This is a genomic window from Prosthecobacter sp., assembly GCF_044227185.1.
Lineage (GTDB): Bacteria > Verrucomicrobiota > Verrucomicrobiia > Verrucomicrobiales > Verrucomicrobiaceae > Prosthecobacter.
In genome coordinates this window covers 573,390-631,060 of record NZ_JBGAFO010000004.1, presented here as the reverse complement: position 1 = coordinate 631,060, position 57,671 = coordinate 573,390, and the positions used below count along the sequence as shown (strand labels likewise).

Below are 57,671 nucleotides of genomic sequence, written 5' to 3'. Positions count from 1 at the left end.
ATCTTGTGGTGACTGGAGACACGACGATGGCGGATGCGACGGTGAGCGGTACGCTGACGGTGGCTGGAAATGCGGTGCTTACGCAGGGGACAGGCACGGCGGCGTATCTGACATCTGGAGAACTGGCCGGCACGTATTTGAAGACGGCCGATGCTGCGGGGCTCTACCTCACCCCTGCGGCGGCGGCGGGCCAGTATCTTCCCATTGGTGCTGATACAGTATCCATCGGGACGGACAGCAGCGTCGGGGCGAAAAGCATTGGCATCGGTGAAGGCGCCAAGGCGGGTGACTATGCGGTGTCGCTGGGTTCTCTGGCGGGAAATAATGGCTATCTCGCTTCCGGCACCTTCTCCATCTCCGTGGGAAGACAGGCAAGATCGCCTGGAGGCAAGTCCATCGGCATCGGGATGGGGACATGGGCGGAGGGTGAAAACTCCGTCGCAATGGGATACGGAAGCACCACACGGACGCTCGAGAGCATTGCCATCGGTGAAGGCACGGAGGCCAACCAGATCGGGCAGATCGTGCTGGGCGCATTTAATGAGCTGACAGTCCAAAAGAGTGAACGCTCTGCGGACGACAGTATCTTTGTGATTGGCAATGGCACCGACTTCGAGGCCCGGAGCAATGCGTTTGTCATCAAGCGCAACGGGGACGTGGATGTGAGCGGCACGCTTAAAGTAGGTGGGCAGACGGTGCTCACGCAAGGCAGCGGCACGGGGGCTTATCTGACCTCGGGGCAAATGGACGGAGTGTATCTGAAGACGGCGGATGCCGCCAGCCAGTACCTCACATCCACTGCGGCAGCCGGCCAGTACCTGCCGGTGACGGCCACCACGGTGGCGATCGGTGGAGCAGACACCGTGGTGGGCACGTATGGCATCGGCATGGGGCTGGGGGTGCATGCTGCAGAGAATGCGGTGTCGATCGGCTCCTTCGCTGGAAACAATGGTGGTTTGGAGAATCCTTCGCCGTTTTCGGGGGCGGGGTCGGTGGCGATTGGAATGAAAGCTCTTGCTAGTGGTGAGAAGTCCATCACTCTCGGTAACTGGACATTTGCTGACGGTCAGAGCTCCATTGCCCTGGGTTATAACAGCGTGACGCGCCAGCACGGAGGCGTTGCGATTGGCGAGGGCACAGAGTCAACTCAGGTGGGCCAGGTGGTGATCGGCGCGTTCAATGTGAGGACCGATGGCTCAAGCACGCCGGCGGACGGAGACAGCCTCTTCATCTTGGGCAACGGCACTGCGGACAACGCACGGAGCAATGCGTTTGTCATCAAGCGCAACGGGGATACGGCCGTCAGTGGAACGCTTACTGTCGGGGGCAGTCCGGTGCTGACGCAATCTGCCGCTGCTTCTACGTATGCCACCTCTTCAGCGGTGAGCAGTCAGTTCGCCGCCTTGAACACGCAGCTCACCACGGCTTATGTGAACAAGTCGGCCGATTCTTTGGCCATGGGAACCAATGCCACCGCCGCCGACATGGGCTTTGCCATCGGATATCAATCTGTCGCCGGAGATCACGCCGTGAGCATTGGCACGTGGGCTGGCAGCAATGGTGACGCCGCTTCGGGACCGAGCTCCATCTCTCTGGGATCATCCGCGCACGGTTTCGGGTCGAACTCCATTTCATTGGGCAGCTACAACTGGGCGGCGGGAGAAAACACGGTGTCCATCGGTGCGGGAAGTTATGCCAGTTCGGTGAACAGCATCGCCATCGGGCGCAGCGTGACCACGGACCGCTGGGGGCAGGTGGTTATCGGAGCTTTCAACGTCTTCACAACAAACTACACCAACACGCCGCAGCCCACAGACCAGATTTTCGTCGTTGGCAACGGCACGGCGGATGACGCACGGAGCAATGCTTTTGTCATCAAGCGCAACGGGGATGTGGATGTCAGCGGAGAGCTTACCATAAACAGCCAGCCTGCTGCGACTCAAGCAGACGTGGACCAAAAAATGCAGACGGAGCGCACGACTTCAGACGCCGCCTATTACCGTGTCAGCCAGCCGCTGGTGGTTCCCAATGAAACCACGCTGAACGGCGTGCTGACAGCGGCCCAGGCTTCCAGGTTTAAGGCGAGCTTTGTGGTGGAAGGGAACACGGACCCAGCAGACAACACCCAACGAACGGTGATCGCGAAGCCTGGGCAGGAGGTTCTTGTGCCTGAGCAGGGAGACATCAGCATGGGCGAATTTCGCAACGGCAGCCTTCCCATTTCTCAGTAACCGGCGGAGGGCAGACTGGCGAAGCTTATCCAAGATGTGCTGATCCTGACATCTTGGATGACTTGGACGGGCACGGGCACAATCAGACATAACCATCAATCCAAAGTTGCACGATGAACAAGCTTGTTGTTATCAGGGTAACCGCGTCAGAGGCCGCCGTGGCAGCCTGGACTGACCTGCGGGTGATGATGGTTCTGGGCTGCTTTGCAGCGGCTGTAGTGCTGACTCATGCGGCAGCGCCGGACTGGTGGAGTTCACGGGGGCTGGTCAAATCCAACGGGAGCGCCAATGACTATGCCGTGGCAAACCAGGGACAGTTGAAGAACATGGTGAGGGCGGCCTGTGATGAACTGGTGGCGAAGGGATACATTGACACATCGCATCCAATTTATCTGCAGGTGCAGAGCTGGCGGACAAACAGCACTAATGCGAAAGACTATTCCCCGGTGAATCTGGGACAGTTGAAGGCGGTGGCGAAGCCGATTTATGATGTCTTGAAGGCGAAAGACTCGTCGATCAGCTACCCTTGGTCGCCCGCGACCACGGACGACAAGGACTATGGGGTGGCGAACGTGGGGCAGCTCAAAAATGTTTTTGGGTTCAACATTCCTGAACTTCTTCAAGCTCCTGCGAATCTGAGTGCCGGAAGCATCATGCCCAACTCGGTGGTTCTCACCTGGCAAGACACCAATACTGTGGAGGATGGATATCGCATAGACCGTTCCACGAACAATGTAACGTTTGCTCCTGTGACAACTACGACGGCGAATCAAAATACGTTCTCCGACACCGGGCTGGCGCAAAACTCCGACTACTACTATAAGGTCGTGGCCGTTCGGGCCACCGCAGCCTCGCCACCCTCCAACGTGGTTCATGTGAAGACGTTATTGGACAGTGATCATGATGGTATTCCTGACGACTGGGAGATCGCGCATGGACTGAATCCCAATAATGCCAGCGATGCCGGTCTGTCCTTGAGCCGCGATGGACTGACAGCACTCGACAACTACCTGCGATGGATGGCGGGCAACCAGTACGGGATCGACCCGCAGCACTGGGACCTGGACCCCAATGGCGACGAGGACCACGACGGTGTACTCAACTTCAAAGATGCCAATCCCATGAGCCCGGCCGTTGGACAGCTGAACATCACCATCACAAGCCCTGCCGGCGGCACAAGCTTCTAAAGTGTCCCATCATTCTCTTTCCCTCAGCATGATCATGTCCTGGAAACTCTACGTGTGGAGGCGCAGCCACCAGTTTGTGAAAACCTGCACCACTTTGCCTATGCACATCTCTGGCCTGAGGGCGGTGCTTTTAAGCTGTGCCATGGCGGTGACAGCCTGCTCCAAGAAGGAGGAGAAAAAAGGTGCGGCTGCTGTGGCACCTCCGATAAAGACTATCCCCGTTGTCAATTCTGCCGCTCCAGCAGCGGTGGAGAAGAAAACGCTGGTTGTGGTCAGCCCCGGGCGCCTTCCAGTAAATCCAAGGGTGCCCCGCAGTGCTCCGTCCGCGGATGCAGCAAGCGGCAGAAAGGGGCCTTTGGTGCAGCCTGCCCCACCCGCCAAATCTCCGGCGTCAGCGGCGCAGCCGGATGCTGAACTGCCTCCTCAACCACAGCCAGCCAATCTTGTGCACACCCCAGAACAAGGCAATCAGGCCCGTTTAACAGCCCTGCAGGAAATGTTCCGTCAGCGCGGTCAAAAAAAGCAGTCATCCGGGTCCGGTGGCAGTTCTGCGCGCAGTTCTGAAGGAAAATCTGCCACCACTAAAACACAGCCATGAATTTTACTGTGCTCCCCCATTTCAAAAAAGCCGGTTTCATCGGCGCAGGGTTCACGATTCTGCTGTCAATTGCATGGTCGGCGTCAGCGCAGACAGCTTTACCTGAACCTACTTCTGGGAAGTTTGTCTTCCCATTCCAAAGCAGCGATGATCCGACTTATCAGGCCTTCGTTGTGCCATTGGACTTTCAAACCGGAGTGCAGACAGGCCAGTGGTCAAATATTCCATGGGGTGGAGCGACTTCCAAGGATTTCGACATGCAGTACCTGATACGGGTTGATTCCGGAAATACACTTTCCCTCAATCCGACAAACAGCCCGCTGGCTTACTTTGGAAGTGCGGTGGGAGCCTCGACGATGTATGAAGAAATGAGTTATCGTTTTGTGCTGCACACAGGGGACGCGATCACCACGGGTTCTGCCTACAATGACAATTACGGGTGGACAAGCGGTCTTGAAATCAAAACTTTTGCAAAGTCAGACATCAGTGCGGGAAATATTTCATCTAGCCAGTCCATATACCTTGCTCTTCCATTCCCCTTTGCAAGATACATTGATCCGGTAGTTTCTGCCTCGGCGACGACGACGACTAACAGCACGACTGTCACGGTACCTTCGACAGCGAGTCTGTCAGCAGGGGAAAACGTAAGCGGGCCCGGGATTCCAGCCGGCACGACAGTTGCAGCCAAGGTTAACGCCACTACACTGACACTTTCCGCCCCGGCGACCGCCACCGGGACCAACGTAACTCTCACTTTTGGCGGGTGGCGTGCATGGCAGGATGCTTTTCCACAAGTTTCCGTGACCGGAACGTCTGTGACTGCCGGCAGCACGAGTGTCACGGTGCCCTCTACAGCAGGAATGGGCGCTGGTGAGAGTGTCAGCGGCCAAGGGATTGCCGTTGGTGTGGTCATTGTGAGCGTCGACAGCTCAACAAGCCTGACCATTTCCGCTCCCGCTGTGTCAAACGGGAATGGCACGCTTGTCTTTGGCGGCCCGGGCGCATGGACGGCCTTTGGAGACAGGGGATATCAAGCAACGGTTTCTGTTAATGTCCCGAATGGGACGGGAACCCTCAATGTACTGGACACGGTTGTTCAGATCGTACTGCCGGGAAATGGCGAGGGAAAATGGGGGGACAACAGTATTTTTTCAGGACCGTTGCTGGTCACTCATAAGGCGCATGCAGGTGCCGAACAGTATTACTTCATGGTGAACTCCATTGGTGGGGTGCAAGCGGGTGGCAACGCCTATTACATGTCGTATGATCAAGATTTCAACCCGACAAAAACAATGGGCTATGGGTTGAACTTCGACGCTCAATCCCCATGGAGCAGCAAGCTGCTCACCACCCCGAGTTTTCAAGGCACGCCGATGCCGCCAGCCTATTATGGGAAGAGCGCCACGGAAATTGAGAGCCAGGCCGCTCCCGTGCAGCTTCTGAATATTCCGGCGCCGACATCAGGCCAGTTTGCCAATGTGGGAACCACCCCGGAGCTGCAGCAGCACTCCGCGCTGGATCAATTTGTGGCGCAGATGGGAAACAACCCCATGGCGCTCGCCGCTTATGTGCAGAATCAAATCGGACTGACAGACGCACTGTCCTATAACAATCAAGGAGATCTGAACGAGACATCCGTAAATGCGGGGGGCATGGAACGCGCGGCGGTCGGAACCTTTTTGGAGGGACAAGGGTCTCCAGAAGAACAGTGTGCGCTCCTTGTTTACCTCCTCCGCAAGGCCGGCTACAAGGCCGCTTACGTTGTGCCGCAGCGCAATTCTTTGCAACTGGCGGACCAACGGCTGAGCAATCTACTGCGCATGCGCATCGCCGGGGCGATGTCACCCGATGGCACACATCCAGTGCCGCAGTTCATCTACTGCAATTATCCGTTCGTGGCTGCTTATCTTCCGGCCAACGGCACCTCTGGCTCCTCCAAATGGGTGCCGCTTTTCCCGTGGTTGAAAGACACCGACGTGGAGCAGGGGTTGAATGTGAACAACTATCTGCCGAATGGCGCCACGGACATCCGTCAGTGGGTGCGCAATTTCCTGCTGGCACGGTCTGACAGCACGATGTGGGATTCAGACTCTTCTCCACTCACGACTTCGAACTTGAGCTGCGGAACGACAACGGGAAGTCCTGTGGTGACCGTGCCAAGCACCGCTGGACTTATCGTGGGTCAGACAGTGAAAGGGGCCGGTATTCCGGCGGGCGCCTTGATAGCCTCCGTGGGAGATGCTTCGGGAACCCGAACGCTTTCATGCAGCACTACAAACGGCAGCACCAGTGTCATGGTCCAGCTTGGGATTGGCACAGTCGGGCTGGCTGTGGGGCAGACAGTTTCGGGAAATGGCATTTCTTCTGGCACAACCATCGCTGCAGTCAATAGCTCTACAACTCTGACCCTTAGCACAGCGGCCACTGCCACCAGCGGAAGTTCCGGACTGACGTTTGGCCCTCCCGCCCCTGTAAGCAGCACTCCATTGTGTTTTATCACCGCAGGCAGTCCCACGGTGACCATGTATCCCTATAATGGCACTACGACAGCGGGACTGTCCGTTGGCATGTCCGTCTCCGGCAACGGTATTCCTGCTGGAACAACTGTGACGGTGATCAACAGTACATCGACGCTGACGTTGTCTGCCAATGCTACCGCTACATATAACACCGTTTTTTCTCCTGTTTACCTGACATTTACAAGCGTCAGCACGGCCAAGCCAACCGTGGTTCTGACGAAAAATGCCACAGCTACAGCCAGTGCGGCTTCGCTTACATTCCAGTCGTGGGACCGCACGCCAGGCGGCTTCTTCATCAAATCACTCGCGGACAATCTCCAAAAGAGCTACCCGGGCATCAGTGTGGCTGACCTGGGGGTAAGCTTTTTGGACCGCAAATACAATTACACCGGCTGGGATCAGTTTCCGCAGCCCATTCCGGTCAAACCGGCGGTCACCCGCACGAGCACCACAGCTTCGGGCAGCACCAGCATTACTGTGAACGACGCCACCGGCCTGGTGGCGGGCCTCGCTGTCTCAGGTTCCGGTATTGCCGCCGGCACCACCGTCACCGCAGTGAGCGGGACCACGCTAACCCTGAGTGCTGCAGCAAGCAGCAGCAGCAGTTCCGCTTCGCTTACCTTCGGCACCAGCTATTCGCCATCAGAAACCCTCACGGGAGACTCCAGTGTTCCGGTGACGGCGGACCGTGCTCTTTACGACACGGTGGACATCAGCATCACCAGTGACCAGAACCCCAGCAAGTCCGTCACCCTTTCCGGCGTGCGCATCATGGACCTGCACAACCGCCGCGCAGTCGTCAATTTTATTCCCGGTGCTGTCGCTTCGGCAGGTTCGGTAAACAACTACACACTGATCTTCAGTTTAGCGCCGTACGATGTGGCCAACCCCGACAGCGGGACCGGAAGCTTTGCCTACGGTGCATCCGGTGATTTGTTCATGAGGCGTGCGCAGCAGGCTTCCCTGGCGGTAAACAGCTCCGATCAAAGTTTTTCGTTGTCGGTCGTTTACCACCGTAACCGCAGTTACAAAGGGGCTGTGAACATCGCCAATGCGGCGCTTGGAGGCTGGCGCGACTTCCTGAACATCATCATGACGGATTTCGACCCCAACAGTGCCACACTCAGCTCCACCACGACGTCAGGCAGCAGCACGGTGACCATCCCCAGCGGGACAGGCGGGCTGATTGTTGGGTCCACGGTGTCTGGCACTGGTATTCCGGCTGGGGCGTACGTGGCCGGCATCGCCAGCGGCACAACCATAACGCTCTCGGCCCCGGCCACGGCCAGCGGCACAGTCTCGCTCAAATACGCCGGAGGCACGGGGTCCACTCCACCCTCAGTTTCGAGCTTTTTCCTGGGGGATCTCAACTCTTTCTGCCTGAACACCGGACGTGTGACGCCGGCCATGCTCAATGTCCACATGCAGTACTACAACCAGCTGCAGCAGCAGATTCAGACCGCTGCAAGCGCGGATGTGCCAGCGATGCTGGACAGCATGCAGGGGTCGCTGGCCTATCTCATGGGCATGACGTACTACCAGCGGATGTCCACCTCGATGGACGGCCTCAAGAATCTTTTCCAGGTTAATACGGTCTCCACTAGGGCTCACGGATTTGGGCAGTTCGGAGCCCAGAAGGCGCGCAACACCTCAACCGGAGCCTTGCTGGGAGATAACCTCAACAATCCACTGCCTTTAGTGGTGACTCCGGCGAACACCCCTTCCGGCACCTATCGAATTCAGCAGACGTTCCCGAAAGTGGACATGAACTTCCTGCTGGAGACCCATGCAGGATATGATGATCTGCGCACAGACGCCGGGGGGCAGGGGACGGTGGTCACCCCGGATTTTTATTTTAATCTGATGATCGCCCAGGGCTCTTCGCTGGAGAGCCAGACCATCGCACAATACTTTGACGGGCAGAACACGGATGCCATCTCCACCTTCAGTCTGCTGCAGAAGGTTCAGCTGGGGCTCAATGGTGCGGCTAATCCAGACATCATCGAACTGAGCCTGGGTAACTACAGTGCACTTGGAGCTACAAATTACACCGTCAACGGCGTAACCAAGTCGCTCTCCGCCTGGGCTGGCGGAGCCACTGCCGGAAGCATGTGGTCAAGCATTGTGACCGCCTTCAACCGCTGGGATGCCAATGAAGTGCGAGTTTACCTCACACCCGGGGACTCCATCGGCGCCAACGGGCAGTGGAAGGGCATGGTGGCGCTCATCATAGGAAGAGATCAGGCCGGAGCCCTGATCGGATCGCTCAACTCACTCAACGGTGGTGTGGCAAGCTCCATATTCGACCTTGAATCTTCCAATGTTTCCGCCATTACCCTCAAATTCGACGCATCTTCAAACCTGGATGCTCAGTCTATCATAGCATCGGTTGGCAGCAGCAGTGGAGTCAGCAGGTACTCATACTATGGTGGAGACCTATCGAACTCCAATTATATCACTTATTCGGGAACAAGTAGTTCGACGTCTCTGGTCACCACCCCCATTGTTATTTACAATAACACCGTGACCGGGCTGTCGCCGACGATTGGGTCTATTCTAAACACAGGAAGCTCTGGTTTTGGATCCCTGTTTGCAAGCCCTGCGGGTGGTTTTAGTTCAATTTTGACACCAGCGGCCGCGCAGAATCAGGCCGCATTGCTGACCATCGTCAACAGTGCGCCCGGGGTCAGCCTGTATACCGGAGATCCCGTCAATACCATGACAGGCGAGCTTTATGCCGATGAGGCAGATCTCACCCTGCCGGGTCCGCTCCCGCTGCAGATCCGGCGCAACTACAGCAGCCGCAGCCTCTCTGCGGGAGAGTTTGGTTACGGCTGGAAGGCCGGCATGTTCCCGTTTCTGGTGACCTACACGAGCGGCGGTGTCAGCAAGGTTCAGGCTGCGGAGATGGATGGCACGGTCATTACCTACACCCAGGCTGCAGGCTCCACCACATCGTGGGTTGTTTCTGCGGCGGATAATCCCTTGCTGAGCAATGGCAGCGGCATGAGCCTCGGCTCGGTACGCAATCCTTTTTACAACACCATCACGCTCTCAGGCACGGTAGGGAGCAATGGCGCCACATACACCCTCAAGGGAGCCGATGGCAGCGTACGGGTCTATACAGTTAAATCATTTCCTCTGGGCACCGTGACGCGGCAGCGCCCTTACCTCACCAGTTGGACGGATTCAGCGGGCAACAGTCTGAATTTTTACTATTACGGCGATGGCAGCAGCTCGACCCCCAAACCCTGGTATGGGGTTGGCAGCACAGATCCTGCCTATGGACAGCTGGCATTTGTTCAGGCGAGCAATGGCAATTCTGTTTCGTTCACCTATGACGCCTACGGCCACATCACCAACATCGCCACTGCTGACGGGCGCCAGCTCACCTACACCTATGATGCCAACGGGGACTTGCGGCAAGTGGACTTTCCGGACGGCTCCTGGACCCAATATGAATACCTCATACAGATTGGGAAAGTCGGCACCTCCAATGCCACGGCCCAGTATTCGACCCATCTCATCAGTCAGGAAACCCGGCCTGGGGGCCGGCGGGTGCAGACTTATTATGTAAAGTTCCAAACCGGAGATCTGGATGAAAGCGGGGCCACGGTGGCCGCCAGCCGTGTGGGCAATGATGTCTCCACGGCCCGGAGGGTGGACTACCAGCTGGCCAGTGTGGGCAAAGGTGACAGCAGCGACGTGACCAAGCCTGTGAGCGGCTCCGAGGAGCTGGTCAAAAACGCGCAATATTACTATTATCTCACCACGGACACCTCGGGCTACATCACCGGGCGCACTGAGATCGTGGATGCCTATGACCGCAAGACGATCTACTATTATGTGAACAGCCGCCTGGTACAGATCATGGATCCGCTGAGCACGGTGACCAACGTCACCACCGGAGCGGGGAGCAATCCAAAAATGGTGCAGACATGGTACACCGCAGCGGACGTGACGAACAATGTCACCGGAGCCTGGGCCGGTGGCCTCCGTTCGATCTACCAGCGCGGCGGTACGCTGACCACCTTTCAGTATAACAGTACGGGCGACGTCATCCAGACCAGCGTGGCGGGCTATCTAGACGGCGCCAGCGGTCCCGCCAGCGGCACGCCGATCACGGTCACCTCGACCTCCACCACCGGGCCGGGGCCGGTTCTCGGCGGCTTTGTTTCCAACAACACCGCGGTGACCACGGCCACGTATTCCACCGACGGCCGTCATCTGCCGCTCACGGTGACTCATCCTCATCCCGTCACGGGGGCGGCCTCTGGCACGCAGACGGTCTTCACGTATGACAGCGCCCGGCCTTACTTCGTCAGCCAGGTGGCTGAGTATGACAGCCCTGCCCAAACGAATCTTCTCAGCGCCTCCACCTCAACCTACCAGGACGTCACCAGCGGTTCCATCTTTGCCAACGGCCTGCCGAATGTGGTGACGGCCGCCGCGGGCACTTCCGACGCGGCGACCACCACGTGGACCTACAATGCCAATGGTTTCCCGACGCAGAAGGTGTCTGCCAGCGGCCAGAACCAGGCCACCAACCCTGACTCCGTGGTGCAGTTCAGCTACGATCTGCGCGGCCAGCTTTACCAGGAGCAGGTCATGAGCGGCGGCTCCGCAGCCAAGACCAACCTCTACGCCTATGATGAAATGGGACGCCCCATCTGGGTGGAGCGCCGCGATTCCAGCGGCAAACAGGTCGGCTGGAACTACACCTACTACAATCTCAACGGCGATGTGGAGTGGACGCAGGGGTCTCGTCTGGAGCCTGCAGATTATAGCTACACCAGCTATGACGGCGCAGGGCGGCCAGTTGAGAAGACCACCTGGCGGTCCCGGGCCAAGGCCGATGGTTCCGGAGTGGAGGCCGTTCCCGGTGCAGCCGTTTACGCCACTTCGATCTACAGTTACAACATGTTCGGGGATCTTCTGGGCGTCACGGACCCGCTGGGCAACTCGGTGAAGGCCAGCTACGACGCGATTGGGCGCAAGACCGGCAGCGCCGCCTATCAGGGCAACTGGCAGACCGGCAGCACCACGGTGCTGGCCACCACCTACACCAGCTATGATGACGTGGAGCTTTCCGTCACCAGCACCGATGCCCGCGGTGGCGTGACCAAGGTTTACGCCACCTCCGATGGCAAACCGCGCCTGAAGGTCAATCCAGACGGCACGCAGCTCACCTGGAGCTATTATCTGGATGGGCGTGTCAAGCGGCAGCCCATCTCCGCCACCACCTATGTCGAGATCACTTACAATGATGTGACGCGCACGGTGACGAAGACCACCAAGAACACCACCAACAGCGAGACATTCACTGAAACGGCCACCGCCGACCGCCGCGGCAACATCGTCAGCGCCACGGATGTCGCCAGCTTCACCACCACCGCCACCTACGATGGGCTGAACCGCCCGATGACGGCCACCGTTCCGGCCTCGGGCAGTACCAGCGCGGCGCGCAGCCTCACGCATGCCTATGATGCCGCCGGGTTCATGCACAAGATTACGGATGCGGCAGGGGTGGTCACGGAGACAGACGCAGACGCCCTGGGCCGCGCCATCCTGACAAAGGTCAGCAGTGGTGCCGCCGTTGTCAGCCAGAGCAGCGTCAGCTACAGCAGCGATTTCCAAAGCGTCACCACCACCAGCGGCGCGGGGGCAGGGGCTGTCTCTGAAACGGTCTGGACGGACCTTAACGGCCACACTGTGCTGGTAAAGCACGCGGATGGCAGCACCGCCGCGGTGACTTACGATGCCGCTGGCAATGCTGTGGCAGCCACGAATGAAACCGGCCAGACCACCACCAGCACCTACGATGGCCTGCAGCGTCTGCTCACCAGCACCCTGCCAGACGGAGCCACGACCCAGTTTGTCTATACCTACCCCGCTGGTGGCGGACAGACGACGGAGCGGCGCATGCCCGGCAGTCTCACAGAGTTTACCCAAGTGGATGCCGTGGGCCGACCTGTGGAAAGCTACCTGAAGGGCACGGGCAATGCACTGACCCGGCACTACACCAACTACGCCTACTACACCTCCGGCAAGGAGCAGGGCCTGCTGCAGAGCTTCACCGATCCCAATGGCTACAGCCACAGTGTCACCTACGACGCCTGGCTGCGCCCGACCACCACCAGTGCGGGCACTGCGGGCACTGAGGCTTACGTCTATCGCGAATTCCTTAGCTATGACCCCCGTGGCATGGCCCTGCAGGTGCGCGAGACCACCTCCACCGGCGTGTCGCAGATCGACAGCAGCTATGATGGACAAGGCCATCTTTACGATGAAAAAGTGTCCCTTGGCAGCAGTGCCGGCTCCCTGGCGGCGGTTACAGATCTCAGCGCCACTTATGACAATGTGGGGCGGCGCGCCACCCTCGCCCGCGGCTCGGCCATCACTTCTGTCGGGGCTTCCGGCGGCGCCTGGGGCTTCCAGTATCGTGCGGATGGCCTGCTGCGGGAGGTGGATATCGCTGGCGGTGCCTTCAACTACACCTATGGGAACAACGGCCTGCTTCAGACCCGCAGCAATCCCTTCCGCAACTTCAGTGTGAGCGATCGCGATTCACGGGGGCGCATCGTCAATAGCTCCACCGCGCTCGTCAACGGTGGCGCCACCGTTGTCAGCGAGAACATCTCGTCCTGGAGCTTTGACAACAAGCAGATCGGATATTCCTGCTGGCACCAGAGCTCCGATCTGCCCGGTGCGGCCGCGGCGTGGACGGACAGCCGCAGCTACAGCTACAGCACGCAGCGCCGGCAGTTGACAGGTGAAACGTGGACGAACAGCCCGGACAAAACGGTGCTCAATGCCTCCATCACCGGGGCGCAGACGCTCAGCTACACCTTTGACGGCGGCGCTGCCGGAGGCCTGGGCGTGCGCACCCGCGCCCTCACCACCACTGCAGGCACGACGCAGCAGCACCTCATCAGCGCGCAGGATGCGTGGGCCCGCGGCACGGGTGAGACGGGCGGTTTTGAGAAGCGCTTCCCCTTCACCGTGCAGGGGACGGCGGTCGGTGCGGCCAGTGTGGATCTGCGAGTGGGGCCCAAGGCCTCGCTCAATCAGGTGAATTTCCCGGATGCCACTGCCATGACCACCGGTGCCTGGAGCCGGGACCTTTCGCTGCCAGCCGGGAGCTATGCGCTCAATGCCGTTGCCAAACATCCCAGCGGACAGTTCAGCAATCAGACCAGCAGCAGCTTCACACTCGCAGTCAAAGCCTTCGGTGTTTCTGAGACCTATGATGACGTCGGCAATGTGAAGACCCGCACCGTCACCGATGGAACCTACACACGCACGCAGACCCTCACCTGGGATGCCGTGGGGCGGCTCATGTCCGTCGTGCAGACGGACAATTCCTCCCTCGGCCAGGCCTTCACCTGGACTGCGACTTACGATGCCCGGAGCCGCCGCATCCAGGCCCGCACCCAGTTTACCAGCGGCGGCCCACAAGCTGGCCGCACTCTTACTGAGACGAGTTGGTATGATCCGCTTGTCGAGTTCCTCGAAGTCGGATTGGAAGTTTCGTGGGGAGCCACCGGGGGTTCCATCACCAGCCACGAACGCTGGTGGAAGGTGCATGGCCCGGATCTCAGTGGCGGCTATGGTGGCCTGCAGGGCATGGGCGGCCTGGAGGCCATGGTGAACGAGGTGACTGGAGAAGCCGTCGGGTTTGTCGACGACACCTATGGCCACATCCTCGGCTTTGCCGCCGCTCCCGGTGTCACCAGCGGCAGCGCCCCGGCGAATGCCTTCGTTGGCATCACCGCCACCTTCGAGTGGAACGTGGGCCGGTTTGGTGGTTATGGCCCGCTGCCCGGTTACTGGTCAGCGGCCATCGCCGACGGCGTGGCGACTTGGCGGACGTTTGGGTGGCGTGGGAAGCGAATGGAGGTCACCGGGTATTATCATCTCGGTGCGCGGTACTACGAATCTGGCAGCGGGAGATTCCTGAGCGCGGACCCGCTGGGTCATGGCGCGAGCATGAGCTTGTATGACTATGCGGGCGCGGATCCGATTAACTTTGTGGATCCGAGGGGGAGGAGCCCCGGGAGTACTGCGGCAGTAATTAATACTCCATATGGAGATAGGGATTTCAGCCTCCTCGATTGGTCTCAGACAAATCTAGGGAATATAGTTTCAGATGCTGAAAATCCAGATGTTAGCATGGGGTTTTACGCAGAAGTAAGGTTTAGGCAACAAACAGCTATGAAGCATCTCTATCCCTCTGGAGAAGAAGCGGGAGGTTATGACGCTGTTAGCAGACAGATGTGGGAGGAAAGGGAAGAGCTAAAGGAAGCCACAAAAGAATTTGCAGCTGAAATAGCCCTGCTGGCTATTACGGAAGGTGCTAGCAGATGGTTTTCTGCGGGTAAAGTGTTGTTACCTAGTGCCGGAAGGGTAGCGTCTGGTACAGCGGTTAGATCAATCACCCCGTACGTTTTTCGAGGCACAACTACTTGGGAGGTTGAGGCGGCAGAAGCCGCTTATGCAAAGAGACTGGCTGCCAACAGGTTAGCAACGAGGACCGACGAAGCGGTGTTCTGGTCAGGAATAGGAAAAAAAGGCGTAAAGGGCGAGGAAGTTGCAGCACAGTGGGTGGCTAAAAATGGGGGGCAGACATTGGAGACTCTTATAGCGGAGCGTGGAATAGTGTTACCTACGTGGGATGCAAACAATCCGGCTGTCGTGGCCGCTTGGAAGCAAGTTTCAGTGGATTTGGCCAGCGGTGCTGCCGGAAATGTGAGAGTGCTCCAAGGCCCCACACTTCGCAGCGACGCAATTTTCGGGGAAGAATATAAGGCGCTTATCGAGAATCCGGATGTAATGTCTATTCGTGCAATTAACCCCGAAACGGGAGTTGAAACTTTACTTTGGTCTCGATGAATAATCTTCAGTCACAGCAACTTGTTGAGGCAATTCAAATATGGTCAGGGCGATATATGAGCCCGATGCCTTCCCGTAGCGAACAGCGCGTTCTGCAAAAATATGGTGTAGAAAAAGGAATTCAATTGATGAAGGAGATTAAACAGTTGGAGGACGATTTCTATGCCTCTGACGCCCATATCACTGCTGCGAGCTTACAGGAAATGCACGTACAGGCTCTAGAGGCTTTTAGAAACAAGCATACCCACTTAGATGTCGAAATTGGGAATATTTTGGCATGGTGTTACACGTATGATTACAAGTAAAAAAAGATGCCAGGCATGAATGGCACTCAGTTAAGGCCTGTCATCGTGGATTTTTGAGCCATCTGGACCGGCCCGGATGATACGCAACAAGGGGTACAACGAAGCGGTGTTTTTTGGGTTGCTGGAGCATGGCTCTTCAAACCTGCTTCCTGCCGCACTTTCCCCGAAAAAAGATGCCAGGCATATAGCAATTGACTTCGATCGATTTTCACCCATTTTCCCGCCATGAAAGCTGTTCAATCCCCTCATCACCAGTGTGTCCCGCTTGAGGAGCAGCTTGTGGGGGTGAATGCCAAAACCGGGCTCTATCCTGCCGCGCGTTCGTGGTCGGGTGGGCGCAAGCGCATTCTGGGGAAGGGGCCGCTGGAGTCTTACTGCTACCATGTCATGTCACGCGCCTGTGGCGGGGAGATCTGGTTTGATGAGGTGGAGAGGGAGGCGCTGCGAAGAGTGATCTGGCGCATGGCGGAGTTCTCCGGGATCAAGATCGTGACCTACTGCCTCATGGGGAATCATTTCCATCTGCTGGCCGAGGTGCCGCATCGCGCCACTTGGTTGGAGCGGTTTGAGGGGCCGCAGGGTGAGGCGAAGCTGTTTGAGCACCTGGGCACCCTCTACAGCAGGGCCTACCTGGGCCTGCTGCGCGATGAGCTGGCGGACCTCCGCTCACGCGGCATGGCGGCGCTGGCGGAGCAGAGGCTGGAGGCTCTCAAGAGGCGTTTCTGCGACCTGTCCCTCTTCGTGAAAGAAATCAAAGAGCGCTTTAGCCGCTGGTTCAACAAGCGGCGCGGCCGGCGTGGCACGCTGTGGATGGACCGCTTCAAAAGCGTGCTGGTTGAAGGCAAAGGCGAGCCCCTGCGCACCATGGCCGCCTACATCGATCTCAACCCTGTCCGCGCTGGCCTCGTCAATGACCCCAAGGACTACCGCTGGTGCGGATACGCCGAGGCATTGAGCGGCAGCCGCCGTGCACAGCGCGGCCTGTGCAAGGCGCTGGGCAAGCCGGTGGATGGCTGGCGTAGTGCCGAAGCTGCCGAGGCTTACCGCTGTCTGCTGCATGATGAGGGACGGGAGATCAAAGATGCGCAGAATGAGAAGGTAGTGCAGCGCGGCGTGAGCGCGCAAAGCGTTCGTGCGGTGCTGGCGGCGAAGGGCAGGCTCAGCCCGGCGGAGCTGATTCGCCTTCGAGTTCGTTACTTCACAGATGGTGTGGTGCTGGGCAGCCGCGAATTTGTGGAAGGCATCTTCGAGGCGCAGCGGGATCAATTCAGTCCCAAGCGCAAACACGGTGCCAGACGCATCTCGGAGTCGTCTTCCCCCTTCTACACCCTGCGGCGGTTGCGCACGCGGCCTCTGGGTTAAATCCTCCCGACGAACTCGCCTGGCGCTGCCAGTGCAGCATGGCAATGTGATTGGCGGCGTGCGGAAGATTTGGTGTCTGTCGCTCTGAAATGGTGGGGCGTGTCGAGGGGATAATAAAATATTGATGTTGGATGTAAAAAAGATGCTGCAAGTGGGGCGGAAGGTTGTTAATACCAGAATATGAATGTTTCTCCATCTGAGGCGTCGACGTTTTTACACTCAACTTTGCAACGGCTGGCGGGGCAGAGTGCGACTTGCAAGTTGTGGAGTGTGGTTTTGAGTTCGGTGGTGCTGGCTCTGGCGGCGGGAAGGATGGGGGCGGAGGCGATGGTTTGGGCTGCGGCACCGGCTTTGCTGCTGGCTCTGGCGGATGCGACCTACAAGGTGCAGGCGGACCGTGCTGCGGCGCTGGCGGCGAAGGGAACGGTGCGAATGGAGGACTTGTTCCGGCTGCAGTCGGGCGGGGGTGGACTGGCGGGGTCCGTCCAAACGCTGGGTGGGCTGGCGTCTTTTTCCGTGTGGCCTTTTTACGTCACCCTTGCGACGATGGTGATGGTGCTGGGACAGACGGTTTTGACGCCGCAAAACAAGGCGCCGTTTGGACCGCCGGGGGCGCTGATCAATGGCGGCCCATCGATGCCCGGTGTTCCGCGGCCGGCGTATGCGATCCAGCAAGGTCCCACGGCGCTGCCGCCCGGTGCTGTCGTGTATCCTGGTGTCTCGAATGTGGCTCCGCCTTCCAGCTTCACGCCTTCCAGCGGCTCGCAGTCCTTCACGCCGCCGCCGGGGGCACCCAAGCAAGTCACGGTTACCCGCCCAAACATGCCACCGATGGGAGTTCCCGCTTCTAAAGCTAGCGCTTCTGGAGCGACTGCAAAAGCGCCCCCGGTTGGGTTGCCCTCACCACCTAGCCAGCCTGCTCAGAACAAATTGACACCGCAGCCGCCTAAAATCCAACCTGCTCAGAATTCCTCCGCCTCAAAGCCTGCTCCAACCCCGACCCAGCCAACGCAATGATGCCAGCCCCAGTGACGACCTAAACAACACTGGCCAATGCGGGAGGTCGTCGATCCTATCCGACTCGCTTGCCAAAAGTCTGTTTCTCCTAGTGAGAGCATATGAGATCAGGTGCGACTCAAATGACACTTCACGGTGTAAACGAGCCGCTCTACCACTGAGCTATCCACGCGCTGAGGAGGGCCGTGATGTTTGCAGTCAAAAGCAGCATTTCGCAAGCGGGCTGTTGCGGTCGGAGGTGGTTTGGTGAGAATGCAGGGATGAAGACTTTCTTCCTGCGCGTGGTTTGTTTGCTTCTGATGAGCGTGATTGCAGCGGTGGCCGGGGAGGGTGAGACGCTGCCGCCACCGGAGCCGAACCTGCCGTGGGAGCATGCGGACACTGGGTTGAGGCTGCCGGCCGAACTGGCGAAGATGACGGCGGAGCAGGTCTTCCACTACGAAAAGGCGGCGCTGGGCTGGTCGGTACGGTATTCAGACCGCAAAGCACGCCTGCGCGGAGACGTGTATGTTTACCCTTGTGAAAAAAAGGCGCAGACGTCTGAGGAGATCAAGGAGGCCCTTCGTGAGACCGCCGGGAGCGCGGTGTGGGAGGTGGAGGAGATGCAGCGGCGGGGCCACTACATGAAGGTGAAAATGGGAGATGCGGAATACCAGCCGTTTGACCTCATTCCCGAAAGCGCCGGTGCCAGCGCGCTGCTGTCCCTGCCGATGGCCTACACCATCGTCGAGAGTGACGATGCCGGCAGGAATGAAACGGCGGTCGCCAGCTTTCTCGGCATCATGATGTTGAAAAACCACTTTGTGAAAGTACGCCTGACCTATCCGGCGAATGGACCGGACAAAGAGCAGGACAAGGTGGTGGAGCGTGTCTCGGACTTTGTGGAAGAAGTGCGCCGCTGTGTGCTGGATCCCGGCTTGCGCGTGCAGACGGCCGATCAGATCAAGACCTATCGCAGTGATCCGCTTTCCAAGAAGGGGCACGATCTCGCGGGCGGCATTCTGGCGTATGCGGAGGTCACTCCGCTGATCGCATTGACCATTGATGACACGATCAGCACGCTGGGCGAAGACTTGGAAAAAGAATATCCCCAGGCCTCGGTGGAACTGGTGCGCGCCTTCATTGTGGGCGCAGTGGCGGAGTCTCTGAAAAAGCCCGGTGCGGAACCGGCTGATCTGCCGCAGGCGGGGGCTGCGGAGGTGGTGCGAGTTTTCGGGGCGATGCAGAAGACGAAGCCGGGGCTTGAGAGCCCCCGCTTGGTGGAGCTCGAAGCTGCGGTGAAGGCGAAGAAGGCGGCCGCATGGCTGCAGCAGCAGCAGGCGAAACGCGAGAAGTGATGTGACCGGGCTGCCTATGCGTTGGCGCGCAGCCAGGCAAAGCTGCGCTCGGCCTCTCCTTTTTGGTAGGCGATCTCGGCGTCTTTCTTGCCGGCGCCTTCAGGAGCTTTGAAGCTGTCGATCTTGTGACCGCGTTTCGCCATGTCGAGCCAGGCTTTGAACATGGGGGTGTCGCGGTGGTTGGGGAAGATCTTCCAGAATTCATCCTTCTTCCACGCGAAGGGACGGGCGAAGCCGGAGATCGTCTCGACCTGAAGCGGCACGCCGGGGGCGAGCTCTGCAAAGCGTTTGGCGTAGGCTTTGTAATCGACGAGGCCTTCGCCGACGGCGGTCCACTGCACCATGGCACCGTCTTCATTCTCCCAGAGCATGCTGTCGCGCACGCTGCTGCAGATGGTGAGCGGCCCGAGAACCTCGAGATGCATCAGCGGTTCTTCGAGCGCCCAGACGGCGTTGCCGGGATCGATGTTGGCGCCCACGTAGCCTTTGCCAGCGGCCTCGATGAGACTTTTCAGTTCATGGGACTGCATGTCTCCGGCGTGGTTTTCGATGGCGATCTTGATGCCCTCGCCTTCTGCCTTGGACTGGCAGGCCTTGATGGTTTTGACCACTGATTCGATGTGCCGCTGAATGCCGCCGTCGCCTGCGCGGTCCTTTTGGTCGCCCAGGTAGCAGCGTGCGACGGGAGAGCCGAGAGTTTTGGCAATGCGGATGGTGAGGCTCAGATGCTCCTCCGGCGTGCCGTAGGTGTCCTTCCAGCGGTTGGAGGTGCCGCAGACGCAGCCGGTGCCCACGTAGAGCTTCAGGCCGGCACGGTCCGCCTGTTCCTTGAGGCCTTTCAGGTAGCCTTCCTCGAAGTTTTCAAACACCGGCAGTTCGGAGATGAACATGGTGTCGAGCTTCAGCGATGCGGCGTAGTCGATGAACTGCGCTGCCTTCCAGCCGGTGGCGCGTACGGCGAAGTGATCCAGACCGATGGCGAGTTTGGATCCGGTGGCAGCCTGGGAAAGAGAGGCTGCGGCGGTGGCGGCGAGCGATTGCGCGAGGAAGGTGCGGCGGTTCATGCCGCGCATGCTAGCGGAGCCGTTCGACCTGTCGATCCCGAATCAGCGGATGATGAGTTTCACCGCGCCCTGGCCCTGACGGTCATCGGCGGAGGAGACGAGGATTTGGGCCAGATGATGGCCGCTGCGCCAAGGGGCGCCGTTGATGGGCTTGACCTGGAGCAGGTAGGCGCCGGTGCCCACATTGCGGAAGGAGGTGATGTTGTTGCTGAAGGGAGCCTGCTGGCCGGGCACCTCAAAGTATTCCATCAGCGTGAAGTGGTCCTTGGTCAGATCTGTGACGGGCCAGCCGCCGCTGCTGATCAGAACGAGGATGTTGGCGGGATGCGAGTTGCCATTGGCGGCGGCACCGGCGGAGGCCTGGGCGGCGATGGTCAGGGCCGTGGCCCCTGTGGCGGCGGTTTTCATGACGACCTTGGCGGCGGGAGTGGGAGCTGAGGCGACAGGTTTCGGAGCAGGCGCCTCAAAGACGGGCTTCAGGACGGGAGCCGGCTCGGCTTTCTTGACGGGAGGCGGGGGAGCTGCCTTGGCGGGCGCGGGCTTGGCCGCGGGTTTTGGCGCGGGTTTTGGCGCGGGTTTTGGCGCGGGTTTGGGTTTCACTGCTTCCGCTTTCTTTTTGGCCGGGGCCGCCTTCTTCGCGGGGGCCGGCTTCTTTTTTACCACGGCCGGCTTTTTGGCTGGTTTAGCGGGGGCCTTCTTGGGAGCAGGTTTTTTGGCCATAGGGAGGGATGGGTCGGAATTGTTTCAATTTCCGCGAGGCTAGCAATACTTCCGGCCTTCTGTCGAGATTCCTCTTGGGATGAAGACGCAAATGTTAGGAGAAGTTCCGTCTGGGATGTTTGTGGGGGAAGGAGGGGATGGGTTCTGGTAGTGGATAGGTTGGAGGAGGTTGGGGATGGGGTGGGATTGTGGGTATCTCTAGAAGCTGTAGTTACTCAAGTGAACAGTCTTTGAGTAATTACTTAGAAGGATGAAAATTCTGAAAATAGACGATTGCCAAGAATACGGTCTTTAGATTATAAGGACTGGTTAGAATTTTAGGTCTGCGGTCCTTTTCTGTCATGCTCAGTCCATTCGACAGCTTGCAAATCCGTCACTTTCAATGAACGCGCTCTCAACTATTGGCTCTCCTTTGTTGCGCTTCTCCCTTCGGTCCATCCGGCGGGAGCGTTCGTCTGTGGAGTCGTGGTTTGCTGGGATTTCCAGACTGATTGGATTTTCTCAGGTGGGAGCATGGTCCTGGTTTGGAGCGACGGATGCCATGGATGACCTCATGCCGTGGGGCCGGGGCACGCTGGTGACTCGCCAAGGGGCAGGGGGAGGCGGGGAGGCTCCAGAGCCTGCGCCACCCGAGGCGGCGGTGCGAAACCTGCCGTTTTATCATGCGCCGGTGCTGCTGGCGGAGGTGGTGTCGCTGCTGGAGCCGGCTCCTGGAAAGCTGTTTTTTGATGGAACGCTGGGGGGCGGCGGGCATTCTGAAGCCTTGCTGCAGCATGGAGCCCGCGTGGTGGCGATGGACCAGGATCTCAATGCCTTGAAGCATGCGACGGAGCGACTGAAGCCGTACGCGGCGCAGTTCTGCGCGCTGCGCGGCAATTTCCGGAATTTTCCGCAGATCGTTGAAGAAACGGGAGTCTCCGGTTTTGACGGCATGCTGGTGGATATTGGCGTGTCGAGCCATCAGCTCGATGATGCGGAACGTGGCTTTTCCTTTATGCGGGACGGTCCGCTGGACCTGCGCATGGACACCGAGTCGCCACGGACTGCCGCGGACATCGTGAACGCGGATGATGAGGCGGAGCTGGTGCGGATCTTCTTTGAATACGGCGAGGAGCCGAATGCGCGCCGCATTGCGCGGGCGATTGTCAAAGCGCGGGCCGCGGCGCCGATCCGCACGACTCTGCAGCTTGCCGAGGTGGTGGCCAGCGCCTCGCCGAAGCGCGGGAAGCGCCATCCGGCCACGCTGGTGTTTCAGGCGCTGCGCATTGCGGTGAATGACGAACTGGCGGCGCTGCATGATTTTCTGGCCGCCGCGCCGCGCTGGCTGAAGCCTGGCGGCAGGCTGGCGGTGATCTCGTTCCACTCCCTGGAAGACCGCATCGTGAAACAAACGCTGCAGCATCTTTCCGCCCCGTTCATCGACCGTCCGGAATGGCCGGAGGCTCGAAAAAATCCCGACTGCGTGCTGAAGCTGATCACGCGGAAGCCGGTGCAGGCCACGCCGCAGGAGGTGGAACTCAACCCACGTGCGCGCAGCGCGGTGCTGCGTGTCGCCGAACGACTGCCCACATGAAACCACGCCCACGCAACCGCTACCGCAACAGCCTCGGCCTGTCCACGATCACGGCGATCCTGATCGTCGTGGCGTCGCTGGCGCTCGTGGGCCTGGGGATTGTCGTGAGCAAGAACCGGGTGCGCGCGCTGGGCGAGGAGCAGCGCAAGGTGGAAGCCGACATGCGTCTGCTGAACGCCGAGATCCTGGCCCTGAACAACCGGATTGAAACCATGCTGACACGCGACCGTGTGCAGCCCCGCCTGACCAACGCCGGCACCCTGCTGCGGCCGATCACCAAGCAGGGGATTCTTCTTCTCAAACCCGTGTCCGAAGAGCCGGTGAAAGCCGCCACGCCGGCGGCGGATCCGTCAGTCGCCCAAATCATGTCCAAGTGAGCCAGCCCCTGCCCAATCAAATTCAGCTCCGCCGAGATCGTCCGGTTTGCCGCCGCATGCTCGTGCTGCTCTTTGTGCTGCTGGCGGGGTTTTCGCTGGTGACGTGGCGGCTGGCCGTGATCCAGATCAAGGAGTCCCAGCGTCTGGCGGCGCTGGCGGCGAAGAAATACCAGCGCCACATCGTGCTGCCCGCGCACCGGGGGGCGATCAAGGACCTGAGCGGTGAATACCTGGCCCATGACGAGGACGTGCACGAGCTCTACACCGACCGCACGCACCTGCGGGAGGTGGTCACGGTGAGGCATCATCTGGCCGCGATTCGGGGGGTGAAGGCGGTGGAACTGCGCGAGCAGCTTGACGAGCCGGAGACGCTGGCGGCCTACCATGACCATGTGGCGAAGGTGCTGGCAGGCATCCTGCCCAAACCGGAGGAGGAGATCCGCAGCCAGATCGCGTCGGACAAGCCTGAAATCGTGCTGGCGAAGCAGGTGGACGAGGAAACCTCCAAGCAGTGGAGCGCCCTGTTCAAGGAGCAGCATATCTTTGGCATCCACATGCGCCCGACGGTGGCGCGGCGTTTTCCGGCGCAGGACCGGCTTTCGCTGGTGCTGGGTGTCACGGACACGGCCAACAAAGGCCGCTGGGGAGTGGAAAAATACATGGATGCCCGCCTCACCGGCATTCCTGGGGAGCAGTTGATCGAGCGAGACAAATCCGGGCACGAGCTGCCCTCCTACCGCGGCCAGGTGACGGACCCCCAGCACGGCAGCGACGTGCACCTGACCATCGACATGCAGCTTCAGGACAATGTGGAGGCCATCTGCGAGCGCGCCTGGAAGGCGAACAACGCCCGGCGGGTGGTCATCGTCGTCACAGAGCCCGCCACCGGCACAGTGCTGGCGATGGCGGCGAGGCCGCACCGGGATGTGGACAACCCGGACGAAAGCACATGGACCAATCATGTGATCGCAGCGCCGTATGAACCGGGGTCCATCTTCAAGGTGGTGACGCTGGCGGCGGCGCTGGACAACCGGAAAGTGACGCCGGGGGAAATGATCGACTGCGGGAACATGTATTATGAGGACCCGGTGCGTAAGGTAAAGCTGAGCGACGACGAGCCGCTGGGCATGCAGACGGTGAAGGGCGTGCTGGTTCATTCCAGCAACATCGGGATGTACAAAATCAGCAAACGAGTTGGAAAGGAAATGATGCTGGATTATGCCACACGGTTTGGATTTGGTGCTCCCACCGGCATCGGCCTCGTCGGCGAAGAAGCCGGGCGCATGAACACCGGGAAATGGAGCGACCCCACCTACTCACGCATGCCAATCGGATACGAAGTCAACGTCACCCCCCTGCAAATGTGCATGGCCTACGGAGCCATTGCGAACGGAGGCGTGCTCATGAAGCCACGCCTCATCGACCGCATCGTCAAACCGGGGGGGGGAACCGAAGTGATCCCACCGCAGCCGGTGTGGCAGGCCTGCAGCTCCAAAACCGCCGCGACCCTGCGCGATTTCCTGGAAGGAGTGGTGGTGGAGGGCACGGGCAAGCGCGCGGCGCTGGCCGAGGTGCGGGTGGGAGGCAAAACCGGCACAACCCGGCGCTATGATCCCGAAAAGAAACGCTACATCGACGGCACCTACCTCACCTCGTTTGTGGGCATGGCGCCGATTGACGATCCGCGGCTCGTCTGTCTGGTGATGCTGGATGATCCAAAGGCAGAAAGCTCCGCCATGGTGCGTGGCGGGCGCATTGCCGCGCCGATCTTTGCCGAGGTGGTGCGGGAGACGCTGGACCACCTGGCGATCCGCCATGAACGTCCCATCAAGGTGGCTGCGAAAGGAGGCGAACCGTGAAGCTGCGCGACCTGATCCCCCATCTCGACAAGCCGGCGGTCTCCGGCAGCCTCGACACCGAAATTTCGGGTTTTGCTTATGATTCACGCAATGCGGGCCCCGGCATCGCCTTTGTGGCCATCCGCGGCACGCATGCGGACGGCCATGCCTTCATTCCGAAGGCGGTCGAGCAGGGCGCCGCGGCGATCATCTCGGAGCAGGCGCCGCCGGAGGACGCCACCGTGCCATGGGTGCATGTGCGGCACTCGCGCATTGCGCTGGCGCAGGCGGCCGCGGCGCTGAACGGGCACCCCGCGAAGGCGCTGACGATTGCAGGCGTCACCGGCACGAACGGGAAGACCACGACGGCGTTCCTGCTGCATCATCTTTTCAACTCCGCGCAGATGCGCAGCGGGCTGCTGGGCACGGTGTTTTATGACCTGGGCCACGGCGAGCACGTGCCCGCCACGCACACCACGCCGGAGTCGCTGGAAATCCAGGGCCTGCTGGCCAGCATGCGTGACAACGGCTGCCGCGCCTGTGTGATGGAGGTGTCCTCCCATGCGCTGGATCAGGACCGCGTGTTTGGGCTGCCGTTTGCGGCGGCGATCTTCACGAACCTGACGCAGGACCACCTGGACTACCACGGCACGATGGAGAAGTACTTCGAGGCCAAGGTGCGTCTGTTTCAGATGACGGCGGATGCGTCACCACGCTCGGCTTTGATCATCAACGGGGACGACTCCTGGGGGCGGAAGCTGGTGCAGCGCTTTGAGCACACGGGGCGCGTCGTCCGTTTCGGCTTCGGCGTGCATTGCGAGTACCGCGCGATCAACGTGCGCTATGACATGACGGGGACCACCTTTGAGCTTGAGGCCAGGGGGCGCAGCTTCCTGGTGCGGCTGCCGCTGATCGGCGACTTCAATGTGTACAACGCGCTGGGAGCGCTGGCCGCGGCGCAGGGCGTGGGGCTGAACCTGCGGGAAGCCATCAAGAGCCTGCAGAATTCGCCGCAGGTGCCGGGGCGCATGGAGCGGGTGTCTGAAAACTCACGCTTTCACGTCTATGTGGACTATGCCCATACGCCGGACGGTTTGGAGAATGCGCTGCGCACCGCGCGCGCGCTGCGTCCGCGGCGGCTGATCACGGTGTTTGGCTGCGGCGGAGACCGGGACCGCACGAAGCGGCCGAAGATGGCGGCGGCGGCTGAAGCAGGCAGCGACATCTGCGTGCTGACCTCTGACAATCCGCGCACGGAAGATCCACAGCAGATCCTCAACGATGCGAAGGCCGGCTTTGCACGGCCGCAGAAGCACGCCGTCATCGTGGACCGCCGCGAGGCGATTCAGACCGCGCTGCAAAACGCCTGGGACGGAGACCTGGTGCTCATTGCCGGAAAAGGGCACGAGGACTATCAGGACATCCAGGGCAAGAAGCATCCGTTTGATGACCGCAAAATCGCCCGGATTTTCCTGCATCAGCTCAAGGCCGACCGCGCCGCGGAACGCGAAGAAAGAGCCGCGGAGCGCGAAGCCATGCGCGGTGGTTTTGACCGCCCGCCCAACCGACCTCCTCCTGACCGGCCCGGCCCCGAGCGGCCGGACCGCCCCGACCGTTTCAACCGATGATCCCCGTTTCACTTCAGACTTTGGCCCAGTTCGCCGCAGGCACCCTGCGTGGCGACGGCGCGCGTCTGGTGACAAACGTGAACACGGACTCGCGCAAGATCAGCGCGGGCGATGTGTTTGTGGCGCTGGTGGGAGACAAGTTTGACGCGCATGATTTCGTGCCGCAGGTGGCGGAGTCCGGAGCGGCGGCCGTGGTGGTCAGCAAAGTCAACCCGGCCTGGGGCACGCTGCCCTGCGCCGTGATCGAAGTGGCGGACACGCTGCTGGCGCTGCAAAACATGGCGCGCGGCTACCGTGAACTGCATGCGCCGCTGATCATCGGGCTGACCGGCAGCAACGGCAAAACTTCCACGAAGGATCTGGTGGCGATCGTGATGGCGCGCAAATGCCAGACGCGCGCCACGGCGGGCAATCTGAACAACCACATCGGCCTGCCGCTGACGCTGCTGTCCCTGCGTGAAGGAGACCGCTGCTGCGTCGCCGAGATGGGGATGAACCATCCGGGGGAGATCAAGGTGCTGACGGACATCGCCAGGCCGGATGCCGGGATCCTCACGAACGTGGGCATGGCGCACATTGAATACATGGGCACGCAGGACGCCATCGCGTGGGAAAAGGGCACGCTGGCGGCGAACGTGCGCGCGGGCGGCGTGGTGGTGCTCAATGCGAATGACAAGTACAGCGAAGTGATCGCCCGGCACTGCCAGGCCAGCGTTTCGATGGCTGGTGTGGGGCGCGGTGATGTGGCGGCCTCCAACCTGCGCGCGGATGCAACGGGGACGACCTTCACGCTGGATTTCGGCGGGGAGAAGGTGGAAACGCGCCTGCCGATTCTGGGCGAGCACATGGTGGGCAACGCCGCGCTGGCGGCCTGCATGGGCTGGCGCCAGGGCATTGCGCCCGCGGACATCGCGGATGCGCTGAACCAGGCAAAGCTGACGGGCGGCCGGGTGGAGCCGAAGGTCGTGGGCGGCATTCACTTCATCGATGATTCCTACAATGCGAACCCGGACAGCATGATGGCCGGTCTGCGGACGCTCAGCACGCTGGGGTCGTTTGGCAGCCGCCGCGTGGCGGTGCTGGGCCGGATGGGCGAGCTGGGGCCGATTGCCGAAACCGAACACCGCCGGGTGGGAGAGTATGCCAGTTCGCTGGGGCTGGACGCCGTCTTCAGCGTGGGCGGCAGCGAGGCCGCGTGGATCACCGACGCCTCGAAGACCGTGCTCTCCGAACATTTTCCCGATCATGCCGCTTGTGCCGCGCGTCTGCGTGAGTGGTTGCGCGAGGGGGACGTGGTGCTGCTGAAGGGCAGCCGCTCCGCGCGCATGGAACAGGTCCTCACGCATTTTTCCGCCTCATGATGTACTGGCTTTACGAACTTAGGGAATGGCTCACCGCTCATCACTGGATCAGCGATGACGCCGCTCTGTACAAGATTCTCAACCTCTTCAAGTACCACACGTTCCGCGCGGGCGCGGCGGCGCTGACGGCCTTTGCTTTGTCGCTGATGTATGGCGAGCGGCTGATCCGCAAGCTAATCTCCCTGAAGATCGGCCAGCCGATCCGCACGGCGGAGGAAGTGCACAAGCTGCATGAACTGCATGGCAAGAAGGCGGGCACGCCAACGATGGGCGGCATTTTGATTCTCTCCGCCATCGTGATCTCCACGCTGCTGTGGGCGAAGTGGGACAACATCATGGTGTGGACGGTGCTTTTCACCACGATCGGCCTCGGTGCGCTGGGCTTCAGGGACGACTACCTCAAAATCAGCAAGAAGAACTCCAAAGGCGTGAGCGCGCGTACGAAGCTGGTGTGGCAGACCTCGGTGGCGGTGGTGGCGGGTGTGATGTTTGCGTATGCGGTGCCGGGAGACAACGGCATCACGCTGCGCGCGCTGTACATCCCGTTTGTGAAGGATGCGGTGATTTCTGACATGGGCATCTTTGCGATCGGCCTGTTTGCGCTGATCATCGTGGGCGCCTCCAACGCGGTGAACCTGACGGACGGCCTGGACGGGCTGGCCACGGGCTGCTCGATCACGACCTCGCTGGCGTATGCGGCGTTTGGCTACATCTGCGGCAACGCGAAGTATTCGGAGTATCTGGGCGTGGCGCACAACAGCCTGGCGAACGAGCTGCCCATCGTGGCAATGGCGATGGCGGGGGCCTGCCTGGGCTTCCTGTGGTTCAATGCGCACCCGGCGAAGATGTTCATGGGAGACACGGGCTCCCTGGCGCTGGGTGGCTGCATCGCGGCGCTGGCGATCGGCTGCAAGCAGGAGATCGTGCTGGCGCTGGTCGGCGGCGTGTTTGTGATGGAGGCCATGAGCGTGATCCTGCAGGTGTGGAGCTTCAAGAAGCGCGGGAAGCGCATCTTCAAGATGGCGCCGATCCATCATCATTTTGAACTCGGGGGCTGGCACGAGAACCAGGTGATCGTGCGCTTCTGGATCCTCTCGCTGCTCTTCGCCATGCTCGGCCTGGCCACGCTGAAGCTTCGTTAAAAACCAATCATGCGTTTCGCCTCACAACATTTTGCCATTCTCGGTGCCGGACGCAGCGGCCTCGGCGCCGCGCGTCTGGCGCGCCTGCATGGCGCGGAGGTGACGATCTTTGACGAAGGCGACAAGGCGAAGCCGGTGGAGGATTTCCACTGCGTGCTGGGGCAGGCCGCGCGTGATCTGGTGGTGAGGCCGGGAGAGTTTCAGCAGGTGATCATCAGCCCGGGGCTGGACGAGCACTGGCCGCTGCCGAAGAAGTTTACCGACGCGGGGGTGCCGCTGGTGGGCGAGACGGAGTTTGCCTTCCACCTGACGGACATGCCGATGGCGGCGATCACGGGAACAAACGGCAAGAGCACGTGCACGGAGCTGATCGCGACGCTGTTCAACGGCTGCGGGATGAAGTCGCTGCCCTGCGGGAATCATGGGGTGTCCCTGAGTGAAGTGGTGGCCGGCGGCGTACGCTACGACGTGCTCGCGCTCGAGATCAGCAGCTTCCAGCTCGAAACCATCCGCGACTTCCGCGCAAAGGCCAGCCTGTGGCTGAATTTTGCGCCGGACCACCTGGACCGTTATCCGGACATGGAGTCGTACTTCAAGGCGAAGGCGCGCATCTTTGAAAACGTGACGGCGGACGATGTGGCGATCGTGCGGGCAGGCGAGAGCGTCTCCACAGGTGCGGCGGAGCGCTGGACGTTTTCCGCGTATGGAGCGGAGGCGGGCTACACCTACAGCGACGGCAAGTTTTACCATCTGGGCAAGGAGATCGGCAGCGCGGGCGGCCTGAAGCTGCGCGGCAAACACAACATGGAAAACGTGCTGGCGGCGCTGATGACCGGGCGTGTGTTTGGCCTGCAGTACTCCAGCATGCTGAAGGCGATGGAAAGCTACGAGCCGCCCAGGCACCGCTGCGAACTGGTGCGCACGCTGCGCGACCGCGAATACATCAACGACTCCAAAGCCACGAACCTGCACGCGCTGGAAGCCTGCCTGCGCTCGCAGGAGCGGCCGATCGTGCTGATCGCCGGCGGCAAGGACAAGGAGCTGGACTACCGGCCGCTGCGGGCGGAGCTGAACGGGCAGGTGCGCGCGATGGTGCTCATTGGCGAAATTGCCTCCCAGCTTCAGAGCACCTTTGGCGACCTGCTGCCCTGCCAGTGCGCCAAGGACATGGCGGAGGCGGTTCGGCTGGCCACCGAAGTCTCCCAGGCGGGAGACGCCATCATCCTGAGCCCCGGCACCTCCTCTTTTGACATGTACACCGGCTATGCCCAGCGCGGCGAGGTGTTTCGCGAGGCTGTGAACGCCCTGAACTGAACTGAATTGAATTTAAAATTAACTGCATCCCGACAACTCAAGACCCAAGGTCCTATGAAGATGAAACCCAAGACCAAAGAAACCAAGCTGCTGCTCAACCTCATGGATGGCGAGCGGCACCGGCACCGTGTGGCACTGGTGACGGAAGAGGGTGAATGGAACCAGCATGAGCCAAACTCGGGCATGGCCCGCATGTTTGTGGTGATGCTGCTGATCCACGTGGTGCTGATCGGTGGGATCATCATTTATGACTTCATGGGTGATGACGAGAAACCGCAGCAGGCGGCGACGCAGGCGGCGCGCGCGCTGAGCAGCAGCAGCGGACTGCCGACGACCGCGCCCGAGGTGGTGACCGCGCAGGCGAAGGCGGCGGCGGACACGGCGCAGTATGACAACTATGAGATGCGCTCCGGGGATTCGATCAAGTCCATCGCGGCGAAGTTTGGCTCCACGGAAGCGGAGATCACCAAGCTCAACATGATCGACAAAGGACTTCAAATTGGCCCTGGAACGATGCTGCGCGTGCCGAGGCAGGCCGTACCGAGCGCGATCCCGGTGAACCCGAAGACCCTGAAGCCGATGGTGGCGACGGAAGAGGTGCCGAAGGCCGTGCCGGTGGTGCGTGACCAGCCGCCAGCCCCGAACACCAAGGTGCCCAGCGAGGCGGTGAAGCCGTCCGACGCGCCCGCCAGCCTGTCCGCGGCCACGATGACCCCGATCTCACTGGTGGCGCCGAAGGAAGCACCACCGGCGACGACCTCCCTGGTGGCCGCGGCTGACACGCCGGCCACGGCACCCACGCCTGCCGCGAACGTCAGCGCCGCGCTGCCCGCGCCCAAGAAACCCAATGCGGTGGCGCAGATGCAGGAAACCCTGGCCAAAGCAGAAGCGGAAAAGCCGGTGGCTGTGAGGCCGCGGGACCGCGACGAGCCGAAACCCGTGGCCAAGGCGGAGCCCAAGCCGCTGGCAAAACCGACGCCTGTGCCCCCGCCAACGCAGATGCTGAAGAAGATCGCTGAAACGCCCGCGGCACCGAAGAAGGACAAGGCCGAGCCGGCGAAGAAAACAACGACCGCCGAGTCTCCGCCGAAACCCGTGGCGAAGGCGACGGCGGCGCGCACGCATATTCTGAAGTCCGGTGAGACGCTGTACCGCCTGGCCTCGAAATACGGGGTCTCCGTGGCGGCCATTCAGAAGGCGAACAACATCAAGAATCCCAATGCGATGCGCGACGGGATGAAGCTGGTGATTCCTGCGAAGTAACCGCGCTCCTCCGGCTGCCCCATGGCGAAATATTCCATCCTTCTGCTCATTCTGGCGGCGCTGTCCCTGGTGGCGCTGGGCATCACCATGCTGGCGAGCACGACCTTCGAGATCGCCCAGGAGGGCGGGGAGGACTATGTGACGCTGTGGCGGCAGGTGGGCTGGCTGGGAGCGGCCACGGTGCTGTGCGTGGCGATGGCCCTGATCGACTACAACGTGTGGCTGCGCTGGCGCTGGCATGTGCTGATCGCCGCGGCGGTGCTGCTGGCGCTGTGCTACGTGCCGATGATCGGCGTGAAGATCAACGGGTCGAAGCGCTGGATCGGGCTGCAGGCCCTGGGGCTGCGCGGGTTCCGGGTGCAGCCGTCCGAGTTTGCCAAGATCGCGCTGATCATCGCGCTGGCGGGCTGGTTTGGTACGCACCAGGCGCTGACGCGGACGTTTTGGCGCGGATTTGTGCTGCCGGGCCTGCTTCTGCTGGGGATCGTGGCGCTCATCGGCTGCGAATTTGACCTGGGGAGCGCGCTGCTGGCCTCGACGGTGGGGCTGGGGGTGATGTTTGTGGCGGGGACGAAGATCCGCTACCTGGCGATCATCGTGCTGCTGTGCGGCGGGGGGCTGGCGGCGGGGATCAAGTGGCTGCCAAACCGGTTTGACCGCATCATGGTGACTTTTGACCTGGAAAAGCACAAGGAGGACCTGGGGCTGCAGCAGTGGGTGTCCAAGCTGGCCTTTGGCTCCGGCGGGCTGGAGGGGCGCGGACTGGGGGAGGGGCGCATGAAGCTTTCCTACCTGCCGGAGGCGCACACGGACTTCATTTTCCCGATGGTGGGGGAGGAACTGGGGCTGCGGGGTACGGCGGCGGTGGTGCTGGCCTTTGCGGTGCTGGTGATGGCCGGGATGGTGGTTTCGGCCTATGCGCCGAACCGTTTTGGCAAGCTCCTAGGGGCCGGGCTTACTTTTTTGCTGGGCATGGAAGCGCTCTTGAACATGGGCGTGACCACTGCTTTGCTGCCGAACAAGGGGTTGCCGCTGCCTTTCGTAAGTTACGGAGGGTCCAGTCTCGTCGCCGCGATGGTCGCGGTGGGCATCCTGATCAACATCCACCGCCAGGGCGTGCATCTGACCTGGGATCAGCTACCTGTGATCCGCAGAAAGCGCCGCTGGACACCACAGCTTTAGCCTTTTGACTCGTAGTGAAACAGAAAAATTCGAAGTCCATCCACGTGCTTATCGCGTGCGGTGGCACCGGGGGGCATTTGTTCCCTGGGATTGCCGTCGGTGAGGTCCTGGCCTCACGGGGTCATGACGTGACCCTGCTCATCAGTGAAAAGAAGATCGACACGCTGGCCGCCTCGGGGCACCCGGAGCTGCGGTTTGAGAAGATGCCGTTTCTGGCGATGCCGAAGCCGTGGTCGCCCAAGATGTTTGGCTTCCTCAAAGGGCTCTGGCAGGGGACGAAGGCCTGCCGGAAGATCATCCGTGACCACGAGGTGGACGTGGTGCTGGGGATGGGGGGCTTCACCTCGTTTGCGCCCTTGTATGCGGGCCGGAAGGAGGGCTGCACCACGCTGATTCACGAGAGCAATGCGATCCCCGGAAAGGCGAACCGGCTGAACGCGCGCTACAGCGACACGGTGCTGTGCGGCCTGGAGGCCTGCAAGGCGCACTTTCCCAAGCACGGGGACGTGCGGGTGGTGGGCACGCCGATCCGCAGCAACATGCGCAAGCAGAGCAGCGATGATCCGCATGCCTTTTTCAAGCTGGACAAGGACAAGCGCACGCTGCTGGTGATGGGCGGCAGCCAGGGCGCGCGCGGGGTGAACCGCGCGGTGGGCATGGCGCTGGAGCAGTTTGAAAAGATGGGCATCCAGGTGCTGCACATCGCAGGACCGACGGACTACGAAGAGGTGAAGAACGTGTATGCGAAGATCCCGATGCTGAAGCAGCATGTGGCGGCGTTTTGCCACCGGATGGAGCTGGCGTATCGCGTGGCTGACCTGGCGATCGCGAGGTCTGGAGCGTCATCGATGTCCGAACTGGCGTACTTTGGAGTGCCGAGCCTGCTGGTGCCGTACCCGCATGCGGCGGAGGACCACCAGACGAAGAATGCGGAGATTTTTGACAAAGCCGGGGCCGCGAAACTGATGAAGGAAAGCGAGCTGAACGCGGACACGCTGGCGGATGCGGTGCGCAGCATCATCAACGATCCGCGCAAGGCGGGGGAGATGAAGAAGGCGGCGCAGAAGCTGGCGGTGAAGAATTCGGCGGAGAAGATCGCGGATTTGCTGGTCAAGGCGGCGGGGTGAGGCGCGCGGCAGCGGCGCTCCATTCGTCGAGCTTTTGCTTCAGCAGCTCCTTGGACGGCAGGTAGAGGTTGTATTCCCTGGCGTGGATGTTTGCGTCCTTGGGCAGGGTGAGCTCGACGATGGTCTTTTTCGCGGACTTGCAGAGGAGGAGGCCGATGGTGGGGTTCTCGTCGGGGAGCTTCACTTCGCGGTCGTAGTGGTTTACGTACATCTGCATCTGGCCGAGGTCCTGATGGGTGAGCTTGTCGAGCTTGAGGTCGATGATGACGTAGCAGCGAAGGAGGCGGTTGTAGAAGACGAGATCGACGAAGTAGTGGTCTTCATCGAAGGTGAAGCGCTTCTGGCGTGCCTCGAAGAGGAAGCCTTTGCCGAGCTCGAGGAGGAAGTGTTCGAGGCGGTTGATGATGGCCTGCTCGAGATCGTTTTCGGAGTAGCATGCTTTGTCCTCCAGACCGAGGAATTCGAGCACGAGGGGTTCTTTGAGGAGATCCTCGGGGCGGGTGATGACCTGGCCTTCACGGGCAAGCCTGCGGATGCCCTCCTTGTCCCGACTGAGGGCGAGGCGCTCGTAGAGGCAGGAGGCTTTCTGGCGTTTGAGTTCGCGAACATTCCAATTGGACTGAGCAGATTCGATTTCGTAAAAACTGCGTTCGTCCGGGTCTTTGATGGTCATGAGCACGACATAGTGCGACCAACTGAGGGTGAAGGGCCGTTTGAATTCCCCAGACGGTGTCTGGGAAATCTCTATCAGCGCGGATTGTCCAGACGTTGTCTGGATTATTTTTTGGCCGCCCAATTTCCCAGACGCCGTCTGGGAAATTGGAGCATGCTTTTGCCATTCGAGAAAAAACTTCCTCATGTACTCGAGATTTGAGCGCGAAAAGCCACGTCCAAACTCTTCTGTGAGCCGCGCTGAGAGTTCATTCAACAGCTCCGCGCCATACGCCGCACGCTTCGCGCCCTTCTGCTCGTGCTCGACGATGCGGCGGCCGATTTCGAAGTTGGTCATCACCTGGAAAGTGTCGATGATGGTGGAGACGTTGCGGCGGGCGCTTTGGATGAGGTGGCGGACCTCGGTGAGGAGGGTGGCGAGGCTGGTGGGCTTCGCTGGGGCCGGTTTGCTGGTTTTGCGCGGGGCGGACGGCCTTTTCATGGGGAACGCCGATGGAGCCTGTGGCTGATTTTGTCAAATCCTGCGCCGCGGTGGGTTCGGGTGTGATCCGTGTTTGAAACACGGGGCGGAGTCGCTATGTATTCACCCCCTCAAAATTCCAACCCGAACTCTTTCCCTTTTTATGAATCTCACACGAACAGCCTACGGCACCTGGAGCGGCGGCCGCTTTATGCACTATGGAGAACAGCTCTCCGAAGAGCACTACAAGCAGCTCATGCGGGACTCGTTTGAGAAGGGGGTGAGGACGTTTGTGACGGCGGATGTGTATGGCGTGGGCCGTGCGGATGCGCTGCTGGGCGAGGCGCTGCAGGGGATCCCGCGTGAGGAGTACTGCCTGGTGGGGATTGTGGGGCACGACATTTACGAGGGCATTCGCCAGGGGTCGCGCGGTTATCCACGTTTCACGGACCCGACGCTGCGCGGGCCGGAGAAGTATTATGATTACCTGAAGATGGCGACGGAGAAGAGCCTGGAACGCTGCCAGACCTCGAAGTTTGACCTGCTCATGCTGCACAATCCGGACAGCATCAGCTACACGAGCGAGAAGGTGTGGGACGCGTTTGGCAAGCTGAAGACGGAAGGGCTGACAGACCGCCTCGGCATCGCGCCGGGGCCGGCGAACGGGTTCACGCTGGACATGATCGAGTGCTTTGAGCGCTTCGGCGACCGCATGGACTGGGCGATGATCATTTTGAACCCGTTTGAGCCCTGGCCGGGGCAGCATGTGCTGGGAGCGGCGGCGAAAAACAACGTGGATATTCTGGCGCGGGTGGTGGACTACGGCGGCCTGTTCCATGACGATGTGAAGCCGGGGCACAAGTTCCGCGACGGGGACCACCGCACCCATCGTCCAGGCGACTGGATCGAGCATGGGGTGGAGAAGCTGGAGAAGGTGCGGCCAATTGCCGAAAAGCATGGGCTTTCGATGCTGCAGCTCGCCTGTCTGTGGACGCTGGGGAACACGGCGGTGAAGAGCGTGGTGCCGACGCTGATCCAGGAGCATGGCGAAGGGGCGCGGACGATTGAGAGCAAGCTGGATGATCTGGCGGCGCTGCCGGAGCAGTGCCTGTCCACGGAGGAGATCGAGACGATCCGTCAGATTGGCGACAACACGGGCTGCATGGCGCTCAAGGGGGCGAGCAAGCGGCATGAAGGGCAGGAGCCGCGGGCGGATGAGTGGCCGCTGCGGCCGGATCTGCTGGACCTGGCGACGCGCTGGAGTTTGGGCACGAGCTGGTAGCGCATTTGCATGTTGGCGGTTCCGCGACGAAAGAGTCACCACAATTCATGATTGAGGCAGACTTTATCATCGTCGGAACCGGGGCTGGCGGGCTGGTGGCGGCACTGCACGCCGCGGAGCACGGCCGGGTGGTGATGATCACGAAGCGGGGGGCGCTGGACTCGAATTCGAACTGGGCGCAGGGCGGCATCGCCTGCGTGACGGCGGAGAACGACTCCATCGAGAAGCACGTGAGCGACACGCTGATCGCCGGGGCGGGCTTGTGCAAAGAGGCGGCGGTGCGCACGATTGTGAGCGAAGGGCCGGCGCGGATTGCGGACCTGGTGAAGTGGGGGGTGCATTTTGACCAGCGGGAGGCGGTGAACGGGCACCTGGAATTTGACCTGACCCGCGAGGGCGGGCACACGGCGCGGCGGGTGCTGCACGCGGCGGACGCCACGGGGCGGGAGATCACGGAGAAGCTGCTGGCCACGGTGCGGGCGAATCCGAACATCACGATCTACGAGAATCATTATGCCATCGATTTGCTGACGACGGCGAAGCTGGGGCTGGTTTCGGAGGACCGGGTGCTGGGGCTGTATGTGCTGGATGAGACCAGCGGGGTGGTGCACACATTCCGCTCTGACCGGGTGATCCTGGCGACGGGGGGCTGCGGCAGGGTGTATTTGTACACGACGAATCCACGCGTGGCGACGGGGGACGGCGTGGCGATGGCCTGGCGGGCCGGGGCGACGATCTCGGACATGGAGTTCATCCAGTTCCATCCCACCTGCCTGTACCATCCGCAGAACCGCTCGTTCCTGATCAGCGAGGCGATGCGGGGAGAAGGGGCGCGATTGATCGGGAAGGACGGGCAGGAGTTCATGCAGCGGTATGACGCCCGGGGTTCGCTGGCTCCGCGTGATATTGTGGCACGCGCGATCGACCATGAGATCAAAAAGACGGGGGGCCCGTGCGTGTATCTGGACATCAGCCACCGGACGCCGGAGTTCATCGCGGGGCATTTCCCGAACATCCAGAAGGCCTGCCTGGATGTGGGAATCGACATCACCAAGGAGCCGATTCCGGTGGTGCCCGCCGCTCATTATCAATGCGGTGGGGTGCTGACGGACGTGAACGGCGCCACCAGCATCCGGGGGCTCTGCGCCGTGGGGGAGGTGGGCTGCACCGGCCTGCATGGGGCGAACCGGCTGGCCAGCAATTCGCTGCTGGAGTGCTGTGTGACCGCGCAGCGGGCCGTGGCGCATCTGATCAAGAAGATCCCGCGGGGGAAGGTGGCCGAGCAGAGCTATGAGCTGCGCCCCTGGGAGACCAGCGGCGTGGTGGAGAATGACGAGCTGGTGGTGATCTACCACAACTGGGATGAAATCCGCCGCCTGATGTGGGACTACGTCTCCATTGTGCGCACGAACAAGCGCCTGCAGCGTGCGGCGGCCCGCCTCCGGAACCTCAAGCGGGAGGTGCAGGAGTTTTACTGGAACAACCGCGTGACGAGCGAGATTCTGGAACTGCGGAATCTGGTGGAGACGGCCTCGCTCATCGTGGAGTGCGCCATCCGCCGGCACGAAAGCCGGGGGCTGCATTACACGCTGGACTATCCCAGGACGGATGACACGCGGCCTCCCCAAGACTCCACGCTGCGCCGTTATTGAGGTTATGGCCGCTGCGAGCGGATTCTGAGCCCCGGTGCGATGATCTGTGTTTTGAACAAGAGCGTCTCCACCCCTGTCCATGATTCCGCGCAGTCGTTTTGTGGGGACCAACCACTGTCACCCATGGGGCCGCTGCCCCTTACCTGGAGAATTGCAGATTGCAGTTTCCCATGGTAGTTTGCTAGAATTAACGCCAAATCGACCCCTTCCCCCATGCCCGCCGAGCGTTTTTTAAGTTCCTTCGTCGTCGTCGCGTCTCTCGTGGCGACGGTGTCGTCATTTGGCCAGGGAGCTTCCAAGGTCACAGCCGCAGGAACCGCGGCGGCGCTGAAAAAGAGCGGCGTGAGCTCTCCCACGGCCAAAAGCAAACCCACCCCCCCGGTGGTGACCAAGCCCGTGTCCCAGCCGTCCCCACCGCGCAATATTTCGGCCACGCTGCCCAACTACAGTTCGTCAGCGATGCCGCATCTCGGCTATGCGCGGTATCCGTGGAAGCTGGACATCGTGGCGACAGTGTTCTGGGTGGGCGAGGAGCCGACGGAAAACAATCCCACGCCGAACGACAAAAGCTCCTGGGACACGCAGTGGATGCAGAACTACGGCGGCTACGACGACCCGGACCCCACCAAGCGGAGGGAAAATTTCATACCGGCCAGCTTCGTGCCGAAGCAGAACCCGTTTTATGTGGCGCTGCCCTACAATGACGTGATTGATTTTGACTCCCACAAGCCGGAGGCCTCGCGGGTGATCCCGTGGTTCAAGCAGCGTTTTGTGCGCTCCGGCAAGACGGTGCTGAAGGGGCAGTGGATCGCGATCCGCTACGGCAACCGCGTCTGCTATGCGCAGTGGGAAGATTGCGGCCCGTTTGTGACGGATGACCACGAGTACGTTTTCGGCAATGCACGCCCGAAGAACACCAGCAACCGCGGCGCCGGGCTCGACATCTCCCCCGCAGTGCGTGACTACCTGGGCATCTCCAGCAGCGGCCGCTGCGACTGGCGCTTTGTGGATGTGAACGAAGTCCCCGCCGGCCCCTGGCGCAATCTTGGCAGCAACAACCATTTCGTGACGCAGCAGAAGGCTGAAAAGGCGCGGGAACACACGGAAATCTCCGCCCGCCTGGAGGAACTGCGCCGCATCCGCGACGCTTATTTCCAGCAGGGCGGCAGCGGGGCCGTGCGTTGAGCGGACAGAGCGAGATATACCGGCTCAGAGAGATGGATAAAGAGGACGCTGGTTTTTGGCCGGTCGATTTTATGGTTGGCGTAAGCGGATGCGCGGCAGTGACTGCGGCTGCGAATGGCTGCCACGGGGGCAAATAAAAAAAGTTGGTCACATCTCCGGGGTTTTTCGTCATGGTAAGACATGAGCAATACACCCAGACAGCCTGATGCTTGTTCTCGGTGAGGCACCTTGATGCCTGTAAAGGCAACACTTTTCCCAACCCTAAACAACCATGAAAACGACCCACCTGATACCATGCATGTGCGGCATCGGCCTGATGCTGCTGAGCGGCGGATGCTCCAGTACGACAACTTCCAGCCAGGTGATGCGCTGGGAGAAGCAGGGGAACCTGGGGAGGCTTTCGCAGACGGCGCGCTCGAAGAAGCAGCCGCCGCAGATCCGCAAGGCGGCTCTGGAGAGCCTGGCGCGGCTGAACTGGAAGCCTTCGAATGAGGAGCGGCTGCAGGTGTACGGGCTGGTGGCATCGAGGGCGGGGAGCCAGGAGGCGGCGGCGCTGGCGCGCATCACGAGCGCGGAGCAGTTTGCGGAGATCGACTCGGAGGTGCTGCAGACTGCCTCCTACCTCAATGCGGGCTCGGGCTCGTGGACCAATCGCGACGGTGGAAGGCGGCTGTATGACCGGCTGCTGGCGCGAAACAAGCGGGCGGTGACGATCTCGCTCTGCCAGCAGGTGGTGGCGCATCCGGAAAGCCGGACGCGCATTCTGCTGCTGGCGATCAAGCTGGGGATACCTGGCTCCGAGGAGGACTTGAACTCGGTGCTGATGGCGTACGGGGACGTGAACATGGCTGAGGACTACCTGAACTGCGGATCTGAAGCGCTGGATGCCGGGGGGCGGCGCTGGGCGCAGGCGAACGGATACAACATCCACACCGGGATGGGCAGCCACCGCTCAAGCTGGGGAGGATTCTGAGGGCGGAGTTTTTGAGTCCGGTGAAAGCCGGACCGGCGAGAACGATGATTTTTTTATCTACCACACCCAACCACCATCCACCCACCCAAACGACCGACTATGAACACGACTTCTTTTATTCGCCTGGCGGCGCCGATCCTGGCGCTGACGGCCCTGGCCAGCTGCTCCTCCGGGGTGCACAACTTTGCGGGGAATCTTGGCCCTGAGGGCCGGGCTGTGATCGCCAGCGGAGGCAATGTGAGGCTGTGCTCCCTGGACGGGCAGAAGCCGGTAAAGAATGGCGCGTGTTTTCCGATGTCGTTCAAGGGGAACACCACGCTGCAGGTGACGCCTGGCAGGCACAGGGTGGGGGTGAGCTACTACTGGCAGCCCGCGAGCCTAATGTTTGCGGATGCACTGCAGAATGCGTCGGTGAATCAATTTTCCGGCCCAACGGTGCGGCCGGGTACGCAGGTGATGCGCGGGTTTGTATCCACGACGACGCCGATCCTGGAGATCAACGCGAAGGCAGGCCATGTTTATACGCTGATGGAGGAGAGGACGGGCAAGCGATGGAGGGTGTATGTGAAGGATAGCCACGGCGGGCAGTCGAAGACAGACCGGAGCCACGCCGTGGAGGGTGCGATGAGGATGGACACCCAGGTTTTCTAAACTCTAACGGACCTGTGCCACCATGAAGACGCGGACTGTTCCCCCCAAGACTGCGGCGAGCGAAGCAGGTGCGTGGAAGCGGAGAAATCCTGGATCTCTTTCGGAAACGATGCCAAGGCGAACAGGAGCGCTCTCAGGCGAGGAGGCTGCGTCTGAAAACAGAGCTGCTTTCAATGCGTCATGGCATTACTGCGGCGGACTTTGGAAATCGAGCCGGCCGTTGGTGAAGGTGCAGGGGAGGGAAGCGCCGGCGTTGGTGGTGAGCTGCGTGGCAGGCCTGGTCTCGATGGAACGGCCGGCCCCGGCGGTGGGGGAGTTGGTGCAGTCCTGCACGTAAATGACAGCCTTCAGCGCGGATTTGACCGGCAGCTTGTCCTCAGGCGGGCCGAAGGTGCATTTCTCAAAAACGCAGTTTTTCGTGGCGAGCGCGAAGCTTTCGGGGACGCGGCAGTTGACGAAGCGGCAGTTCTGGAGGCTGAGCCAGTCTTTGCCCGCTTCCTGGGCCGCGTCTTCTTTGTAGCCGAGGGGGACCAGATCGACATTGATGAGGGTGCAGGAGTCGAGCTTCATGCCGATATCCAGAAGCTTCCAGCCCTGCATGAATGAGCCGGTGAGCACGCAGTTGGTGAACTGCCATTTGGTGCTGAAAAACGCGATGTACCACACGCCTTCCTTGGCGAAGACGCAGTCCTGAAACAGGCTGTCGCGCGCTTCGAAGCTGCCGCCGAGGTCAGCGGTGACCTTCACATCCTGGAAGTGGCCGCCCGCGGCATGCCATGAGCCTTCACGGAGGTGAAAGCGCACGTTTTCCATGCGCATGCCGGGCAGGCTTGTCACATCGCCGCGCTGCTCATCATTCTGCGCCTTCGGATCTCTCCTGCCGGGAGCGCCGATGTCGATGCGGCGCAGGGGATGGTACGTGCCGGCGGGAATCGTGAGCCTGCCGGTCCATTCAGCGCGGGTGAGAAGGGGCGCGCGCATGGCCGGGACGCTGGAGACCTGGTCTTCGAGTGCGGAGAGGTCCAGCAGCTTCACGGTGGCGGACTTGACTGTCACGGCGTCATTCAGCGGGAAGATTTCCAGCGCGTTGCTGACCCGGGAGTAGTCGCCGAAGTGCAGGAGACGGCGTTTCCCATCCACCTCGATGCTTTGCATGTGCGGCAGGATGCGCCAGCGGATGGTGACGAAGGTGTCCTCCGGGATGCGGCCCATGCCCGGCACATGGCGCGCGCCGCCGGGATCGTTGTCGATGCGCAGTTCGTCGGGGCGTGTCTCCCAGTTGAAGATCACCTGCTTGGCGCTGCAGGCCAGCCGCAGGTCGTCCTTTTTTGTTTTGGCGACGATGGTGAACTCCAGGGGCGGCGTGAAGGTCTCGGCGGAGGTGAAGCGTTCGCGTTTTTGCAGCACGATCTCGCGTCCTCCCGGCAGCAGCTCCCTGGCTTCATTGAGCACGGCGGCGCGCTCACGCGGGAGTCTGGCGATGCGCTCGTCAGCGAGGCGGGCGTCCTCGAGCTTTCCGGCCTGGGTCCATTCTGCCTGCCTCGCCTTGAGCACCTCCTCGTATTTCGTGAAGAGAGAGGCGAGGCCGCTGTCGCGGGCGGCGTCGATGGGGCGCAGGCTGGCGCGGTAGGTGGCGCGCAGCGCCCTGAGCGAGGGCGGGAGATCCGGGGCATCCTCCACGGGCAGCGGGCTCTGGCTGGTGATGAGCTGCTTTTCCTCACGCAGGGCCAGGGCCTCGGGCAGGCGGGCGGCAGTCATGGCGGCTGAAACGGCGCGGTCCAGGGCGGCGAGGTATTTGGTGTTCAGGTCCGTGGAGGCAGCACGGTGGACCGCCAGGACTTCACGCTCCAGCGCGGTGTGGAAGCTGGCGGCCAGTTCGCGCAGTTGTTTTGAGCCCTCGCTTTCGGTCACGGGAGGGGGCGGCGGAGGCGGAGGCGGTCCTGGTGGCCGGGGCCGTTTTGAGGGAGCGTCCGGGCCGGCGGGCGCCATGGCCGGCGCTGATTCCGGGGCGGGAGGGGTGGAGGATGAGACAGCGGGTTCCTGCTTCAAAGGTTCGGCCTCGGCAGAGCCTGTGGCGGGGGCCGACGAGGAAGATCTTCCGCCCCACGTCAAAAGAATGACGGCACCTCCAACAACAATCAAAGCAGCGGCGATCATGCCCCAGGGCGTGCGTGGAGGCGGCGGGGGCGGAGGGAGAGGGCGTGGCAGCATGCCGCGCAACGGCTGACCAGCCGGGGCGGAGGCCGAGCTGGAGGCAGGCTTTTCTTTGGCGACCGGGACAGTGAGGATCTGATCCAGGTCACGGCGGAGTTCGCGGGCCGTCTGGTAGCGCCTGTCCGGATCCGGCTCCATGGCTTTGCGCACGATGGCGTCGTAGCGTTTGTCACAGCCGATTCTCTCGCTGGGCATCTGGAAGGTGCCGCGCGGGATTTTGCCGGTGAGCATGTTGTACAGCATCACACCCACGGAGTAGAGATCGGCGCGGCCATCGACGGTCATGCCGATGGTGAGCACCTCCGGCGCCACGTAGTCCGGGGTGCCCAGGGTGGAGCCCTCCTGCGTGGTGCCGGAGTCCTGGGCGGGGTCATGAATGCTGGCCAGGCCGAAGTCGGCCACCTTCACTGCTCCGTCCATGTTGATGAGGATGTTGGCGGGCTTGATGTCGCGATGGATGACCTTGTGCTCGTGGGCGTAGGCCAGGGCATCGCAGACATGGGCGGTGATGGCCAGGGCGTGCTCCACGGGCAGCCGGCGCTGGGCCTGGATCATTTTGAAGACATCGGTGCCGTCGATGTACTCCATGACGAAGTAGAGGAGGCCATCAGGCGTGGCGCCGAAATCATACACGGAGACGATGGCGGGATGGTTCATCCTGGCCATCGTGCGGGCCTCGTTTTTGAAGCGGGTGATGTAGTCCGCCTCGTTCTCCGCCACCTGGGGAGGGAGCACCTTGATGGCCACGGGGCGGTCCAGCGAGATCTGCCGTGCCTTGTACACGGCGCCCATGCCGCCGCAGCCGATCATCTCCCATTCATCGTATTGGGGCAGCATGGCCTCCAGGTGCTCCGGCGGTGGCGGCGTCCATCCCACGGGGGAGTCATGGGCGGGATTCTCACTCATGGAGTGCGGGAATGATCATCAATGGGGGAAACGTAGCTGGCGGGCGGTGAATTGGGAATGAGAAAAAATTAAACCAGGCCGCGGCGGATCAAAGACTCCTCCATGGCGCGGTCGATGAGAAGGACGGCGAGGGACTGGGTGGCGTCATCGAGGAGCTGGGTGGCGGCTTTGAGGGCTTTGGCGTCGTGAGCGGGTGCGTCCAGCAGAGAGCGGACGGCGGCGGCCTGGGTGACGACGGCGGCTTTTTCCTCGGCGCTGATGGCGTCGGCGAGCTGGGAGAGGGCGGCCTCGACGGCGGGGAGGAGCTCCTCGGCCTTGAGTCTGGCCTCGGTCCAGATGCGTTCGTTCATGTCCTCAAAAGCGAAGTCCACGCTTTCGGCGATCATCTGTTCGACGCGTTCGTCGGCGACATCGACGGCGGTGCCGGTGATTTTGAGAGTGGTGTCCTGGTGGGTGGCGGTGTCGCGGGCGAGGACGTGGAGGATGCCATCGGCATCGATGCTGAACTGAACGCCGACGCGGGCGCTGCCTTTGGGGCCGGGGGGGAAGGGAACCTCGATGCGGCCGAGCTCCCAGTTGTCCTTTGCCAGCTCGCGTTCGCCCTGGAGGATGCGGATGAGCATGCTGTTCTGATTGGCGACGGCATTGGTGAACATCTCGCCGGCTTTGGCGGGGATGGTGGTGTTGCGCGGGATGATGATGTTCATCAGGCCGCCGAAGGTTTCGATGCCCAGGGACAGAGGGGTGACATCAAGGAGGAGAACCTGGCGCAGACTGCCGCCGAGGATGCCGGCCTGAATGGTGGCACCGAGGGCGATGGCTTCGTCGGGATCCTGCGAGGTGTTGGGCTCGCGAGCGAAGAGTTCGCGCACGTAGTCGCGCACCAAGGGCATGCGGGTGCTGCCGCCGACGAGGATGACTTCATCCAATTGCTCCGCTTTGATGCCGGCATCGCTCAAGGCGCGGAGGCAGTGGAGGCGGGTGCGCTCGATCCAGGGGCGGGCGATTTTTTCGAGATCGGTGCGAGTGATGTCGAGGCCGTTGTAGGAGGCGGTGTCTTCCGAAGAGAGGCGCTTTTTGACGGACTCGGCGGCTTCGATGACGCGGATGTCGTGAGAGGGCAGGCCGAGTTTTTGCGCGATGAATTCGGCGAGGAGGCGGTCGAGGTCATCACCGCCGAGCTGGGTGTCTCCAGCGGTGGACAGCACCTGAAAAGTGCCGTCGCGCATTTCGAGGACGGAGATGTCGAAGGTGCCGCCGCCGAGGTCATAGACGGCGATTTTTTGATGTTCGGAGAGTTTGTCGAGACCGTAGGCGAGGGCGGCGGCGGTGGGCTCGCTGAGGATACGGAGGACTTCGAGTCCGGCGAGTTCACCGGCGCGCTTGGTGGCGTTGCGCTGGGCGTCGTTGAAGTAGGCGGGGACGGTGATGACGGCCTGGGAGACGGACTGTTCGAGGGCGCGTTCGGCGACGGCTTTGAGGTGCTTGAGGATTTCTGCCGAGACCTCGACGGGGGAGGTTTTCAACTCACTGAGAGAGTAGGGAGGAGACCAACCGGCCTCGCCGGGGCGGCGGCCGATGAGGCGCTTGACCGAGGTGATGGTGCGGGTGGGATGCAGCGCGCGCTGGCGGAGGGCGACGGCGCCGACGGAGACGGAGCCGTCCTGGGCGAAGCAGACGGCGCTGGGCGTGCTGCGGCTGCCGTGTTCATCGGCGAGGAGGATGGGAAAGCCGCTGTCGACCACACCGACGAGGGAGTTCGTGGTGCCGAGGTCGATGCCGAGGATGGGAGGGGTGTTCAAGAGGGGTCTGCGAGGTGGGATTGAGAGTCGAGGCGGGCGACGGCGGCATGCAGAGACTCCAGCAGGGGGCCTTGCGCAAGGATGGCGATGACGTCAAAGGGAACGAGCTCGTTTTCGCAGTCCATCACGTTGTCCATGTAGGCGTCGAAGACCGCGAGGCCGTCTGAGGGGCGAAACCAGGCCCAGGAGCGGATGAAGTGGAAGCCATGCCGGATGAACCAGGCGGCCATGGCCGCGGGAGTGGCCGGTGTGCCATCAAAGACAGGCTGGGAGGTGACGGCCTGAAGCCTGCCCTGGCTGTGAATGAAGCCTTCGAGGCGATTGAGGATGGGGTAGTCCTCCCGACTCAACTCGTGCATCAAATGGGTGTTGGAGATCAGGAGTCGCTCAAAGTATTCCAGGGGAGTGGCGGGGCGGTCTTCGAACCAGTAGCGCACGGGCTTGTGCCGGGTGCTGGCGAGCGAGGCGGGGAAGATGCCCCAGCCCGGGCCTTTGGTAATTTTGTAGATGCGGGACGGGTCAGCCTCAGAAAAGAAGATGTAATGCTCGCGTGTGCGCGGATCATCCAATTCATCAGGAACCAAACGGTCAACGAAAAGGCCTTCAGACGCGGCCCAGTTTTCCAACGCGGCTATCTGACGATGCCGCTCGGAATCCGGATCAGTTTGCGTCCCAGATTCTGCTCGATCATCGTTCGCAGCTCTGCGGCAGACTTGGATCGCTTCCGTGAGGAGGAGGTCTTCGGGGCGGGGGCTGGCTGCGACGGGGGATTGAGGCATGTCTTCAAGGCGGGGTCGCGACTGCTCATGGAGGGAGATTAGGCTAAATCGTTGCAGACCGCAATCACTCAAGTGATTGCCAAGGAGGGGGGACGCAGCCAGACTTCGCGCATGGAAACCTTCATCTCTTCACTCATGGCTGGAACCCACCTCGTCACCGCGCAGATCGCGGAGGCGGCGGCGCAGCTGGTGGACCCGGAGGTGACGGCAGCCACCAAGGCGGACTTTCTGCGCGCTTTGGCAAAGAAAGGGGAGACGCCGGGGGAGATCGCGCTGTTTGTGCAGGAGTTTTTGAAGCTGGCGGTGGATCCGGGCATTGACCGGGGGAAGCTGCCGGGGCCGATGCTGGACGTGGTGGGCACGGGCGGGGACCAGCTGCACCTTTTCAATGTGTCGAGCACGGCGATGTTCATCCTGGCGGCAGGCGGGGTGTGCGTGACGAAGCATGGGAACCGGGGGATCACCTCCAAGGCGGGAGGCGCGGATGTGCTGGAGGCGCTGGGGATCAAGATCGACCTGCCAAAGGAGAAGGTGGTGGCGGGCATCGAGAAGACGGGGCTGGGGTTCTTCTTTGCGCCGCTGTATCATCCGGCGTTCAAGGCGGTGGCGGAGGCGCGCAAGCTGCTGGCCGCGGAGGGGCAGCGCTCCATTTTCAATGTGCTGGGACCGCTGCTGAATCCAGGGCGGCCGGACTACCAGCTCATCGGTGTGTTTGACCCGAAGCTGACGCGTGGGTTTGGCGAGATTCTGGTGCAGCTGGGGCGCAAGGGCGCGTGGGTGGTGCATGGCAGCGCCGCAGACGGGCAGGGGATGGACGAGCTGTCCACACTGGGGATGAACGATGTGTGCGAAGTGAAGGGTGGGAAGCTGAGCGAGAGGCAGGTGGACCCGAAGGAGCTGGGATTTGGCAAAGCCGCGCTGGCGGATCTGGTGGGGGGTGATGCGACGGAGAATGCGGTGATTCTCGAAGGGGTGCTGGCCGGGACGATCAAGGGGGCGAAGCGCGACATCGCGGTGCTGAATGCGGCGGCGGGGTTTGTGATCACGGGCAAGGCGGCGGACCTGGCGGCGGGGAAGGCGCTGGCAGAAGAGCTGCTGGACCGTGGGGCGGCGCATGCGCGGCTGCGGGCGATGCAGGACCTGATCTAGGGCGGGCTATTTCCTGCAAGACAGATGGGGAAAAGATGTTAAGATGTCCTAATAATCTTATTTCCCGTCCATGGTTAACCCAAGCGAAGTGCTTCAGTATGCCCAGAAGGTGCCTCACAGCATGTGGGCCACCGGCGCGATTGTGGGCTTTGTGGCGTTCGCGGCGGGAATGGCGTTTGCGAAGGGAGTGGTGCAGCAGATCATCAACGTGATGACGCTGGCGGCCTGCGCGTGGGCGGCGTGGTTTGTGTTCATGCACCGGGTGCTGATTTTCGGCGCGGCGGGGATGCACATGACGACGAACCGGATGGTCGTCGCGTCCGTGATTGGGGCGGGCATCATGTTCGCTGTGTGCAAGGTGGGGAAGTATGCTCTCGTGGCGTTTGGCCTGATGCGAATTTTGGGCGGACTGACCGGGTGGAAGGGCCTGGTCGTGAGCATCCTGCCCTCCGGGGCGCTGCTGTGGCTGGGCAGCATGGCGCTGCGCATCGTGGGCAGCCTGTATGGGATGGAGAACGCGGCGGAGATCGTGAAGAAGGGGGGCTCGATCGAGAGCCAGGCGAAGTCGGTGTTTTACTCGCTGAGCCAGAAGATCGACAACAGCATCATCGGCGGACTGGCGAAGAAGCTGGACCCGTATGACATCAAGCCGACGGCGAATCTGGCGCGGCTGCTGATTCTGTGGCCGGAAGGAGCGATGTGGCAGCGGCTGGCGGAGCAAAGCCCGGCCACGGCCAATGCGCTGAACCACCCGCTCATCGTGCAACTGGGCTATGATGCGGAGGTGCGGAAGGCGATTGAGAACAAGGACTTCGCGGGGCTGATGCAGATGCGGAAGATCGAGCATGTGGCGAACCACCCGGACCTGCAGCCGATCCTGGGCGGCATGGCGCTGGAGCAGGCGATGGACTCCGTGGTGTACCGGCAGCCGCCTCCGCCGCAGCCGGTGAGAATGTAGGGGAGGGTCAGGAAAAGAGCTGGTCGAATTCTTTGTGAGGTCCGATCCAGAACCAAGTGACAGTGTCGCCGTCGCGCTGAGCTACCGCACGAATGTCCAAGGTGACGCGCACGGACCAGAAATCCGCATGGCCTGCGAGCTTTTTGAAACGCAGAGATGGATGCGCGCAATCTTTGATGAACAACTCATAGGCCTTCTTGGCATATTGACGGTCATTTTCACCAAGGTCGTACAGGTGTTTCCAAAATGAAGATGTGGTTTTTGAGATCAAAACCGCGCCAGATCCATGGGTTTACTGCCTTCGGCCATCGCCGCTTTCGCGAAGGCTTCCAGCTTGGGTCGTGGACGTGGATCTGCGATAATGCGTTCCCATGCTTCATCGCCGTCCTCAGCCACCTGCGCTTGATGTTTGATGAACCTTACATAGTCGAGAACGGAGGATTGCTTCTCTGCCGGAAGCGTGACCACTTCCGCGGCAATGAGACTGGCGAGATTGTCCGAAGCGATGGCTGACATGGCTGAAAGTAACCTCTTAGGGCATGGTGTCCAAGCTGTTTCCTGAGGTCGCTGCTCCCGAAAAAAGCCCCAACGTCGCATTGCCCCGGACGTGGCTCTTGCTTTTATCCTGACCTTTCAGTTTCTTTTTCCAGCATGCCCAAATACATCGTCACCATCGGCCTTGAAGTTCACGCGCAGCTTACGACGCGCAGCAAGATGTTTTGCGCGTGCCCGGTGGAGTATGGGGCGGAGCCGAACACGCATACGTGCCCGACCTGCCTGGGGCTGCCGGGGGCGCTGCCGGTGCTGAATCAGGCGGCGATCGAGAAGACGATCCTGACGGGGCTGATGCTGGGCTGCGAGACGCCGCCGGTGGTGAACTGGGACCGCAAAAACTATTTCTATCCGGACATGCCGAAGAACTACCAGATCACGCAGATGCCCTTCCCGCTCTGCCTGGGCGGGGGCGTGCCGCTGTATGATCTGGCGTATCCGAAGGACGCGCAGAAGAGCATCGCGAATCCGGGGAAGGTGGTGAAGCTGACGCGCATCCACCTGGAGGAGGACGTGGGCAAGTCCACGCACTATGACAAATTTTCCACGCTCGACTTCAACCGGGCCGGCACGCCGCTGATGGAGATCGTCAGTGAGCCGGACATCGACAGCGCGGAGGAGGCCTTTGCCTACATCACCAGCCTGCGGCAGATTCTCATTTACGGTGGTGTGAGCGATGCCGACATGGAGAAGGGCAACCTGCGCTGCGACGTAAACATCTCTGTGCGCCCCGAAGGCCAGAAGGAGCTGGGGGTGAAGATCGAGCTGAAGAACATCAACTCGATGTCCGCAGTGCGCCGGGCGATCAAGGCGGAGACGGAGCGGCAGATTGATATTTTGGAAGGGCGCGGGTCTGAAACCCTGGTGCAGAGCACGCGGCGCTGGGACGATGACCGCGGTGTGACGACGCTGATGCGCACGAAGGAAGACGCGCATGATTACCGCTACTTCCCTGATCCGGATCTGCTGCCGGTGCGCACGGGGGAGCTGGTGGCGAAGATGAGGGCGCAGGTGCCGGAGCTGCCGCATGAGAAGCGGGCGCGATTTGAAAAGGACTACGGCTGCAGCGCCTATGACGCGGGCGTGCTTTCCAGCGAGAAGGAACTGGCGGCGTGGTATGAGGCGGCGGTGGCTGCGGATACGAAGGTGCCGGCGAAGAAGGTCGCGAACTGGGTGATCAACGATCTGCTGGGCGCGCTGAACGACCGCGGGCTGGCTCTGGCCGAGTGCCCGGTGCAGCCGGAGGCGCTGAGCGCGCTGGTGGCGACGGTGGAGGCGGGGAAGATTTCCAACACCCAGGCCAAGGAGGTGTTTGCCGAAATGTTTGAGAGCGGCAAGCCGGCGGCGGAGATCATCAAGGCCAAGGGCTTTGAGCAGGTGAGCGACACGGGAGCGCTGGAGGCGATCGTGGAGAAGATCCTGGCCGACAACCCGGACAAGGTGGCCGAAGTCAAAGGCGGCAACGAGAAGGCCATGAACTGGTTCACGGGGCAGGCGATGAAGGCCAGCCAGGGCAAGGCGAACCCGAAGATGGTGACGGAGATCGTGCGGAAGAAGGTGCTGGGGTAGTTCACAACGAACAAGATCATGCCGAAACGCGAGTTGAGTCATCCGCATCAAGTCATTGACTGGCTCAATGAGTGGGCGGTGCGTCTCGCAGGGCCTGCTGAAATGATCTTGATCGGCTCTGCCGCCCTTCTCTGGCATGTGGCGCGGATTGGTCGTGATGATCCGTTGCCTGAAAACAGCATGGATGCCGATCCCGTGACTGAAAGTGATGAAATCGCGGAGCTGGCCTATGATGCGCTCATTGGCAGTGAATTTGAGCAAACCCACGGATGGCATGTGAATTTGATGCCGCGAATGGTGCTGGATCATCTGCCCGCCGGCTGGCGTTCCCGCTCCCACTCCCAAACCTATGGCGACAAGCTGACTGTGATCGTGCCTGCTGTGGCAGATTTGCTGGCACCCAAGAAAGCACGTAACGAAGCCAGAGATCGCGCGCACGAGGCTTTTGCTGCACGCTTGGGCTTGATTTAACGAGGGTTGCAGTGCCGCCTGACTGGTGGCATGCTTGTATGCATGAGCGTTTCCAAACATCAGCGCTGGCCGCTGCTCCTGCATGATCAGGCGCGGCTGGAGTATGGGCGTTTGCTCTGGAAGCGGCCTTCGGCCAGAAGCCGCCTGCTCAGCCACTGGACTGATGCGCGGCACCCTTACGCCGAGCGGTTTGTGAAAACCTACCGTCGAAGGGTAGAGAAGGTGCTGTCCTCGACAGACGAGGGCGATGACGCGCTTGACGAAGAATTGAGCCGGGAAGGGCTAAGTCTGCGGGTGGTAGTGCGTGAGATTCCTCCGGTCTTTGGCAGTTTCTATTGAGAGGCGGGCTTTTCCCATCGCGTAAAACCCCTTGCACCCCGGGTTTGGGCTGCTATTCTTCGCGCCCTTTTTCACCCCCAGACCACTCAGAATCATGTCCCAGCATAGCAGCCTCAAGTCCTCCGGCTCCGTCGGCACCAAGCGCAGTGTCCTGAAGCGTGGTGAGCGCGTCAAGCTCCTCAAGGCCCGCGGCCAGTGGAAGGAAGGCCGTCTGCCGACGAACCTGCCGAAGACCAAGCCGGAATAAGGCTTTCCCGTGCGGCTGAACCGATATCTGAGCCAGTGTGGCGTGGCCTCGCGGCGTGGCGCGGAGGAGATCATCCTCAGCGGACGTGTGTCGATCAACGGGCACATCATCACTGAACTGGCCACGCAGGTGCAGCCAGAGGACAAGGTGGTGGTGGATGGCTCGCCGGTACGCACCGAGACGCCTGTCGTTCTCGTTTTGAACAAGCCGAAGGGCTACATTTGCTCCCGTGGCGACAAGCATGAGCGGATGACGATCTATGATCTGCTGCCGCTGAAGTACCAGAACCTGCATCACGTGGGGCGGCTGGACAAAGAGAGCGAGGGGCTGATTTTGCTCACCAATCGCGGGGATCTTTCGCACCGGATCATTCATCCGAGCCAGGGCGCCGAGAAGGAGTACGAAGTGGTGGTGGATCAGCCGCTGAACCCCGAGGTGATGGCGAAGCTGGTCAAAGGAATGATGACGGAGGAAGGATTTGCCAGGGCGGAACGAACCTGGATGGACACGGACTACCGGGCGCACATCGTACTGAAGATGGGCCTGAAGCGGCAGATCCGCATGATGCTGTACCATCTCGGTTATGAGGTAACACGCCTCACTCGCGTGCGCATTGGCTGGCTGAAACTGCATGGTCTGGCCAAGGGTGCGTACAAGGAGCTGACACCGACGGAGGTGGAGCGCTTTTTCAAGGAAGAGCCCGCAAAGCCTCGGCTGGAGCGCCGGCCTGCGGGTGAAGACGAAGGCATTGAAGATCACCGCCCGGCACGGCAGCGTGCTGCGGAAGCGCGTGAGCCCCGGGGGTTCAAGCCCGGTGGTCGCGGCAAGGGCAAGAAAGGCGGCCCTCCCGGCCGGTTTGGCGAAGAGAAGCCTGCGGGTTTCCGTCCGAAATCCAAGTTCAGCCCGCGGTCACGCTCAGGCGAAACGGGGCGGGACGAAAAACCACGGGGGCGTTCAGGTCCGCCAGCTCGCCGTCCAGCTCCACGGGGGCCTCGCCGCGGTCCGTCGTCACGGTAAATTCGCTGGTCTGGAGATAGTCGAGGTATTCGCACTCCCGGTAGCCGTCCAGCAGCATGCCGCGCAGCAATTGGATGAACTCCATGCCGCCGAGACCGCGGAAGATGAGGAGGTCGAGCTTGCCATCGTTGTTTGAAGCTTCGCGAAACAGGGGGAAGGGGCCGCCATAGTGTCTGCCGTTGCCCACGAGCACCACGGTCCCGAGCATGGGAGCTTTGCCATCGATCTGCACGCTGAGGGTGGGCGGGGTGCGCATGAGCACATTCACGGCGCTCATCACGTAGCTCAGGGGGCCGTACTTCTTTTTGGCCTCCCAGGAGGTTTCCTGCACGATCTGGGCATCCAGGCCCACGCCGGCGAGCTGGGCGAAGTACATGTCGTTCGCCATCCACAGGTCTACCTCGCGGCGTTTGCCGCTGGTGATCTCCCGCCAGCAGGCTTCGATGTCGCGGCCCGGGAGCTTCAGCTCCACGGAAAAGACGTTCATGGTGCCCAGGGGGAGAACGCCGAGGGCCGTGTGCGTTTCACCCGGCTTGCGGCGGGCATTGGCGCGGCAGATGCCCTGCAGGACTTCATTCATGGTGCCATCGCCGCCGGCGGAGACGACGAGTTCGTGATTTTGCGCCAGCTCTTCGGCGATGGCGGTGGCATCGGCAGGGCCCTTGGTCAGGTGGATCTCCGGTTCCGGAGAGAGCCGGCGCAGGGCATGCTCCAGGCTGGCAGCCTTGGTGCTGCGGGCGGCGGGGTTCAGAATGACCGGGATGGGCATGGGGGCGGCATTGATGGCACGCCTCCCTCGTGTTGCTAGTTCCAAATTCTTCGCAGGATGCCGCAGGAGCTGCTTTTCAGGTCGCAAAGTAAACTAAGTGGACTAATCTAGGTGTGAAAGGACCGCTGCCTCCATGACCACCATCACCACCCACGAAGCCAAGACGCATCTCTCGCGGTATCTCGCCGAGGTGGAAAAGGGGCATGAATTCATCATCGCCCGTGGAAAGTCTGCCGTGGCAATGCTGACACCCGTCCCGAAACCCACGCCCACGCCACGCCCCAAGGTGGGTGAAGTTCTAGGTCCGGTCATCGAGGTGCCAGACGAAGCCTTTGCCCCGCTCAGTGATGAAGAACTCAAGGAATGGGGCCTGTGAACGTGCTTCTGGACACCTGCGCGTTCATCTGGCTTGCCATGCCGCAGGGCAAACTTTCGACAGCAGCCATCCAGGTCATCAATGATCCCGGCAACCGGCTGTTTTTGAGTGATGTGAGCCAGTGGGAAATCACGCTGAAACACTCGTCTGGAAAACTCCCGCTGCCAGCCATGCCGCGCGATTGGGTGCCTCTGCAACTGCAGTTTCATCAGGTGGAACGGTGGCCGCTGGACCTAGACGCCATTTACCGCAGCGGCGAGCTGCCGCGCGTGCATCTGGACCCTTTCGACCGGCTGCTCGCCGCTCAGGCCATGGAGGCAGGCATGACACTGCTCTCCCCGGACACACCGCTTTCGCTTCTCGGCGCCTCGCGTTTGTGGTGACCGGGCCCCGGCTCGTGAGCGGGACCACAAGCCGCTTGTGAAACTTTTCACAAATTGGGGTTGCCCCTCTGCATGCGGCTCCGATAATCCGCTTCAGACCCTTTCCCCTTCGCTCATGCCTGCCCCCGCCGAAGCTCCCGCTCCTGTCGCTGCTCCACCGCCAGCCGATCTCGTGAATGTGCAGATCGACGGCGTCTGGCACAAGTTCCCCAAAGGCACGCGCATGATCGAGGCGTGCAAGCAGGCGAAGCAGGAGGTGCCGAGCTACTGCTACCACCCCAAGCTCTCCTCCCCCGGCAACTGCCGCATGTGCCTGGTGGAGATGGGCATGCCGCCGCGTCCGGCACCTGGCACGGAGCCGGAGAAGGATGAGCATGGCATGCCGAAGATCGGCTGGATGCCGCGCCCGGTGATCGCCTGCGCGAACACGGTGGCGGAAGGCATGGGCATCCGCACGAACTCCGTGCTGACGCAGGAGTGCCGCAAAGGCGTGATGGAATTTCTCCTCATCAACCACCCGCTGGACTGCCCGATCTGCGACCAGGCGGGCGAATGCCGCCTGCAGGAGTTCAGCGTGGAGCATGGCAAGGGCGAGAGCCGCTTCCGCGAAGACAAGGTGAAGAAACCGAAGAACGTGGACATCGGCCCGCGTGTGCGACTGGACGATGAGCGCTGCATCATGTGCAGCCGCTGCATCCGCTTCACGGCGGAGATCGCCGATGAGCCGGTGCTCGGCTTCACCGAGCGCGGCAGCTTCACCACGCTGGCGGTGCATCCCGGCAAAAGGCTGGAGCACAACTACTCGCTCAACACCGTGGACATCTGCCCGGTGGGCGCCCTGACCTCGAACGACTTCCGCTTCCAGCAGCGTGTGTGGTTCCTGAACGAAACGAACAGCATCTGCACCGGCTGCGGCCGCGGCTGCAACATGGAGATCGGCGCCCGTGGCGACACGATCTACCGCCAGACCCCGCGCGACAACAACGACGTGAACTCCGCCTGGATGTGCGACAGCGGCCGTCTGGACTTCCACTTTGTGAACAGTGAGTTCCGCCTGACCGATCCGATGATCAAGAGCGGCGGCAAGCACCAGATCGCCACCTGGAAGACGGCGCTCAGTAGCATCGCCACCGCCCTGTCCGGCAAGAAGGGCGAGGAGATCGCCATCATCGCCAGCGCGCGCATGACGAACGAGGAGCTTTTCTTTGTGAAGCATCTGGCCGCCCTGCTCGGCACCCCGAATGTGGATGTCGTCCCCCGCACCGGCGGTGCGGACAACTACCTGCGCGCTGACGACCTCAATCCGAACACGAACGGGGCGAAGCTGATCCTGGGCATCGAGCAGCCCGGCTCGAAGCTGGCCGGGATCACCGAACTCATGAACCGCGGCCGTCTGCGTGTGGTGCTGGCCCTGGGGGAAAACCTGCTGAAGGTGGGCTTCTCCCAGCGCGATCTGGAAAAGGTGCCTTTCATCGCCTCGCTGCACATCCTGGCCAATGCCAGCGCCGAGCTCAGCGACGTGGTGCTGCCCGGCACGGCGTATGCTGAAAAACGCGGCAGCATGATCAACGTCACCGGCCGCCTGCAGCGCCTGAACAAGGCCGTCAAAATCCCGGGCAACGCCCACGACACCTGGGAGATCCTGCGCGACCTCATCGTCGCCTGCGGTGGTTCCAATGGCATCCACACCATCGAAGACGTCTTCAAGCGCCTCAGCGCCGAGGTGCCGGCCCTCAACGGCCTCACGTTCTCCAAAATCGGGGACCTGGGTGTGCCGGTGATGGAGACCAGCGAGAAGGTGCCGCTGCTGGAGCGCGAGAAAGAGCGCAAGGCGAAGGGCATCATTGTCGGGTAACGGACCCGCATCTGCCCTTCCGACCGCGCTTTGTCATGAAGCCTTCCGCCATGCAGTCCGTTCTTGCGGGGCTGGTGGGCACCGCCTTGTTCGGCTGGGTCATGCTGTCGTTGTTCGTACTCGATCCGCCCGGAAAGCTGAAGGACGCCGATTTGACAACGGTGTCCGGCAAAGTCGTAAAGCTAGAGAAAACGAAGGGCAAGGGCGGCGGAATGCTGGACCTGTGGCTTGCGGGGCAGGACGTGCCGTTTCGTGCCATCGAGGGCCCTTATCCCCGCAGCTTTGATGCCGGTGTGTTGGAGAGCCTCAGGCCAGGGTCCGGGGCCCGCGTGAGCGTCCGGAGCGCGGACATGACAGCCCCGCGCCGTAATCTGGCGCAGAACCAGCTTTTCTATCCCTTCGTCGCTCTCGATGTGGATGGCAAAGCCGCGCTGACCCTCGAAGCCTACAATCAGTGGTCGGTGGAGAATCAGAAGCTCGCGAAGTGGTTTCTGCCGCTGATGGTTTGCGGGAGTCTCTATCTGCTGGTTGCCGGCATCAGGGCCCAGCGCAGCCAGCCATTGGCTTATTGAGTTGTAGTCGCTCGGAGGTTCTTTTAATCAAAATGCAAGGAAGGCTGGCCAAGGAGGAGCGGATGATGTTAGGTGCGATCCATGCGCTTTCGCCGTGTGCTTCTCTTTTCGCTTGGGTCCTTCTGTGTGCCGATGCTTCAGGGGCATCCGGCCGCCCTGGATGACTACCCTGAACGCTTTCCCGGCAAAACACTGCAGGCCATTCTGCACGAGTGGGAGCCGCCGCCTGAGAAAACGCAGGATGAGTCTGATCTGCTGAGCGCGGTGCACCAGCTCGCTTTTCACTGGACGGAGCTTTCGTTGGACGAGCTGAAAAAGCGCACCGCCGCCCTGCTGGAGGAAAACCGGCGGGGTGAATACCGCAAACGCTTTGCCAACGCCCTGTATGACATGAGCGACCTGCTGGCCGGCGGAGATGCGGGACACACGGAGGAGGTGCAGGACTATCTGGCCTGGCGAATGGATCATCTGGAAACGGACAACGGCTTCTTTGACTCGACACCCTCCCGGCACTGGGATGAAACTCCACAGAAGGCCGAGGAACGCACGCGGCAGTGGGAGAACGACCGCAACAAGGAGATTTCAGACCTCAGCGTCAGGGCGGACACCGCCACGCCGGTACTGCGCCCGCACTGGCTGGTGCAGTGCGGAGCTGCTGAGTTTCGTCACCGTCGATATCTGCAGGCAGTGGATTATTTTGAGCGCGTGTGCTCCGCGTTTCCCGAGCATCCGCGCGCGGAGGCTGCGATGCTGATGCTGGTGCGCGTGAAGTTTGATGAGTGGAAGCAGTCGCGCCAGCCT

The 57,671-nt window shown here is 61.4% G+C and carries 44 protein-coding genes (2 of these 44 cut by a window edge); 34 read left to right on the top strand and 10 right to left on the bottom strand.

All coding sequences use genetic code 11. From position 1 onward, the window contains the following. The 6 genes from ACILSQ_RS13035 to ACILSQ_RS13010 all read left to right on the top strand — a co-directional run. Positions 1 to 2,231, top strand: the 3' end of a protein-coding gene (locus ACILSQ_RS13035; RefSeq protein WP_395744071.1) for a beta strand repeat-containing protein. Its footprint begins 2,305 nt before the window's first position; 2,231 of the gene's 4,536 nt are visible here — the last part of the coding sequence; its start codon lies off the left edge, out of view; it ends in the stop codon at positions 2,229 to 2,231. Positions 2,232 to 2,344: 113 nt separating this feature from the next. Beyond that, on the top strand, positions 2,345 to 3,418 hold the full coding sequence (locus ACILSQ_RS13030) for a fibronectin type III domain-containing protein (RefSeq protein WP_395744070.1): 1,074 nt from the start codon (positions 2,345 to 2,347) through the stop codon (positions 3,416 to 3,418). A gap of 34 nt (positions 3,419 to 3,452) precedes the next feature. After that, positions 3,453 to 4,016: a hypothetical protein gene (locus tag ACILSQ_RS13025; protein ID WP_395744069.1), complete on the top strand. Its 564-nt coding sequence runs from the start codon at positions 3,453 to 3,455 to the stop codon at positions 4,014 to 4,016. Next, entirely contained in the window at positions 4,013 to 15,427 is an 11,415-nt protein-coding gene (locus ACILSQ_RS13020; RefSeq protein ID WP_395744068.1) for an RHS repeat-associated core domain-containing protein, read from the top strand. The genes ACILSQ_RS13025 and ACILSQ_RS13020 overlap by 4 nt, the downstream gene beginning before the upstream one ends. Further along, entirely contained in the window at positions 15,424 to 15,732 is a 309-nt protein-coding gene (locus tag ACILSQ_RS13015; protein WP_395744067.1) for a hypothetical protein, read from the top strand. Before ACILSQ_RS13020 ends, ACILSQ_RS13015 begins: the two co-directional genes overlap by 4 nt. Before the next feature lie 225 nt (positions 15,733 to 15,957). Beyond that, positions 15,958 to 17,094, top strand: coding sequence for a transposase (locus ACILSQ_RS13010; RefSeq protein ID WP_395744066.1), 1,137 nt, complete (start codon positions 15,958 to 15,960; stop codon positions 17,092 to 17,094). Positions 17,095 to 17,621: 527 nt separating this feature from the next. On the opposite strand, the gene ACILSQ_RS13005 is transcribed toward ACILSQ_RS13010, so the two are convergent. Further along, positions 17,622 to 17,900 (bottom strand): hypothetical protein, encoded by a 279-nt coding sequence (locus ACILSQ_RS13005; protein ID WP_395744065.1) that lies wholly within the window; start codon positions 17,898 to 17,900, stop codon positions 17,622 to 17,624. Positions 17,901 to 18,371: 471 nt separating this feature from the next. On the opposite strand from ACILSQ_RS13005, the gene ACILSQ_RS13000 reads away from it, so the two are divergent. Then, positions 18,372 to 19,448: a hypothetical protein gene (locus tag ACILSQ_RS13000; protein WP_395744064.1), complete on the top strand. Its 1,077-nt coding sequence runs from the start codon at positions 18,372 to 18,374 to the stop codon at positions 19,446 to 19,448. 14 nt (positions 19,449 to 19,462) lie between these two features. Here ACILSQ_RS13000 and ACILSQ_RS12995 read toward each other — a convergent pair whose 3' ends face one another. Both ACILSQ_RS12995 and ACILSQ_RS12990 read right to left on the bottom strand, forming a co-directional pair. After that, entirely contained in the window at positions 19,463 to 20,512 is a 1,050-nt protein-coding gene (locus tag ACILSQ_RS12995; protein ID WP_395744063.1) for a sugar phosphate isomerase/epimerase family protein, read from the bottom strand. Positions 20,513 to 20,554: 42 nt separating this feature from the next. Beyond that, positions 20,555 to 21,232 carry a hypothetical protein gene (locus ACILSQ_RS12990; RefSeq protein ID WP_395744062.1) on the bottom strand — a complete coding sequence of 226 codons (678 nt, stop codon included), beginning with the start codon at positions 21,230 to 21,232 and terminating at the stop codon, positions 20,555 to 20,557. Positions 21,233 to 21,737: 505 nt separating this feature from the next. On the opposite strand from ACILSQ_RS12990, the gene rsmH reads away from it, so the two are divergent. From rsmH to murG, 10 genes are read left to right on the top strand one after another with little or no spacing between them, the layout of a single operon-like run. Then, positions 21,738 to 22,805 carry a 16S rRNA (cytosine(1402)-N(4))-methyltransferase RsmH gene (gene rsmH / locus ACILSQ_RS12985; protein ID WP_395744061.1) on the top strand — a complete coding sequence of 356 codons (1,068 nt, stop codon included), beginning with the start codon at positions 21,738 to 21,740 and terminating at the stop codon, positions 22,803 to 22,805. Then, positions 22,802 to 23,182, top strand: coding sequence for a hypothetical protein (locus ACILSQ_RS12980; RefSeq protein WP_395744060.1), 381 nt, complete (start codon positions 22,802 to 22,804; stop codon positions 23,180 to 23,182). The genes rsmH and ACILSQ_RS12980 overlap by 4 nt, the downstream gene beginning before the upstream one ends. Positions 23,183 to 23,238: 56 nt before the next feature. Next, positions 23,239 to 25,041 (top strand): peptidoglycan D,D-transpeptidase FtsI family protein, encoded by a 1,803-nt coding sequence (locus ACILSQ_RS12975; protein WP_395744059.1) that lies wholly within the window; start codon positions 23,239 to 23,241, stop codon positions 25,039 to 25,041. Continuing rightward, positions 25,038 to 26,648: a UDP-N-acetylmuramoyl-L-alanyl-D-glutamate--2,6-diaminopimelate ligase gene (locus tag ACILSQ_RS12970; protein ID WP_395744058.1), complete on the top strand. Its 1,611-nt coding sequence runs from the start codon at positions 25,038 to 25,040 to the stop codon at positions 26,646 to 26,648. The genes ACILSQ_RS12975 and ACILSQ_RS12970 overlap by 4 nt, the downstream gene beginning before the upstream one ends. Continuing rightward, positions 26,645 to 28,009, top strand: coding sequence for a UDP-N-acetylmuramoyl-tripeptide--D-alanyl-D-alanine ligase (gene murF, locus ACILSQ_RS12965; RefSeq protein ID WP_395744057.1), 1,365 nt, complete (start codon positions 26,645 to 26,647; stop codon positions 28,007 to 28,009). Before ACILSQ_RS12970 ends, murF begins: the two co-directional genes overlap by 4 nt. Next, positions 28,006 to 29,151, top strand: coding sequence for a phospho-N-acetylmuramoyl-pentapeptide-transferase (gene mraY / locus ACILSQ_RS12960; protein WP_395744056.1), 1,146 nt, complete (start codon positions 28,006 to 28,008; stop codon positions 29,149 to 29,151). The genes murF and mraY overlap by 4 nt, the downstream gene beginning before the upstream one ends. A gap of 9 nt (positions 29,152 to 29,160) precedes the next feature. Further along, on the top strand, positions 29,161 to 30,465 hold the full coding sequence (murD, locus tag ACILSQ_RS12955) for a UDP-N-acetylmuramoyl-L-alanine--D-glutamate ligase (RefSeq protein WP_395744055.1): 1,305 nt from the start codon (positions 29,161 to 29,163) through the stop codon (positions 30,463 to 30,465). Positions 30,466 to 30,519: 54 nt separating this feature from the next. Next, the gene (locus tag ACILSQ_RS12950; RefSeq protein ID WP_395744054.1) at positions 30,520 to 31,728 is read left to right on the top strand and encodes a LysM peptidoglycan-binding domain-containing protein; all 1,209 of its coding nucleotides are present in this window, start codon (positions 30,520 to 30,522) and stop codon (positions 31,726 to 31,728) included. Positions 31,729 to 31,749: 21 nt separating this feature from the next. Continuing rightward, positions 31,750 to 32,910: an FtsW/RodA/SpoVE family cell cycle protein gene (locus ACILSQ_RS12945; RefSeq protein ID WP_395744053.1), complete on the top strand. Its 1,161-nt coding sequence runs from the start codon at positions 31,750 to 31,752 to the stop codon at positions 32,908 to 32,910. 14 nt (positions 32,911 to 32,924) lie between these two features. Beyond that, positions 32,925 to 34,037: an undecaprenyldiphospho-muramoylpentapeptide beta-N-acetylglucosaminyltransferase gene (gene murG, locus ACILSQ_RS12940; protein WP_395744052.1), complete on the top strand. Its 1,113-nt coding sequence runs from the start codon at positions 32,925 to 32,927 to the stop codon at positions 34,035 to 34,037. On the opposite strand, the gene ACILSQ_RS12935 is transcribed toward murG, so the two are convergent. Beyond that, positions 34,021 to 35,190, bottom strand: coding sequence for a YhcG family protein (locus tag ACILSQ_RS12935; protein WP_395744051.1), 1,170 nt, complete (start codon positions 35,188 to 35,190; stop codon positions 34,021 to 34,023). The genes murG and ACILSQ_RS12935 overlap by 17 nt on opposite strands. Before the next feature lie 142 nt (positions 35,191 to 35,332). On the opposite strand from ACILSQ_RS12935, the gene ACILSQ_RS12930 reads away from it, so the two are divergent. The 5 genes from ACILSQ_RS12930 to ACILSQ_RS12910 all read left to right on the top strand — a co-directional run bounded on the left by ACILSQ_RS12930 (position 35,333) and on the right by ACILSQ_RS12910 (position 40,912). Then, positions 35,333 to 36,451: an aldo/keto reductase gene (locus ACILSQ_RS12930; protein WP_395744050.1), complete on the top strand. Its 1,119-nt coding sequence runs from the start codon at positions 35,333 to 35,335 to the stop codon at positions 36,449 to 36,451. A gap of 47 nt (positions 36,452 to 36,498) precedes the next feature. Beyond that, complete coding sequence (gene nadB, locus ACILSQ_RS12925) at positions 36,499 to 38,103, top strand: L-aspartate oxidase (protein WP_395744049.1); 1,605 nt, start codon at positions 36,499 to 36,501, stop codon at positions 38,101 to 38,103. Between the two features lie 213 nt (positions 38,104 to 38,316). Then, positions 38,317 to 39,288 (top strand): hypothetical protein, encoded by a 972-nt coding sequence (locus tag ACILSQ_RS12920; protein WP_395744048.1) that lies wholly within the window; start codon positions 38,317 to 38,319, stop codon positions 39,286 to 39,288. Positions 39,289 to 39,559: 271 nt separating this feature from the next. Continuing rightward, positions 39,560 to 40,261, top strand: a complete 702-nt coding sequence (locus tag ACILSQ_RS12915) for a hypothetical protein (protein ID WP_395744047.1) — start codon at positions 39,560 to 39,562, stop codon at positions 40,259 to 40,261. Between the two features lie 99 nt (positions 40,262 to 40,360). Then, positions 40,361 to 40,912: a hypothetical protein gene (locus tag ACILSQ_RS12910; RefSeq protein WP_395744046.1), complete on the top strand. Its 552-nt coding sequence runs from the start codon at positions 40,361 to 40,363 to the stop codon at positions 40,910 to 40,912. Positions 40,913 to 41,098: 186 nt separating this feature from the next. Here the strand turns inward: ACILSQ_RS12910 and ACILSQ_RS12905 are convergent, their stop codons facing one another. The 3 genes from ACILSQ_RS12905 to ACILSQ_RS12895 form a co-directional block, all read right to left on the bottom strand. Beyond that, positions 41,099 to 44,032 (bottom strand): serine/threonine-protein kinase, encoded by a 2,934-nt coding sequence (locus tag ACILSQ_RS12905; protein ID WP_395744045.1) that lies wholly within the window; start codon positions 44,030 to 44,032, stop codon positions 41,099 to 41,101. A gap of 68 nt (positions 44,033 to 44,100) precedes the next feature. Continuing rightward, positions 44,101 to 45,834, bottom strand: coding sequence for an Hsp70 family protein (locus ACILSQ_RS12900; protein WP_395744044.1), 1,734 nt, complete (start codon positions 45,832 to 45,834; stop codon positions 44,101 to 44,103). After that, a complete protein-coding gene (locus ACILSQ_RS12895) occupies positions 45,831 to 46,403 on the bottom strand; it encodes a hypothetical protein (protein ID WP_395744043.1) in 573 nt (190 codons plus the stop codon). Before ACILSQ_RS12895 ends, ACILSQ_RS12900 begins: the two co-directional genes overlap by 4 nt. A gap of 321 nt (positions 46,404 to 46,724) precedes the next feature. Between ACILSQ_RS12895 and trpD the strand changes: the two genes are divergently transcribed. Then, a complete protein-coding gene (trpD, locus tag ACILSQ_RS12890) occupies positions 46,725 to 47,762 on the top strand; it encodes an anthranilate phosphoribosyltransferase (protein WP_395744042.1) in 1,038 nt (345 codons plus the stop codon). Between the two features lie 70 nt (positions 47,763 to 47,832). Further along, the gene (locus ACILSQ_RS12885; RefSeq protein ID WP_395744041.1) at positions 47,833 to 48,720 is read left to right on the top strand and encodes a hypothetical protein; all 888 of its coding nucleotides are present in this window, start codon (positions 47,833 to 47,835) and stop codon (positions 48,718 to 48,720) included. 7 nt (positions 48,721 to 48,727) lie between these two features. On the opposite strand, the gene ACILSQ_RS12880 is transcribed toward ACILSQ_RS12885, so the two are convergent. Both ACILSQ_RS12880 and ACILSQ_RS12875 read right to left on the bottom strand, forming a co-directional pair. After that, positions 48,728 to 48,991, bottom strand: a complete 264-nt coding sequence (locus tag ACILSQ_RS12880) for a hypothetical protein (RefSeq protein ID WP_395744040.1) — start codon at positions 48,989 to 48,991, stop codon at positions 48,728 to 48,730. Then, complete coding sequence (locus ACILSQ_RS12875) at positions 48,988 to 49,236, bottom strand: hypothetical protein (RefSeq protein ID WP_395744039.1); 249 nt, start codon at positions 49,234 to 49,236, stop codon at positions 48,988 to 48,990. Before ACILSQ_RS12875 ends, ACILSQ_RS12880 begins: the two co-directional genes overlap by 4 nt. 135 nt (positions 49,237 to 49,371) lie before the next feature. Here ACILSQ_RS12875 and gatB point away from each other — a divergent pair, with 135 nt between their 5' ends. From gatB to ACILSQ_RS12850, 5 genes are all read left to right on the top strand, one after another. Beyond that, positions 49,372 to 50,841 carry an Asp-tRNA(Asn)/Glu-tRNA(Gln) amidotransferase subunit GatB gene (gene gatB, locus ACILSQ_RS12870; RefSeq protein ID WP_395744038.1) on the top strand — a complete coding sequence of 490 codons (1,470 nt, stop codon included), beginning with the start codon at positions 49,372 to 49,374 and terminating at the stop codon, positions 50,839 to 50,841. An 18-nt stretch (positions 50,842 to 50,859) separates the two neighbouring features. After that, positions 50,860 to 51,312 (top strand): hypothetical protein, encoded by a 453-nt coding sequence (locus ACILSQ_RS12865; RefSeq protein WP_395744037.1) that lies wholly within the window; start codon positions 50,860 to 50,862, stop codon positions 51,310 to 51,312. A gap of 42 nt (positions 51,313 to 51,354) precedes the next feature. Then, on the top strand, positions 51,355 to 51,651 hold the full coding sequence (locus ACILSQ_RS12860) for a hypothetical protein (protein ID WP_395744036.1): 297 nt from the start codon (positions 51,355 to 51,357) through the stop codon (positions 51,649 to 51,651). Between the two features lie 94 nt (positions 51,652 to 51,745). Further along, complete coding sequence (locus ACILSQ_RS12855) at positions 51,746 to 51,898, top strand: small basic protein (protein WP_395739030.1); 153 nt, start codon at positions 51,746 to 51,748, stop codon at positions 51,896 to 51,898. Between the two features lie 9 nt (positions 51,899 to 51,907). Next, complete coding sequence (locus ACILSQ_RS12850; protein WP_395744035.1) at positions 51,908 to 52,915, top strand: pseudouridine synthase; 1,008 nt, start codon at positions 51,908 to 51,910, stop codon at positions 52,913 to 52,915. Here ACILSQ_RS12850 and ACILSQ_RS12845 read toward each other — a convergent pair. Then, positions 52,797 to 53,684 (bottom strand): diacylglycerol/lipid kinase family protein, encoded by an 888-nt coding sequence (locus ACILSQ_RS12845; protein WP_395744034.1) that lies wholly within the window; start codon positions 53,682 to 53,684, stop codon positions 52,797 to 52,799. The two genes, ACILSQ_RS12850 and ACILSQ_RS12845, sit on opposite strands and share 119 nt — an antisense overlap. A 133-nt stretch (positions 53,685 to 53,817) precedes the next feature. On the opposite strand from ACILSQ_RS12845, the gene ACILSQ_RS12840 reads away from it, so the two are divergent. From ACILSQ_RS12840 to ACILSQ_RS12820, 5 genes are all read left to right on the top strand, one after another. Then, complete coding sequence (locus tag ACILSQ_RS12840) at positions 53,818 to 54,060, top strand: type II toxin-antitoxin system Phd/YefM family antitoxin (protein WP_395744033.1); 243 nt, start codon at positions 53,818 to 53,820, stop codon at positions 54,058 to 54,060. Further along, positions 54,057 to 54,443, top strand: coding sequence for a type II toxin-antitoxin system VapC family toxin (locus ACILSQ_RS12835; protein WP_395744032.1), 387 nt, complete (start codon positions 54,057 to 54,059; stop codon positions 54,441 to 54,443). Before ACILSQ_RS12840 ends, ACILSQ_RS12835 begins: the two co-directional genes overlap by 4 nt. Positions 54,444 to 54,558: 115 nt before the next feature. Then, positions 54,559 to 56,298 (top strand): molybdopterin-dependent oxidoreductase, encoded by a 1,740-nt coding sequence (locus ACILSQ_RS12830; RefSeq protein ID WP_395744031.1) that lies wholly within the window; start codon positions 54,559 to 54,561, stop codon positions 56,296 to 56,298. A gap of 35 nt (positions 56,299 to 56,333) precedes the next feature. Beyond that, positions 56,334 to 56,870: a hypothetical protein gene (locus ACILSQ_RS12825; protein ID WP_395744030.1), complete on the top strand. Its 537-nt coding sequence runs from the start codon at positions 56,334 to 56,336 to the stop codon at positions 56,868 to 56,870. A gap of 81 nt (positions 56,871 to 56,951) precedes the next feature. Then, positions 56,952 to 57,671: the 5' portion of a hypothetical protein gene (locus ACILSQ_RS12820; RefSeq protein ID WP_395744029.1), read on the top strand. It continues 2,712 nt past the right edge of the window; only the first 720 of its 3,432 coding nucleotides appear in the window; its start codon is at positions 56,952 to 56,954; its stop codon lies beyond the right edge, outside the window.

What these genes read in the sequence shown, in the direction of transcription:
- nadB (WP_395744049.1), top strand. Translation starts at nt 36,499, where the DNA reads ATGATTGAGGCAGACTTTATCATCGTCGGAACCGGGGCTGGCGGGCTG.
- ACILSQ_RS13025 (WP_395744069.1), top strand. Translation starts at nt 3,453, where the DNA reads ATGTCCTGGAAACTCTACGTGTGGAGGCGCAGCCACCAGTTTGTGAAA.
- ACILSQ_RS12875 (WP_395744039.1), bottom strand. Translation starts at nt 49,236, where the DNA reads ATGTCAGCCATCGCTTCGGACAATCTCGCCAGTCTCATTGCCGCGGAA.
- ACILSQ_RS12945 (WP_395744053.1), top strand. Translation starts at nt 31,750, where the DNA reads ATGGCGAAATATTCCATCCTTCTGCTCATTCTGGCGGCGCTGTCCCTG.
- ACILSQ_RS12845 (WP_395744034.1), bottom strand. Translation starts at nt 53,684, where the DNA reads ATGCCCATCCCGGTCATTCTGAACCCCGCCGCCCGCAGCACCAAGGCT.
- ACILSQ_RS12910 (WP_395744046.1), top strand. Translation starts at nt 40,361, where the DNA reads ATGAACACGACTTCTTTTATTCGCCTGGCGGCGCCGATCCTGGCGCTG.
- ACILSQ_RS12990 (WP_395744062.1), bottom strand. Translation starts at nt 21,232, where the DNA reads ATGGCCAAAAAACCTGCTCCCAAGAAGGCCCCCGCTAAACCAGCCAAA.
- ACILSQ_RS12885 (WP_395744041.1), top strand. Translation starts at nt 47,833, where the DNA reads ATGGTTAACCCAAGCGAAGTGCTTCAGTATGCCCAGAAGGTGCCTCAC.
- ACILSQ_RS13000 (WP_395744064.1), top strand. Translation starts at nt 18,372, where the DNA reads ATGAAGACTTTCTTCCTGCGCGTGGTTTGTTTGCTTCTGATGAGCGTG.
- ACILSQ_RS13010 (WP_395744066.1), top strand. Translation starts at nt 15,958, where the DNA reads ATGAAAGCTGTTCAATCCCCTCATCACCAGTGTGTCCCGCTTGAGGAG.
- ACILSQ_RS12855 (WP_395739030.1), top strand. Translation starts at nt 51,746, where the DNA reads ATGTCCCAGCATAGCAGCCTCAAGTCCTCCGGCTCCGTCGGCACCAAG.
- trpD (WP_395744042.1), top strand. Translation starts at nt 46,725, where the DNA reads ATGGAAACCTTCATCTCTTCACTCATGGCTGGAACCCACCTCGTCACC.
- ACILSQ_RS12865 (WP_395744037.1), top strand. Translation starts at nt 50,860, where the DNA reads ATGCCGAAACGCGAGTTGAGTCATCCGCATCAAGTCATTGACTGGCTC.
- murD (WP_395744055.1), top strand. Translation starts at nt 29,161, where the DNA reads ATGCGTTTCGCCTCACAACATTTTGCCATTCTCGGTGCCGGACGCAGC.
- ACILSQ_RS13020 (WP_395744068.1), top strand. Translation starts at nt 4,013, where the DNA reads ATGAATTTTACTGTGCTCCCCCATTTCAAAAAAGCCGGTTTCATCGGC.
- ACILSQ_RS12980 (WP_395744060.1), top strand. Translation starts at nt 22,802, where the DNA reads ATGAAACCACGCCCACGCAACCGCTACCGCAACAGCCTCGGCCTGTCC.
- ACILSQ_RS12930 (WP_395744050.1), top strand. Translation starts at nt 35,333, where the DNA reads ATGAATCTCACACGAACAGCCTACGGCACCTGGAGCGGCGGCCGCTTT.
- ACILSQ_RS12975 (WP_395744059.1), top strand. Translation starts at nt 23,239, where the DNA reads ATGCTCGTGCTGCTCTTTGTGCTGCTGGCGGGGTTTTCGCTGGTGACG.
- ACILSQ_RS12915 (WP_395744047.1), top strand. Translation starts at nt 39,560, where the DNA reads ATGAAAACGACCCACCTGATACCATGCATGTGCGGCATCGGCCTGATG.
- gatB (WP_395744038.1), top strand. Translation starts at nt 49,372, where the DNA reads ATGCCCAAATACATCGTCACCATCGGCCTTGAAGTTCACGCGCAGCTT.
- ACILSQ_RS12920 (WP_395744048.1), top strand. Translation starts at nt 38,317, where the DNA reads ATGCCCGCCGAGCGTTTTTTAAGTTCCTTCGTCGTCGTCGCGTCTCTC.
- ACILSQ_RS13015 (WP_395744067.1), top strand. Translation starts at nt 15,424, where the DNA reads ATGAATAATCTTCAGTCACAGCAACTTGTTGAGGCAATTCAAATATGG.
- ACILSQ_RS12830 (WP_395744031.1), top strand. Translation starts at nt 54,559, where the DNA reads ATGCCTGCCCCCGCCGAAGCTCCCGCTCCTGTCGCTGCTCCACCGCCA.
- ACILSQ_RS12935 (WP_395744051.1), bottom strand. Translation starts at nt 35,190, where the DNA reads ATGAAAAGGCCGTCCGCCCCGCGCAAAACCAGCAAACCGGCCCCAGCG.
- ACILSQ_RS12950 (WP_395744054.1), top strand. Translation starts at nt 30,520, where the DNA reads ATGAAGATGAAACCCAAGACCAAAGAAACCAAGCTGCTGCTCAACCTC.
- ACILSQ_RS12860 (WP_395744036.1), top strand. Translation starts at nt 51,355, where the DNA reads ATGAGCGTTTCCAAACATCAGCGCTGGCCGCTGCTCCTGCATGATCAG.
- ACILSQ_RS12995 (WP_395744063.1), bottom strand. Translation starts at nt 20,512, where the DNA reads ATGAACCGCCGCACCTTCCTCGCGCAATCGCTCGCCGCCACCGCCGCA.
- ACILSQ_RS12825 (WP_395744030.1), top strand. Translation starts at nt 56,334, where the DNA reads ATGAAGCCTTCCGCCATGCAGTCCGTTCTTGCGGGGCTGGTGGGCACC.
- ACILSQ_RS12840 (WP_395744033.1), top strand. Translation starts at nt 53,818, where the DNA reads ATGACCACCATCACCACCCACGAAGCCAAGACGCATCTCTCGCGGTAT.
- mraY (WP_395744056.1), top strand. Translation starts at nt 28,006, where the DNA reads ATGATGTACTGGCTTTACGAACTTAGGGAATGGCTCACCGCTCATCAC.
- ACILSQ_RS13030 (WP_395744070.1), top strand. Translation starts at nt 2,345, where the DNA reads ATGAACAAGCTTGTTGTTATCAGGGTAACCGCGTCAGAGGCCGCCGTG.
- ACILSQ_RS12905 (WP_395744045.1), bottom strand. Translation starts at nt 44,032, where the DNA reads ATGAGTGAGAATCCCGCCCATGACTCCCCCGTGGGATGGACGCCGCCA.
- murF (WP_395744057.1), top strand. Translation starts at nt 26,645, where the DNA reads ATGATCCCCGTTTCACTTCAGACTTTGGCCCAGTTCGCCGCAGGCACC.